47 protein-coding genes, 3 tRNA genes and 1 pseudogene (1 of these 51 running past the window's edge) are annotated in these 50,808 nt (G+C 51.6%); 23 read left to right on the top strand and 28 right to left on the bottom strand.

The genetic code is table 11. The features are described from left to right. Together ACTHRE_RS05155 and uvrB are read left to right on the top strand one after the other, a co-directional pair. A pseudogene (locus ACTHRE_RS05155) lies at positions 1–280 on the top strand (type IV pilin protein); the annotation flags it as partial. A 211-nt stretch (positions 281–491) separates the two neighbouring features. Next, on the top strand, positions 492–2,510 hold the full coding sequence (gene uvrB, locus ACTHRE_RS05150) for an excinuclease ABC subunit UvrB (protein WP_377073722.1): 2,019 nt from the start codon (positions 492–494) through the stop codon (positions 2,508–2,510). A 35-nt stretch (positions 2,511–2,545) separates the two neighbouring features. Here the strand turns inward: uvrB and ACTHRE_RS05145 are convergent, their stop codons facing one another. From ACTHRE_RS05145 to ACTHRE_RS05115, 7 genes are all read right to left on the bottom strand, one after another. Next, positions 2,546–3,127 (bottom strand): hypothetical protein, encoded by a 582-nt coding sequence (locus ACTHRE_RS05145; RefSeq protein WP_377073721.1) that lies wholly within the window; start codon positions 3,125–3,127, stop codon positions 2,546–2,548. 30 nt (positions 3,128–3,157) lie between these two features. Then, positions 3,158–3,838: a hypothetical protein gene (locus ACTHRE_RS05140; RefSeq protein ID WP_377073720.1), complete on the bottom strand. Its 681-nt coding sequence runs from the start codon at positions 3,836–3,838 to the stop codon at positions 3,158–3,160. A 32-nt stretch (positions 3,839–3,870) separates the two neighbouring features. Then, entirely contained in the window at positions 3,871–4,077 is a 207-nt protein-coding gene (locus ACTHRE_RS05135) for a hypothetical protein (protein ID WP_377073719.1), read from the bottom strand. Positions 4,078–4,400: 323 nt separating this feature from the next. Next, a complete protein-coding gene (xth, locus tag ACTHRE_RS05130) occupies positions 4,401–5,171 on the bottom strand; it encodes an exodeoxyribonuclease III (protein ID WP_377073718.1) in 771 nt (256 codons plus the stop codon). Positions 5,172–5,338: 167 nt separating this feature from the next. Continuing rightward, positions 5,339–5,617 (bottom strand): ArsR/SmtB family transcription factor, encoded by a 279-nt coding sequence (locus ACTHRE_RS05125; protein ID WP_049336899.1) that lies wholly within the window; start codon positions 5,615–5,617, stop codon positions 5,339–5,341. Positions 5,618–6,032: 415 nt separating this feature from the next. Then, a complete protein-coding gene (locus tag ACTHRE_RS05120) occupies positions 6,033–7,814 on the bottom strand; it encodes an extracellular solute-binding protein (RefSeq protein ID WP_070647224.1) in 1,782 nt (593 codons plus the stop codon). Between the two features lie 99 nt (positions 7,815–7,913). Beyond that, a complete protein-coding gene (locus tag ACTHRE_RS05115; protein ID WP_377073717.1) occupies positions 7,914–9,116 on the bottom strand; it encodes a YihY family inner membrane protein in 1,203 nt (400 codons plus the stop codon). A 99-nt stretch (positions 9,117–9,215) separates the two neighbouring features. On the opposite strand from ACTHRE_RS05115, the gene wrbA reads away from it, so the two are divergent. From wrbA to ACTHRE_RS05075, 8 genes are all read left to right on the top strand, one after another. Beyond that, positions 9,216–9,821 carry an NAD(P)H:quinone oxidoreductase gene (wrbA, locus tag ACTHRE_RS05110; protein ID WP_377073716.1) on the top strand — a complete coding sequence of 202 codons (606 nt, stop codon included), beginning with the start codon at positions 9,216–9,218 and terminating at the stop codon, positions 9,819–9,821. Between the two features lie 211 nt (positions 9,822–10,032). Then, the gene (locus ACTHRE_RS05105) at positions 10,033–12,210 is read left to right on the top strand and encodes a TonB-dependent siderophore receptor (protein WP_377073715.1); all 2,178 of its coding nucleotides are present in this window, start codon (positions 10,033–10,035) and stop codon (positions 12,208–12,210) included. A 144-nt stretch (positions 12,211–12,354) separates the two neighbouring features. After that, on the top strand, positions 12,355–14,553 hold the full coding sequence (locus ACTHRE_RS05100; RefSeq protein WP_440344854.1) for a TonB-dependent hemoglobin/transferrin/lactoferrin family receptor: 2,199 nt from the start codon (positions 12,355–12,357) through the stop codon (positions 14,551–14,553). A gap of 73 nt (positions 14,554–14,626) precedes the next feature. Beyond that, positions 14,627–15,418 (top strand): heme/hemin ABC transporter substrate-binding protein, encoded by a 792-nt coding sequence (locus ACTHRE_RS05095; protein ID WP_377073713.1) that lies wholly within the window; start codon positions 14,627–14,629, stop codon positions 15,416–15,418. Positions 15,419–15,559: 141 nt separating this feature from the next. Then, on the top strand, positions 15,560–16,501 hold the full coding sequence (locus ACTHRE_RS05090) for a FecCD family ABC transporter permease (RefSeq protein WP_377073712.1): 942 nt from the start codon (positions 15,560–15,562) through the stop codon (positions 16,499–16,501). A gap of 46 nt (positions 16,502–16,547) precedes the next feature. Further along, positions 16,548–17,273 (top strand): ABC transporter ATP-binding protein, encoded by a 726-nt coding sequence (locus tag ACTHRE_RS05085; protein WP_377073711.1) that lies wholly within the window; start codon positions 16,548–16,550, stop codon positions 17,271–17,273. Positions 17,274–17,546: 273 nt separating this feature from the next. After that, positions 17,547–19,367, top strand: coding sequence for a heme anaerobic degradation radical SAM methyltransferase ChuW/HutW (hutW, locus tag ACTHRE_RS05080; protein ID WP_377073710.1), 1,821 nt, complete (start codon positions 17,547–17,549; stop codon positions 19,365–19,367). Positions 19,368–19,459: 92 nt separating this feature from the next. Further along, complete coding sequence (locus ACTHRE_RS05075; protein WP_377073709.1) at positions 19,460–20,077, top strand: NAD(P)H-binding protein; 618 nt, start codon at positions 19,460–19,462, stop codon at positions 20,075–20,077. A gap of 158 nt (positions 20,078–20,235) precedes the next feature. Here the strand turns inward: ACTHRE_RS05075 and aroG are convergent, their stop codons facing one another. The 11 genes from aroG to folD form a co-directional block, all read right to left on the bottom strand. After that, positions 20,236–21,279, bottom strand: a complete 1,044-nt coding sequence (gene aroG, locus ACTHRE_RS05070) for a 3-deoxy-7-phosphoheptulonate synthase AroG (protein WP_003683923.1) — start codon at positions 21,277–21,279, stop codon at positions 20,236–20,238. Between the two features lie 292 nt (positions 21,280–21,571). Further along, on the bottom strand, positions 21,572–23,068 hold the full coding sequence (locus tag ACTHRE_RS05065; protein ID WP_199900805.1) for a subtype B tannase: 1,497 nt from the start codon (positions 23,066–23,068) through the stop codon (positions 21,572–21,574). A gap of 289 nt (positions 23,069–23,357) precedes the next feature. Further along, positions 23,358–24,833: a surface lipoprotein assembly modifier gene (locus ACTHRE_RS05060; RefSeq protein WP_293208103.1), complete on the bottom strand. Its 1,476-nt coding sequence runs from the start codon at positions 24,831–24,833 to the stop codon at positions 23,358–23,360. Positions 24,834–24,989: 156 nt separating this feature from the next. Further along, on the bottom strand, positions 24,990–25,361 hold the full coding sequence (locus ACTHRE_RS05055) for a hypothetical protein (protein ID WP_107723974.1): 372 nt from the start codon (positions 25,359–25,361) through the stop codon (positions 24,990–24,992). A 172-nt stretch (positions 25,362–25,533) separates the two neighbouring features. After that, a complete protein-coding gene (locus ACTHRE_RS05050; protein ID WP_070647235.1) occupies positions 25,534–26,229 on the bottom strand; it encodes a M48 family metallopeptidase in 696 nt (231 codons plus the stop codon). Between the two features lie 49 nt (positions 26,230–26,278). Then, on the bottom strand, positions 26,279–27,010 hold the full coding sequence (locus ACTHRE_RS05045; protein ID WP_070460589.1) for a lysophospholipid acyltransferase family protein: 732 nt from the start codon (positions 27,008–27,010) through the stop codon (positions 26,279–26,281). 71 nt (positions 27,011–27,081) lie between these two features. Continuing rightward, the gene (gene gmhB / locus ACTHRE_RS05040) at positions 27,082–27,660 is read right to left on the bottom strand and encodes a D-glycero-beta-D-manno-heptose 1,7-bisphosphate 7-phosphatase (protein ID WP_039862535.1); all 579 of its coding nucleotides are present in this window, start codon (positions 27,658–27,660) and stop codon (positions 27,082–27,084) included. A gap of 11 nt (positions 27,661–27,671) precedes the next feature. Continuing rightward, positions 27,672–28,124 (bottom strand): DUF7832 domain-containing protein, encoded by a 453-nt coding sequence (locus tag ACTHRE_RS05035; RefSeq protein ID WP_070647236.1) that lies wholly within the window; start codon positions 28,122–28,124, stop codon positions 27,672–27,674. Between the two features lie 93 nt (positions 28,125–28,217). Then, a complete protein-coding gene (locus ACTHRE_RS05030) occupies positions 28,218–29,459 on the bottom strand; it encodes an aromatic amino acid transporter (protein ID WP_377073707.1) in 1,242 nt (413 codons plus the stop codon). A 129-nt stretch (positions 29,460–29,588) separates the two neighbouring features. Further along, positions 29,589–30,662 carry an AI-2E family transporter gene (locus tag ACTHRE_RS05025; protein WP_049351502.1) on the bottom strand — a complete coding sequence of 358 codons (1,074 nt, stop codon included), beginning with the start codon at positions 30,660–30,662 and terminating at the stop codon, positions 29,589–29,591. Positions 30,663–30,745: 83 nt separating this feature from the next. Further along, positions 30,746–31,597, bottom strand: a complete 852-nt coding sequence (gene folD, locus ACTHRE_RS05020; protein ID WP_049336906.1) for a bifunctional methylenetetrahydrofolate dehydrogenase/methenyltetrahydrofolate cyclohydrolase FolD — start codon at positions 31,595–31,597, stop codon at positions 30,746–30,748. A gap of 201 nt (positions 31,598–31,798) precedes the next feature. On the opposite strand from folD, the gene ACTHRE_RS05015 reads away from it, so the two are divergent. The 9 genes from ACTHRE_RS05015 (at position 31,799) to prmC (ending at position 38,765) form a co-directional block, all read left to right on the top strand. Further along, a tRNA-Pro gene (locus tag ACTHRE_RS05015) sits at positions 31,799–31,876 on the top strand. A gap of 27 nt (positions 31,877–31,903) precedes the next feature. Next, positions 31,904–31,980 (top strand) — tRNA-Arg (locus tag ACTHRE_RS05010). A 9-nt stretch (positions 31,981–31,989) separates the two neighbouring features. Continuing rightward, a tRNA-His gene (locus ACTHRE_RS05005) sits at positions 31,990–32,065 on the top strand. Between the two features lie 259 nt (positions 32,066–32,324). After that, positions 32,325–32,831, top strand: a complete 507-nt coding sequence (gene rfaE2, locus ACTHRE_RS05000; protein WP_141743130.1) for a D-glycero-beta-D-manno-heptose 1-phosphate adenylyltransferase — start codon at positions 32,325–32,327, stop codon at positions 32,829–32,831. Then, positions 32,828–34,588 (top strand): bifunctional biotin--[acetyl-CoA-carboxylase] ligase/type III pantothenate kinase, encoded by a 1,761-nt coding sequence (locus tag ACTHRE_RS04995; protein ID WP_377073706.1) that lies wholly within the window; start codon positions 32,828–32,830, stop codon positions 34,586–34,588. Before rfaE2 ends, ACTHRE_RS04995 begins: the two co-directional genes overlap by 4 nt. 15 nt (positions 34,589–34,603) lie before the next feature. Then, complete coding sequence (locus tag ACTHRE_RS04990; RefSeq protein WP_440344855.1) at positions 34,604–35,446, top strand: cell division protein; 843 nt, start codon at positions 34,604–34,606, stop codon at positions 35,444–35,446. 559 nt (positions 35,447–36,005) lie between these two features. Beyond that, the gene (gene tldD, locus ACTHRE_RS04985; protein ID WP_440344856.1) at positions 36,006–37,448 is read left to right on the top strand and encodes a metalloprotease TldD; all 1,443 of its coding nucleotides are present in this window, start codon (positions 36,006–36,008) and stop codon (positions 37,446–37,448) included. 53 nt (positions 37,449–37,501) lie between these two features. Further along, positions 37,502–37,963 carry a hypothetical protein gene (locus tag ACTHRE_RS04980; protein ID WP_293199219.1) on the top strand — a complete coding sequence of 154 codons (462 nt, stop codon included), beginning with the start codon at positions 37,502–37,504 and terminating at the stop codon, positions 37,961–37,963. Then, a complete protein-coding gene (gene prmC, locus ACTHRE_RS04975; protein ID WP_293199222.1) occupies positions 37,953–38,765 on the top strand; it encodes a peptide chain release factor N(5)-glutamine methyltransferase in 813 nt (270 codons plus the stop codon). Before ACTHRE_RS04980 ends, prmC begins: the two co-directional genes overlap by 11 nt. An 83-nt stretch (positions 38,766–38,848) precedes the next feature. Here the strand turns inward: prmC and ACTHRE_RS04970 are convergent, their stop codons facing one another. The 4 genes from ACTHRE_RS04970 to ACTHRE_RS04955 form a co-directional block, all read right to left on the bottom strand. After that, positions 38,849–39,643, bottom strand: coding sequence for a 3'-5' exonuclease (locus ACTHRE_RS04970; RefSeq protein ID WP_293199280.1), 795 nt, complete (start codon positions 39,641–39,643; stop codon positions 38,849–38,851). A 771-nt stretch (positions 39,644–40,414) separates the two neighbouring features. Further along, positions 40,415–41,284 (bottom strand): lipid A biosynthesis lauroyl acyltransferase, encoded by an 870-nt coding sequence (locus ACTHRE_RS04965; RefSeq protein ID WP_293199225.1) that lies wholly within the window; start codon positions 41,282–41,284, stop codon positions 40,415–40,417. Positions 41,285–41,376: 92 nt separating this feature from the next. After that, complete coding sequence (gene ruvC, locus ACTHRE_RS04960) at positions 41,377–41,922, bottom strand: crossover junction endodeoxyribonuclease RuvC (RefSeq protein ID WP_003684216.1); 546 nt, start codon at positions 41,920–41,922, stop codon at positions 41,377–41,379. Positions 41,923–41,931: 9 nt separating this feature from the next. Then, positions 41,932–42,762 carry a carbon-nitrogen hydrolase family protein gene (locus ACTHRE_RS04955; RefSeq protein ID WP_377073705.1) on the bottom strand — a complete coding sequence of 277 codons (831 nt, stop codon included), beginning with the start codon at positions 42,760–42,762 and terminating at the stop codon, positions 41,932–41,934. Positions 42,763–42,856: 94 nt separating this feature from the next. Here ACTHRE_RS04955 and ACTHRE_RS04950 point away from each other — a divergent pair, with 94 nt between their 5' ends. The 4 genes from ACTHRE_RS04950 (at position 42,857) to ACTHRE_RS04935 (ending at position 45,316) form a co-directional block, all read left to right on the top strand. Then, entirely contained in the window at positions 42,857–43,156 is a 300-nt protein-coding gene (locus ACTHRE_RS04950; protein ID WP_377073704.1) for a porin, read from the top strand. 301 nt (positions 43,157–43,457) lie between these two features. Beyond that, positions 43,458–43,652: a CsbD family protein gene (locus ACTHRE_RS04945; protein ID WP_063068317.1), complete on the top strand. Its 195-nt coding sequence runs from the start codon at positions 43,458–43,460 to the stop codon at positions 43,650–43,652. A gap of 72 nt (positions 43,653–43,724) precedes the next feature. After that, positions 43,725–43,883, top strand: a complete 159-nt coding sequence (locus ACTHRE_RS04940) for a DUF1328 domain-containing protein (RefSeq protein ID WP_039862543.1) — start codon at positions 43,725–43,727, stop codon at positions 43,881–43,883. A 140-nt stretch (positions 43,884–44,023) separates the two neighbouring features. Continuing rightward, complete coding sequence (locus tag ACTHRE_RS04935) at positions 44,024–45,316, top strand: valine--pyruvate transaminase (protein ID WP_377073703.1); 1,293 nt, start codon at positions 44,024–44,026, stop codon at positions 45,314–45,316. Positions 45,317–45,384: 68 nt separating this feature from the next. On the opposite strand, the gene ACTHRE_RS04930 is transcribed toward ACTHRE_RS04935, so the two are convergent. The 6 genes from ACTHRE_RS04930 to ACTHRE_RS04905 form a co-directional block, all read right to left on the bottom strand. Next, positions 45,385–46,143: an iron ABC transporter ATP-binding protein gene (locus tag ACTHRE_RS04930; protein ID WP_377073702.1), complete on the bottom strand. Its 759-nt coding sequence runs from the start codon at positions 46,141–46,143 to the stop codon at positions 45,385–45,387. Between the two features lie 83 nt (positions 46,144–46,226). Further along, on the bottom strand, positions 46,227–46,853 hold the full coding sequence (locus tag ACTHRE_RS04925) for an FmdE family protein (protein WP_377073701.1): 627 nt from the start codon (positions 46,851–46,853) through the stop codon (positions 46,227–46,229). Between the two features lie 88 nt (positions 46,854–46,941). Then, positions 46,942–47,913 (bottom strand): iron chelate uptake ABC transporter family permease subunit, encoded by a 972-nt coding sequence (locus ACTHRE_RS04920; protein ID WP_004520978.1) that lies wholly within the window; start codon positions 47,911–47,913, stop codon positions 46,942–46,944. Continuing rightward, on the bottom strand, positions 47,903–48,871 hold the full coding sequence (locus ACTHRE_RS04915) for an ABC transporter permease (protein WP_070584836.1): 969 nt from the start codon (positions 48,869–48,871) through the stop codon (positions 47,903–47,905). The genes ACTHRE_RS04920 and ACTHRE_RS04915 overlap by 11 nt, the downstream gene beginning before the upstream one ends. A 231-nt stretch (positions 48,872–49,102) precedes the next feature. Further along, positions 49,103–50,065, bottom strand: coding sequence for a siderophore ABC transporter substrate-binding protein (locus ACTHRE_RS04910; protein ID WP_107792237.1), 963 nt, complete (start codon positions 50,063–50,065; stop codon positions 49,103–49,105). 115 nt (positions 50,066–50,180) lie between these two features. Next, positions 50,181–50,808: the end of a TonB-dependent siderophore receptor gene (locus ACTHRE_RS04905; RefSeq protein WP_070815049.1), read on the bottom strand. 1,418 nt of this gene lie beyond the right edge of the window; 628 of the gene's 2,046 nt are visible here — the last part of the coding sequence; its start codon lies off the right edge, out of view; it ends in the stop codon at positions 50,181–50,183.

The following is a 50,808-nucleotide window of genomic DNA, read 5'->3' as shown; positions in this document are numbered from 1 at the left end:
GGGCAGCTTTAAGCTGACGTCGACGAAGTGGCCGGAGCTGCCGGTGAAGGAGGCGGGCGGTTTCTGTATCAGGATGAGCGGTCAGGCTAAGGGGATCTTGGAGGGGAAGTTTACCCTGAAGGCGGTGGCGCTGGACAGGGAGGCGGAGCCGAGAGTATTACGCTTGAACGAGTCGCTGACGGCGGTAGTGTGCGGGAAGATGAAGGTGAAGGGAAGCTGTACGGACGGTGAGGAGATATTTAGGGGTAATGATGCGGAGTGTAAGCCTTTTACGGGGTGACAATAGAGTGGAAAGGAGATAAGAAAGTAAAAAGGACGTGCGCGGGTACGTCCTTTGGGGAGAGGGGTTATTCGCTCCAGCTAACACAACCAACCTCAGTTAGTAAGGAAGGAGATGAAATATTTAGTCTTGTCAGATTGGCACACTATCAATTTTCAGACGGCCCTTTGTTATAATCCTCTCTTTACCTGAATATAAAACAGGCCGTCTTATGGAAGTCATCCAATACCCAAATTCCCCCTTCAAACTCCACCAACCCTTTCCGCCCGCAGGCGACCAGCCTACCGCCATTGCCGGTTTGCTCGAAGGGCTTTCAGACGGCCTTGCTTATCAAACTCTGCTCGGCGTAACCGGTTCCGGCAAAACCTACACCATGGCGAACGTCATCGCCCAAAGCGGCCGCCCCGCCATCATCATGGCGCACAACAAAACCCTTGCCGCCCAGCTTTACGCCGAAATGCGCGAATTTTTCCCCGAAAACGCGGTGGAATATTTCGTCTCCTACTACGACTATTACCAGCCCGAAGCCTATGTGCCCAGCCGCGACCTGTTCATCGAAAAAGACAGCGCAATCAACGAACACATCGAGCAGATGCGCCTTTCCGCCACCAAAAACCTGATGACGCGCGACGACGTGATTATCGTCGCCACCGTGTCCGCCATTTACGGTATCGGCGACCCGACCGAATACCAACAAATGGTGTTGTCCGTCAAAGAAGGCGACACCATCGAGCAGCGCGACATCATCGCCACGCTCGTTTCCATGCAGTACGAACGCGGCGATTTGGACTTCAAACGCGGCAGCTTCCGCGTGCGCGGCGACGTGATCGACGTGTACCCCGCCGAAAGCTCCGAAAACGCCTTGCGCATCAGCTTGTTTGACGACGAAATCGACCGCCTCGATATGTTCGACCCGCTTTCAGGCAGCCTGCACCAACGCGTCGGCCGCTACACCGTCTTCCCGTCCAGCCACTACGTTACCCCGCGCGACACCGTCTTGCGCGCCTGCGAGTCCATCAAAGAAGAATTGCGCGAACGCATCGAGTTTTTCGCCCGCGAACAACGCCCCGTCGAGCAACAACGCATCGAACAGCGCACCCGTTTCGACCTCGAAATGCTCTACGAAATGGGCTTCTGCAAAGGCATCGAAAACTACTCCCGCCACTTCTCCGGCAAAAAAGAAGGCGAACCGCCGCCCACGCTGATGGACTACCTGCCCGACAACGCCATCATGTTCATCGACGAAAGCCACGTTACCGTTACCCAAATCGGCGGCATGTACAAAGGCGACGCATCGCGCAAGCAAAACCTCGTCGACTACGGCTTCCGCCTGCCTTCCGCCCGCGACAACCGCCCGCTCAAATTCCACGAATTTGAAAAAGTCATGCCGCAAACCGTCTTCGTTTCCGCCACCCCCGCCAAATACGAAGAAGAACACGCCGGACAAGTGGTCGAACAAGTCGTCCGCCCCACAGGGCTGGTCGACCCCCAAATCATCATCCGCCCCGTCGCCACCCAAGTCGATGACTTAATGAGCGAAATCAACGACCGCATCCAAAAAGGCGAACGCGTACTCGTTACCACCCTCACCAAACGCATGGCGGAGCAACTCACCGACTATTACAGTGAACTCGGCATTAAAGTGCGCTACTTGCACAGCGACATCGACACCGTCGAGCGCGTTGAAATTATTAGAGATTTGCGGCTCGGATTGTTTGACGTACTCGTCGGCATCAACCTCTTGCGCGAAGGCCTCGACATTCCCGAAGTCTCCCTCGTCGCCATCCTTGACGCAGACAAAGAAGGCTTCCTGCGCTCCCACCGCAGCCTGATTCAAACCATAGGCCGCACCGCGCGCAACGTGAACGGCGTCGCCATCCTGTACGCCGACAAAATCACCGACTCCATGAAAGCCGCCATCGACGAAACCGAACGTCGCCGCGAAAAACAGATTAAATTTAACGAAGAACACGGCATCGTGCCGCAGCAGATTAAAAAACAGGTCAAAGACATCATCGACGGCGTGTACCACGAAGAAGACAGTGGCAAAGGCCGTCTGAAAGGTAAAAACAAGGTTAAAGTCGGCGAAATCCACAATGAAGAAGATGCCTTGAAAGAAATTGCCAAACTAGAAAAAGCCATGCAGCAGGCAGCTAGGGATTTGCAGTTTGAAGAGGCGGCTGTGTTAAGGGATAGGATTCGAGGGATTAAGGAGAAAATCCTATTTTAAATTTTTCTTTAAATTGTTCAATAGAAAAGGTTAAATTAATTATCCTTACAATATTCTAAAATTTTTTTCAAAAAACATCTATCTTGTTCTAGTGGAGAAATTTCCACTGCATTATTTAAGAAAATTTGCATATCATGAGTATTGCATTGTTCTTTTGGTTCGAAAACCATATCTAAATGTTTAGCTTGCTCAGGATAATGTTGCCGTTCAGAAATTTTAATATATTGGAAACACTCCAAAAAAATATGGTCTGAACGTGCTAGGTTTTTTAATTTTTCCAAATTAAAGAGAATAGAAATGTAATCATAATCTTGCCCTAGTTCTAACTTTTTTTTAAAAACATAATGAAACATAAAATATAAATATACTGCGCCTTCTTCATCTAATTTAGAAATATGCTCTCTTAAAAAAACATCTTCTAACGTAAATAAACTAATTTCTTTTTCTTTTTCTTTTAAGCGGAAATGATATTGAGCTTCTCTTTTGCTCATTCGCCATACATGAGATATATTCTTAGGGATATTAATATCATCAATTTTATTCAAATCATCATCAAATTCTAAATCAATATCAAGTTCATTATCATTATTAGATGATTCTAGAGTAGAAATTCGCATACTATCTGTTACCATAGTTATAGAAGATAATTATTTAGGCATAGTATATGTATTTATTATTAAGACATTGCGTACAATAGATGTGCATTGAGAATGTATTACATTCAACAATCTTTTCATTTTATAAGATTTTCTTAATTTAGTACTAGTGGATAGAGTTCCTCGCATAATATAGCATTGTTTTTCATTTTCTTCTATTTTATCATTATCCATAGATAAGAAATCAACTTTCCCATTTGTTAAGAATTTCAACTCAAGAGTTATATTTTCAAATTTATTATTAATTTCTAACATTAAAATACCATTATCAATAACTAAAAATTTGGAAAAAATAATATAATTTAATTTGGATAACTCATATAGTTCTTTATAATATCTTAAAAAATTAACAAATGATCGTTTTTCTAAAGCACTTAATAGTTCTTTTTGATTCTCTTCAGAAAGTATTAAATCCTTATTAATTTTATTAAAAAAATCCATATAAAATGAATATGGGATTTTTTCTGTAGTATTAATAAAATTTATACTATCGCATAGCTCCTTATTTGTTAATTCATTATTTTTTAATGGTTTTTCTTGAAGCTCCTCAGATAAAGTAGTAATCGGATTAATTCGAAAGAGAGTTTCATTACCAGCTTTAGAGAAGTTTTTGATTGGATTTATATTATCATTATAGTGTGGATTTTTGGTAACTAGATGTACTTTTTCCATTCTAAGCCTTCAAATTATAATAATTTTATTTACTAATTAGATTTATTGCTTAAAAATTTTTCAATGTTGTCCTTAATTAGTAAAAGCTGTTCATTGTCCAATGCAACAGAAGAAATAATTTCATATTCATCTTCTGTAATTCCATTACCAAAATCAATAATTAGCGTATTTGTACTTTCAGAGATTCCAAATCGAATAATGTTTGGAATGAAAGTAGTTGTATTTTTGCGAATAATCATTATGTGATTCCTGTCATTAACTGTGAGGTTTGTTTAATAATACACACGATTAATACATGAAAGCAAGCCTTAACATCTATAATCATCGTATGTGTGTCTGCAACACAACCTACCTACGGGCGACACAAACTTTAAAACTGAAGTGTAGCAAGCTGTAGCCTGCATCTCCACCAACTGTGTGCGGTACGCACGCACGCGTTTTTTGTTGTTCAAACCATTGTTTCCAATCTTCAGAAGACCTCAAACGTCGTCTAAAAACCTTTTGCATGAAGGCCGTCTGAAATTCAGTTTTCAGACGGCCTTATTGTTTATTCGCTCAAAATCTAACAGTCAAACTCGGCAATAACCGGTGCATGGTCGCTGGGGCGTTCTTGGGCGCGGGTTTCTAGGTCGACGGTGACGTCGGTAAGGGTGGCGGCGAGTTCGGGGCTACTGAGGATGTGGTCGATGCGCAGGCCGAGTTTGCGTTGGAACATGGCGCCGCGGTAGTCGAACCATGTGTAGAACGCGCCTTCGGGGTGGATTTTGCGCAGGCTGTCGGTCAGACCGAGGTCGAGCAGGTTTTTAAACCATTGTCTTTCGATAGAGGAGCAATGGATTTTTTCGTACCATTTTTCAGGGTCGTAGCAGTCGGCATCGGCCGGGGCGATGTTGAAGTCGCCGAGCAGGACGAGTTTGGGGTGGGTGGCCATTTCGGCGCGGACGAACTCGGTCAATGCGGCAAACCATTGTTCTTTGTATTGGAATTTTGGGCTGTCCAGGGCTTCGCCGTTGACGCAATAGACGTTGATGACGCGTACGCCGTTGATGGTGGCGGCGATGACGCGGCGTTGCGGGTCATTGGGGAGGGCGGGCAGACCGCAATGTACGTCTTGCGGCTCGTGGCGGCTGATGATGGCGACGCCGTTGTAGGTTTTTTGGCCGCTCCAGACGCAGTGCCAGCCCATCATTTGCAGGGCGGCGGCCGGGAATTTGTCTTGGTCGAGCTTGAGTTCTTGTAAGGCGAGTATGTCTGCTTGGTGGTCGGCCAGCCAGTTTTGTACTTGGGGCAGGCGGACGTTGAGGGAATTGACGTTCCAAGTGGCGATTTTCATGATGTTTCCGTGTGTGCTGTTTGGAGGGAAGACGGCAGATTGTGCCTGTGGGCATGGGCGGTATTGTATAGCGGATTGGTTTATTTTTCGATATGGGCTGAAAGTGGCAGGCCGTCTGAAAGCTGATGTTTCAGACGGCCTTGATGTTGTGATGTGGAATAATTTGTTTATTCGGCTTGGTCTTTGAGCGTGCGCAGGGTATTGAGGATGGTGGCGGCTTCTTCGGAGATGAGGCGGTATTCGATGATGCGGTGGTAGCGCGTGAAATCGATGATGCCTTCGGTGCGCAGGCGTGCGAGGTGGTTGGCGATGCCGGTCGGGGAGGAGTCGAGTGCCTGTGCCAGTTCGGTAATGCTGCGGTCGCCGTCAAGCAGCAGGAAAAGGATGGCCATGCGTTCGGGGTTGGCAATCAGTTTGAGAATGGTAGAGAGACGCTTGATTTCCATATTATTGTTCCTTTTGTCTGTTATATGAATGCTTGATTTAGGTTAAATTTGGATGATTGTAGTTTTTATTAAGATTAACCTTATAATTCAAACTCTTACCTTGCAGTGTACACGGTTTTGTAAAATTTGAGGGCATTGTTTTGCAAATTTTTTGTTCATTTTCGATATTTTGCTTCGGTTGCGAAAATGGATTGAAAAGAGACGAAAAGGCCGTCTGAAATGTTCCGTTGCAGATGATTTTGCTGACGGATGTTTCAGACGGCCTTTGATTTGGTTTTAAGTTGTTTTTTCTTTTATGTTTGTTTGGAATCAGCCAATTGATTGTTTTTAAACAAACAACAAGGTTTTATGATTCTATGCTGAATGCTACACGCTAAGGGCTTGTCAGGCGCTTGGGCGTGTTGTCGAAATGCGACTACTTTTTCTTCCAGCCTGCGGTCATGGCAAAGGTGATGGGGTCGTAGTATTTCGGCAGCTTGGACGGAATGCCCACATCGTTACGGTACACGACGCGGTAGCGGTCGGCGAACCAGTTTGGAACGATGGTGTATTGGTGGCGGATCAGTCGGTCGAGCGCGCGCGAGGTGGTTTGCAGCTCTTGGCGGTTGGTAAAGCTGTTGAAATGGGTCAGCAGTTTTTCGACCGCTGGATGACAGACGCCGGATAGGTTGCGGCTGCCTTCGGTTTTGGCGGCGGCGCAGCTGAAGTAGTCGTATTGCTCGTTGCCGGGGCTTTCGCTGTTGCCGTAGTAGCCGGTGGTCACGTCAAAATCGAAGTCGTTCATGCGTTTTTGGTACACGGCGGAGTCGGCGGTGCGCACGTTCATGGTAATGCCGATTTTGGCGAGGTCGCTCTGCCATTTGGAGGTAATGCGTTCGTAGTTTTTGCTTGGTGCGAGGAATTCAAAGGTCAGCGGTTTGCCTTGTTTGTCGACTGCTTTGCCGTTTTTGTATTGATAGCCGCCTTTTTCAAGCAGGGCGCGTGCTTTGAGCAGGTTCGGGCGCACGCCCAGTTTGGGGTCGGTAACCGGCGGCATAGGGACGTCTTGATCCAATACGCCGTCGGGCAGCTTGGTGCCCAATGATTTGAGCAATGCGGTTTCTGCGCTGTCAGGCTTGCCGGTTGCGGCCATGGTGCTGTTGGTGAAGAAGCTGTCGGTGCGGCGGTATGCGCCGTAGAAGATGCGGCGGTTGACGCTTTCGTAGTCGAAGCTTTCAATCAAGGCGCGGCGGACGTAAATATTGTCCAAGGGCTTGTGGCGCATATTGATGACGAAGCCTTGCATGCCGGCTGTGCTGTTTTGTATCCATTCGTGTTTGGACAGATTGCGTTTTTTGAGGACTTCGTCGGAGTAGGCGCGTGCCCAGTTGCGGGCGACGTTTTCTTGTACGAAGTCATATTGGCCGCCTTTCAGTCCTTCGATGCGGACAACTTCGTCTTTGACGTATTTGATGCGGATGTGGTCGTAGTTGTAGCGGCCTTTGCGTACGGGCAGATTTTGCGCCCAGTAGTTTTTGTCGCGGACAAACTCGCTGATGCGGCCGTTTTCGGCTTTGGCAAAACGGTAGGGGCCGGAGCCGATCGGCAGGCTGTTGGGTGCGGCGGCCAGGCCTTTGGGATAGCTTTTATGCGAGAAGACGGGCAGGCTGCCGAGAATCATGTGCAATTCTGAGTTGCGCTGTTTGAAGCGGAACACGACGGTGCGATCGCTGGGCGTTTCCACTTTGGCCACGTCGCTCCAGTAGAAGTGGTACATGGGGGCGGCAGCTTTGTCTTTGGTCAGGATGTTAAATGAAGCGGCAACGTCTTTGGCCAAAACGGGGTCGCCGTTGTGGAATTTGGCTTTGGGGTTGATTTTGAAGGTAACGGAAAGGCCATCCGGCGCCAGGGCGATGTCTTCGGCAATCAGGCCGTAAACGGCGTAAGGTTCGTCCATGCTTTGCTCGGTCAGGGTGTCGAGCGTCAGCATGCTGATGCCGTATTCGTGGTTGCCTTTGAGGGTAAAGGGGTTGAGCGTGTCAAAAGCACCGAGGAAAGGCGTGGTAAACGAGCCGCCTTTGGGAGCGTTGGGATTGACGTATTCGAAGGCGGTGAAGTTGGCCGGATATTTCGGTGGTTGGCCAAGGCTTACGCCGTGGGCGGCAAAAGCGGCAGATGGAATCAGACCGAGCAGCGAGAGTAGGGCTGGTGTTTTCATCTATTTTTCCTTGTAGGTTGAATGTAGTATTCAGTAGTGTGCTGATTATAGCAAAGGCCGTCTGAAACTTGATATTTTTGCTTTCAGACGGCGTCAGGTCTAAGAGGATTGTTTTTTCGTATGGGCACTGAACTCGGCCAGCGTCATGTTCAAGGTTTCCAAGCAGGGCTGCATGATGTGGTCAACCGTTTGATTGACCTTGTCTTTATTAAGCGTTTGCGGACGGTAGACAAAGAGTTTGAACAGCTCAGCCAAGTCGATGGACTCCGCCCCCATTTTCAAGACCCAGCCCTGACGGCCGGAATAGACATAACCGTGTCGCGCCAGCTTTTCTAAAAGCTCGCCCAATTCGTCGAAGCCCATATTGATATGCCGTCTGAACTCCTGCACCGGCAATGCCTTGCCGTTTTGCTGGGCAGAATCGAGCAACAGCAGGATTTTCAATACATCATCAAAGCGGCCGCGCGCATCCAGACTGCGGCGGAACGCTTCGCCGCGCCAGTAGGACAGGGACGAGGTCAAAACCGCGCCGCCCAATACCAGAGTCCATAATAGGTTGAGCCACAACAGGAAAAACGGTACTGCCGCAAATGCGCCGTAAATCGATTTGTAGCCGTCAAAGTTGCCCATGTACCACGCGAACAAAAAGCGTGCCGTTTCCAAGCAAAACGCCGTTACGGCCGCGCCGACCAAAGCATGGCTGGCAGGCACGAAACGGTTGGGCACAAAGCGGTATAAACCCCACAGCAGCAGCGTAATAAATGAAACCGTAGTGATGACCCTCAGCCATTCCGAACCGCCCACTACTTGCACCTGACCGATCACGACCGACAAGCCCACGCCCAAAGACAAAGGCCCAAACGTCAGCAACGCCCAATACACCAAAAACTGCATCATCCAAGGCCGTTGCGAATTGACGCGCCAAATCCGGTTGAACGCATTGTCTATCGTCCGAATCAACATCAGCGAGGTTACGACCAACATCACACTGCCGATCGCCGTCAGATTGGTAGCCTTATCGCGGAATGCATTGATGTAGTCAAACACCATGTCCGCGCCCTGCGGAACGATGGTGCGGTTGATAAAAGAGATAAATTCTCCCGACCATTGGTCGAAAACAGGGAAGGCAGAAGCGATGACGACCATCACCGTCAACACGGGCACCAAAGCCAAAAGCGTTGTAAACGTCATACTTGCCGCTACCTGCGGCACGCGCTCCTCATCAAAACGGCGCACGACAAACCAAGCGAACGCCACGCCTTTACTCTTTAAAAAACCTTGCCACCATTGCGAAAACGGCATAACCTTTTCCCACTTTTAAATTGAAATTTCTTCTTTTCAGACGGCCTGAGTATTTAAAAGGCCGTCTGACACCTGACAGCATTGTAACGGAAACCCCAAATGAACCCAAATCCTCTGAAAATCCTCGTTCTCTTTTATTCCCAAAATGGCAGCACGCGCAACCTTGCCCGCCAAATCGCACGCGGTATCGAAAGCGTGGACGGTTGCGAAGCCGTATTGCGTACCGTTCCCAAAGTTTCCACCGTTTGCGAAGCCGTTGAAAAAGCCATTCCTGACGAAGGTGCGCCATACGCGACTGCCGACGACCTCAAAAATTGCGCCGGCCTTGCGCTCGGCAGCCCGACGCGTTTCGGCAATATGGCCGCCGCGATGAAATACTTTATCGACGGCACCATTCCCCTTTGGCTCGGTGCAGAACTCGTCGGCAAACCTGCCACCGTTTTCACCAGCACATCTTCACTGCACGGCGGCCAAGAAAGCACCCTGCTGACCATGATGCTGCCCCTGTTGCATCACGGCATGGTCATCAGCGGCATTCCATATACCGAGTCCGCGCTCAGCAATACCCAAGGCGGCGGCACGCCTTACGGCGCAAGCCATGTTTCCGGCCACGACAGCAAGCCGGCATTGACCTCCGAAGAAAACGATATTGCCTTTGCACAAGGTAAACGTTTGGCAGAATTGGCAAGAAAATTGGCAGACTGATTGCCTTATCATAAAAAGATTAAGGCCGTCTGAAAACCTGATGATATGGGTTTCAGACGGCCTTTTTAGTTAATTGGGACTAGATAGAAAATAAATATTTTGAATTAAACAAAATACTTAGAAAATAATGATTAAAACATAGTTCCATCGGGCTACATCTTTTTGATAGAATCTGCGACCAAATTGTAAAGATAAGCTAATTGGAGAGGCTATGTCACTACCTGTATTTCCCTATGGCAAATTAAGCTTTGCCGTCAGTCTGGCGCTGTGTTCGGCGTATTCTTTCGCAACCGAAGTAGAAAATACCCAGCCGCAAGAGCGTGTCGATTTACCGACAGTTACCGTCCAAGGTGTCGGAAAACAGACTACTTCCAACTACACCATTCCTGCTTCCTCTGCCGCAACAGGCATCCGCCTGACCCAGCGCGAAACGCCGCAGTCCCTGTCTGTCGTTACTGAAAAACAAATGGACGACCAAGGTTTGGATACCTTGCAGGACGTGTTGAAACAAACACCGGGCGTGTTCCACAGCAAAATGGGCAACAACGTCTCCGGCCACAGCCAATTTATTTCGCGCAGTCAGGCGATTGACAGCATTTCCGTGGACGGCGCGCCTAAATTCCTTTACGACGGTAAAGCCATCCGCCGCGGTACCAACAATCTAGACAGCGCATTGTACGAACAAGTCGTTATCGTGCGCGGCGCAAGCGGTTTGTCCAACGGTGGTATGGGTGAGCCGGGCGGTACGGTTGCTTTGGAACGCAAAAAACCGACTGCCAAGCCAGCCATCAGCGTAGAAGCCGGTGTCGGTTCGTGGAACCACTACCGCTTCGTCCTTGATGCCAATCAGCCTTTGAATGCCGACAATACCTTGCGCGGCCGCGCTATTTTGGTCAGCGACCATGGCGGCGATTACCTGCCGAACACTTCGCGCCACAATCACACTTTCTACGGCACTTTGTCTTACGATATCACGCCGCAAACCCAATGGCGCCTCGGTACGGAAATACACCGTTTCCGCAATACCGGCAGCTCGCGTTTCAGCTATCTGACCGCAGCAGGTTCGCGCCGTACTGGATTCATACCGTTTGAGTCTTCGCCGCGCAGCAATTCTTCCGCACGCTGGGCATACGGCAAAGACACCAGTGCCGAAGTATTCACTTCCCTCAGCCATGAGTTTGACAACGGCTGGAAACTGACAGGCGATTACAGCCATGTTTCGGGTAAAAACGACATCGTTTCAGGCATTGCCGGTACTTTTGTCATTAATTCGGATTACTCCGCGCTCTTTACATCCGACCGCGACCGCAGCAAATACCGCGATCAGAATTTTGCGCTGGCCTTAGACGGCCATTATCCGGCGTTGGGTCGCTCGCACGAGTTCAATGTCGGCATCAGCCATCAGGACAACAAAGAAAACCTGTCTTTCTATGACGAAGGCGAATCGATGATTCCTGATTTGCGTAAATTTGACGGCAACATCTCCAAACCCGATATGCCGTATCTGCGCGATGGTTTTTCACGCATGAAAAACCTGTCGGTTTACGGCTCGACCCGTTTCAAACTGACCGACAAGCTCGCCTTTATCGGCGGCAGCCGTTTTGTGGATTGGCGTTACCGTTACAGCACCAGCCGTAACAAATTCGCACACAGCAGCCACAAACAAAACGTTTTCATTCCTTATTTGGGCGTAACCTACGACATCGGCGACAATCTGACTGCCTATGCGTCTTACACCACCATTTTCCGTCCGCAAGTGCGTTACCTGACCAAAGACGGCGCAGCGCTCAAACCACAACGCGGCAAAACCTACGAGACCGGTTTGAAAGCCTCATGGTTTGAAGGCCGTCTGAATGCTTCCGCCTCCGTCTTTATGAACAAACGCGACCATTTGGGCGTGGTTGCAGGCAAATTCGCAAATGGCGAGGAATACTACCGTGCAGCCGACAACACCACAACAAAAGGCATGGAACTCTCTGTCGGCGGCCGCCTGAGCGACAAATGGCTGCTGAATGCGTCTTATGCACGTTCCAAAATCAAAGACAGCGAAGGGGTTCAACTGCATCCGTCTTACCCGGTTCATTTGTTCAAACTCTTTACCGCGTATGACGTGACCGACCGTTTGAACCTGGGTGCCAACGTCAACTGGCAAAGCCGAAGCCACACGCTGGATGAATACCCTGCAGACATCAATCCGGCCGCCGCCGCCGCATTGACCCAACGTCCGTACGCAACGCTGGACTTGACCGGTCATTACAAAATCGGCAAATCCACCCGCATCAGTTTGGACTTTGAAAACGTGTTCAACAAACGCTATCGCACCATGCCGGATATTCACGTTTACGGCACGCCGCGTAGTGTGACTGCAACGGTTAAACATACGTTCTAATTGAAAAGAAAAATAGTGCAGGCCGTCTGAAAACCTGAATTATCGGGTTTTCAGACGGCCTTTTGTTTATATCTTAAACTTGCAAAAACCGTCTGTTTGTTTTATAAATGCAAACTATTATTATTTAAATGATAAGGTTGTGTAATGAAAAAGAAAGCGATTGCCTGTGTAATAGGGGCGGTTTTTTCCGGACAGTTATATGCGGCTCAGATGCCGGTGGCTCAGGCAGAAATAGAGCCTGTGGTGGTTACGGCCGACCGTAATGCGCAAACCTTGGATAAAGCGGCGCCGAATGTGTCGGTTATCGGACGCAAAACCTTGAATCAAGCCTCGGCACAGAATTTAGACGATATCGTGATGTATGAATCCAGCGTCAGCGTGCCGTCAGACAACAACCGCCGCGGTCATGCCGGTATCAATATCCGAGGCATAGACGGCAACCGCATTCTGATGATGGTGGACGGCGTGCGCATTCCCGAATCTTATGCAGGCGGCGGCTCCAACGGCGCGATTTCGGGACGCGATATGGTCGAAAGCGACACGCTCAAGCAGGTCGATATTGTCAAAGGCCCTTATTCCGCACTGTACGGCAGCGATGCGCTCGGCGGTGTGGTGAACATGGTGACGCTCTCACCGAGCGATTTTGTCGATGCGGGCAAACGCGGGCATTTCGGTTTGAAACACGGCTACCGCAGTCGCGACCGCAGCCATGGCGTGACGGCGACTGTGGCAGGTTTCCATGAAAACGCCGAAGGTCTGCTGATGCTGACGCGCCGTCAAGGTCATGAAACCGAAAACATGGGCAGCGATACCAGCTACTCGACTGCACGTACTGCTACCAATCCGCAGAAAAACAATGCCTACAATATCTTGGCGAAAGGCAATATCGGCAACGAACGCCACCGCTTTGAAACGTTGTACGAACAGTATTACCACGCCAACGATACCGTGTTGGCAAACGGCTTGGGTTCGCAATCGCGCGGGCCGGTAACCATCGCAACATCCGAGAGCAATGCTCGCGACCGTATCCGCCGTCAACGTATCGAAGCGGGCTACCGCTACGCTGGCGAAGGCCGTCTGAAAGAAGCCAACCTGACTGCCTATCAGCAAAAACTGCGTACGGAAGACGATGCCGTCGATGCGAGCATTACGCGTATGGGCGCGCGCCAATTAGGTAACTCGACCCGTTATTCCGACTACGGTTTCAATCAGACCATACGCGGGCTGAATGGGCGTGGCGTGTGGGAATTTGACGGCGCGGTCAAACAAACCGTCGTTGCCGGCGCAGAATACAAACACACCGAGACCGCCCGTCCGCGCGACAGCCTGACAGTGGACAATCTGACCGGCGCTGTCAGTAAAGTTTATGCAGGCAGCACCTATCCGAATAAAACTTTCCCCGACAGCAAGCGCAAAACGTTCAGCGTTTACGCACAAGACAGCCTGACCTTCGGCAACGGCATCGTTCTAACCCCGGCCTTGCGTTACGAAAAAGACAAGCTGAACACTTCGACCGACCAAGCCTATCTCAATGCTAATCCCAGCGGAACGGCGACACGCTTCAGTGATTCCGCGTTTACACCCAGCCTGCGCCTGAGCGTGCCGATGGGTGAGCAGTTCACCGGTTTTGCCACTTATTCACAAGGCTTCCGTACGCCGCCGTTTGACAGCGCGACCATGGCGTTTGCCAATACAACCTACGGCTATGCCGTCATTCCCAATGCCAACCTCAAATCCGAACGCTCCAACAGCTTTGAATTGGGGATGAAGTTCAAAAACGACCGCGCCCGCGCGCAAGTTACCGCGTTCTACAACCGTTATCGAAACTTCATCGACCGCACCGAAGTCGGCACTGCCTTCATAGGCGGTCGCCCGATTATCCAGTACCAATATCAAAATCTGGATAGGGTCAAAACCTACGGTGCTGAAGCTTCTGCCGCCTACAAATTCCTGCCGGGCTGGCAAGTCTCCGGCAGCATCGCTTGGATGCGCGGTGAGCAGCAGGACGGCAAACCGTTGGATTCCGCTTATCCGCTCAACGGCGTTTTGGGTTTGGATTACACGCAGGAAAAATGGGGTGTCGGTACCAAGCTGCGCTGGTCGAAAAAACACAGCCGCGTCAACAGCGACACTGTTTTCCAAGCGCCGGGTTATGGCGTATGGGATGTCGGCGCGTGGTATAAGCCGTTTAAAAACCTCGAAATCGGCGCAAACATTTACAACGTCGGCAACAAAAAATACTGGCAGCACGCAGACGTTGCCGGCATGAGCCGTACCAGTGTGATGGACTTGTACACCGAAACCGGTCGCAATTTCGCCGCAACCGTACAACTGAAGTTCTAATGTGATTCAACCGTTTTCAGACGGCCTGAGAAAACGAGCAGGCCGTCTGAAAGCATGCGACAAGGAAAAAACAATGAAACTCAAACTCCTTCTGCTTTCCGCGCTTATTTCGTTGGCCGGCACTGCACACGCACAACGCATCGTCGTGTTGACCCCCGATACGGCAGACATCGTTGCCGCGCTCGGCGCATTGGACGAAATCGTCGGCCGCGATCAGACCGTTCAAAATCCGGCGTTGAAAAACAAGCCCAGTATCGGCATTCATCGCCGCCTGACGGTTGAACCGATTGTGGCCGCCAAACCCGACATTGCCATCGGTTCATGGATGGCGCAGCCTGCCGATATTTTTGCCCACCTGCAAAAAGCAGGCATTAAAGCCGTCAATGTTGCGCCCGATGACAGCATCGCCGCCTATCCGCAAAGTATCCGCAACATTGGTCAGCTTATCGGCAAAAGCGCGCAGGCGGACAAGTTGGCAAGCAAGTGGCAGGCGGATATGAAACAGCAGCCTTCCAGCGGCAAACGCTACCTCTTCAGCTACGACGGGCGCATCGTATCGGGCAAGAATACTGCCGCCGACGAAATCATCCGCCGCGCCGGCGGTATCAATGCCGCAGCCGCCATTGACGGCCTCAAACCGATGACGCGTGAGGCATGGATTACGGCCAAACCCGACATCATCATTATTGCCGACCACAACACCGCCATGATAGGCAACGTCAAAACCTTTGCCGCACGCCCCGAAATCGCCGGCTCGCCTGCCGCGAAAAACGGCAAGATTTATTTGTGGAAGGCCAACGATATGTTCCGTTATGGTCTGGATACGCCGCAAGTGATTCAGCGTTTGCATGGTTTGGCGAAATAAACGCGCCTGTTTTGAAACTCTGCCCGATTTTTGTTTCCAGACGGCCTTGATTTGTTCCTTCTTGTTGAGTAGGAAGCAAAACGGTTGTCTTAAAAATGCCGTCTGAAACCGTCCCTCAATCCGCTTAAACCGCATGATGTCATGAAACCGCATACCCTTACCCTCTGCCTGCTGCTTACTGCCGCCGCCGTTTATTTGTGCTGCGGCATCGGTTTTGGTGCGTGGGAGTCGCCGTTGGCGATGGATGAAACCGTCCGCCAAATCCGTTTACCGCGCATCTATACCGCACTTTTGGTCGGAGCCGGTTTGTCCGCTTCGGGGGCAGCATTGCAGGCTTTATTTGAGAATCCGTTGGCCGATCCGAGTTTGATTGGGACATCGGGCGGGGCAGCCTTGGGCGTGATTGTGTTATTGGCTCTGGGCGGCGGCGCGATGGGTGTGCCGGCAGCGGCTTTTCTCGGCGCATTGGGTGTGTGCCTGCTGATTTTGGCGGTGCACAAACTGCTCGGCGGCGGTACTTTGGGATTGCTGGTGTTGGGTTTTGTGTTGAGCGCGTTTTCGGGCGCGGTGGTCAGCATGATTTTGTTTTTGTCTGACGATTTGGTATTGCGCAGCGCGACCACATGGCTGTTGGGCAGCCTTGCCGAAGCCGGTTTCTCATCGCCTGTTGCGGCAATTGCGGTCATGTTGCCCGGTTTTCTGATTTTGTTGTCGGCAGGCAGGCGGCTGGACGTTTTGATGACAGGGGAAGACACGGCTGCCAGTATGGGGGTATCAGTTGGGGCATTGCGTGTGCAAACCGTAATCGGCGCGGCATTGATGACGGGAGCGGCGGTATCGCTTTCGGGCATCATCGGTTTTCTCGGCATGATGATCCCCAATGTGCTGGCGCAAACCGTCGGCGGCAGCCGCCGCAAACTGATTGCGCTGTCGGCTTGGTTGGGCGCAGTATTTTTGATGGTGGTAGATGGCGCAGCGCGCTGGCTGACATACCCTGTCGATCTGCCGGTCGGTATCGTAATTGCCTTATTGGGCGGACCATTTTTTATGTATTTGTTTATCAAGCCTTTGAAAAGCCGTTGATGCCTAAACAGGCCGTCTGAAACTTTATTGCACCATATCTTTTGCCATGCACACCTTATTTCAAATCCGTAATCTTTCCGTCCGCGTCCAAGACAAAACCCTGCTTGAAATTGATCAACTGGATATACCTTCGGGCATGACCGTTATTATCGGCCCGAATGGCGCAGGCAAATCTACTTTGCTGCGGGCATTAATCGGGCAAACGGGGCAGGGGGGAATCACGCTTTTCGGTGAGGCCGTTGCGCCGCAAATCCGCGCGGGCAGGGTGGCATGGGTCGGGCAGCATGGCCGTTACAATATGCCGATGACCGTACGCGAATACATTGCGTTGGCATCATTCGTACAAAAAGGCCGTCTGAACCATGAATGGGCGGACGAGTTACTCGATTATTTTGATTTGACGGTATTGGCGGATAAGCGTATCGGCAAGCTCTCAGGCGGCGAACAGCAACGCGCCAACATCATCCGCGCCCTGTTGCAAAACGCGCCGGTCTTGCTTTTGGACGAACCGTGCAACCATCTCGATATCCGCCACCAACACCGCCTGATGCAGTATTTGGTTGGGCATTCAAACCGTGCCTCATCAATAATGGTATTACACGATTTAAACCTCGCCGCGCGTTATGCGGAACATATTATTTTGATGAATAAGGGAAAAGTCGTTGCATCAGGCAAGGTGGGCGAAGTGATGCGCCCCGACTTGCTTGAATCGGTTTACGGTTGGCAGATACGCCGTTGCGAAGATGAAGCAGGGTTTTATTTCAGAAGCTGAGCGCCAACAGGCCGTCTGAAAAACGATAAAGAAAATTTATTTTATCGTTCAAAATAAAACGAGATGGGAGGATGTTCCCGACTTGAAGAACCAAATTTTGTGCATTTCACAAGTAAAATGCCGATTTCCATAAAATAGAAATACATTTAATTATTTATAGAATACAATATTTTAAAATAATACTGATTTTTAATTACTCAAAAATGTTGACAAGAAAACGATGATGGTTATTTAATATATCAATCTTATTAATAATTTTTATTAATCATTATCATGGTACAGCAGCTTGTTTGGACTCCGAAACAATCCGCGCCCAAGGCATTTCCCGAACGTCAGGCATTAATGCCCGTTTGGGGCGGTGTTCCAATGCCGCGTCCCCAGTGGCAGAACATTTGGAAGAAAAAGCTTCCCCATGCCACCGATGTGGATGCGCTTGCTTATCTGCATATTCCATTTTGCGCCAACCATTGCGTTTTTTGCGGCTTCTACCGTAATGCGTGGAAGGACAGCCAAAGCAGCGTGTACACCGACAAAATTATCGAAGAAATGGCCGCTGAAGCCGAAGTCCGTACAGGAAAGGGCAAAATCCGAGCCGTTTATTTCGGGGGCGGTACGCCCACCGCGTTGCTTACGGAAGACCTCGTCCGCCTGATTCGTGCCTGCTACCAATATTTGCCTCTTGCCGAAGACTGCGAGTTCACCATCGAAGGGCGCATGAGCCATTTCGATTTGGAAAAAGCACAGGCCTGTCTCGAAGCAGGGGCCAACCGTATTTCCATCGGCGTGCAAACCTTCAATACCGCTATCCGCCACCGTCTCGGCCGCAAACACAGCGGCGACGAGGCGTTTGAATATTTGGCAAAACTGTGCGAACTCGATGCCGTGATTGTCGCTGATTTGATGTTCGGCCTGCCCAATCAAACCGATGAAGTTTGGCAAAACGATATCGCCCGTGCCACCGAGCTGCCGCTGTCCGGTTTGGATACGTACGCGTTCAACCTTTATCCCATGCTGCCCATCAACCGCATGATTGAAAAAGGCGCATTTCCGACACCGCCGGGTTTTGACATTCAGGCAGACCAATATGCCTACACGGTTGAAACGCTGCTGGAAAAAGGCTGGGAACAGGTCAGCAACAGCCACTTCGCCTATCCCGGCCGCGGCGAGCGCAACCGCTACAATACCCTGATCAAATCCGACATTCCCTGTTTGGCGTTCGGCTCCGGCGCAGGGGGTAACTTCGGCGGTTTCAGCTATCAGGTGCAGGGTGATTTGGAAAGTTATCTCGCCACGCCGAAAGGCGAGAAAAACATCGCATTTATGAGCGGCCATAGTCCAAATAAAGCACTGCTCAGCAAAGTTCAGCACGATATTGAAACAGGCCGTCTGAATCCATTATTGTTCGACGGCAACAAAGCAGCGCAAAAGCTGATTGCCCAATGGCAGGAAATGCAGCTTTTTAAAGAACCCGATTCAGACGGCCTTATCCGTTTGAATACCAGCGGCCGTTATTGGTCGCCCACCCTTATCCGCAAACTCATGCTCACTCTTCCAACTCAAGAAAAGGATCCAACCATGCAAAAACTTTCAGCCGAACAACAAACCATGTTGCGTCAATCATTGGAAAAAAATCCCGGCCAAGTGCTGGAAATGCTGGCCGCGCAAAACCAATGCAGTTTTGAAGACGTTATCCGCTGTCTGCCAGAAGAGAACGTGCGCCAAACAGAAGGCAGCCGCATAGTCGAAATCCTCCAAGCCGTTGCCGCATGGGATGAATCCGTTACCTTCATCGCCCACACCCCCGATGCCATCGTCGAAGTCAGCGGTAAACTGCCTAACGGCAAAGTCGGCCGCGGTTTCTACAACTTTGACCATCCTGAAACCGACGGCGGCGTACACGGCCACATCTACTATGAAAACTGCGCCTCCATCTACCTTTTGGAACGCCCGTTCATGGGTAAAGCCACTTGCTCGCTCAACTTTATCAACCGCAACGGCGGCGCCATGTTTAAAATTTTCGTCGGCCGCGACGAAGCAGGCGAGTTGAAACAACATCAAATCGAAGCCATGCGCAAACTGTTTGATGTCGCTTAAACAGTTTCAGACGGCCTGATAATCCGTTCCTTGTTGCATAGAGGAGCGGATTTTCTAACAATAAACATCTACCATACAAAGGAACCCCAAACATGCAACTCATCTTCGGAGCCAACGGCCCGTCCGGCCGAGCCTATATCCGCACATTGACTGACTCAGCCGATACCGTCGCCGTATTGAGAAGGCCGTCTGAAGACAGCTTTTTTGCCGAACACAATATTCAAACAGTCGTCGCCGATGCGCTTGATGCCGACGCGCTCGATAAAGCGTTGGCACAATACCGTCCCGATACCGTGATCAGTTTTGTCGGCGGTAAAAACGAAGAGGGTATCCGCAGCGATGCGCTGGGCAATATCAACATCATTGCCGCTACGAAAGCCTCCAATCCGCAAGCACGCTTTGTACTGATTACCAGCATGGGCTGCGGTGAACAATGGGACATGATGAGCGAGCCGTTTAAACAGGCACTCGGCGAAGCCATCCGTGCCAAAACAGAAGCCGAAATCTATCTCAAACAAAGCGGTTTGAATTGGACCATCCTGCGCCCCTGCGGCCTTGCCGATGGCGAAGATAATGCCTATACCTTGACACAAAATGCCCAAGAAATTCCGCAAAAATACATGACGCGCAACGGCTTGGCTGCCGCCGTTGCTGCCATTGTCGGCCAAGTGGGCAGCAAGGGGGAAACGTATAGCGTTGGTGCGGCATAAACGGATTGAGTAGGCCGTCTGAAACTGTCTTTTAATTGTTTCAGACGGCCTGATTTTTTCTTAAAAAACTGTTTTTATTCTGAATATGAGCAAGGAAATCAAAATAACAGGCATAATAAAGACCGGAACATATCCGGTCTTTATTAATGGTTTCGCATTTACGCTTGGTAACCTTTCGCTTCGGCAAGCAGGGCCAGCAATTCTTCAGTCGTATCCCAACCGATGCAGGCATCCGTAATACTTTGACCGTAAACTTCAGGCTTGTCTTGACGGCCTTCAACCAAGTGGCTTTCGACCATCACGCCCATGATGTTTTCTTCACCGGCTTTCAGCTGCGCCGCAACATCGCGCGCTACATCCATTTGTTTGCGGAAGTCTTTACGGCTGTTGGCATGGCTGCAGTCCACCATCAGTTTGCTGCTCACGCCGGCTTTTTGAAGCTGCGCAACCGCGTCTTTAACGTGCTCCGCGCTGTAATTAGGCTCTTTACCGCCACGCAAAATCGCATGGCAGTCAGGATTGCCGCTGGTGTGGACAATCGCGGAATGACCGGCTTTGGTTACAGACAGGAAGTGGTGCGGATGATTGGCGGCACCGATGGCGTCGATGGCGATTTTCAGATTGCCGTCCGTACCGTTTTTAAAACCGACAGGGCAGGAGAGGCCGCTGGCCAATTCGCGGTGTACCTGGCTTTCAGTCGTACGCGCCCCAATCGCGCCCCAAGAAATCAGGTCGGCGTAGTATTGCGGCGTAATCATGTCCAAGAATTCAGTCGAAGCAGGCATGCCCATTTCGTTCAAAGTAAGCAACAACTGACGCGCTTGGCGCAGGCCGTAGTTGATGTCAAACGTACCGTCCAAGTGCGGATCGTTAATCAGACCTTTCCAGCCAACGGTTGTACGCGGTTTTTCAAAATACACGCGCATTACAATCAGTAGCTCTTTCTCATATTTTTTGCGCAAGGGCAGCAATTTTTGCGCATATTCTACCGCCGCCTTAGTATCGTGAATCGAGCATGGGCCGATGATGACCAGCAAACGGTTGTCGCGGCCGTGAACTAAATCTGAAATCTCATGACGTGTTTTATAAACCAAATTGGCAACCTGAGGCGTAACAGGTAGCTCATACAAATGTGCGATTGGAGGGAGTAACTCTTTGACTTCTTTGATCTTAATATCGTCGGTAGGGTGGTGCTGGGACATGATGGACTCTCTTGTTTATTTTTGATACAGGTTACAGGTTTTAGCAGAATTAAACAAGGCTTGATTTTTTGTTTTAGCAATTTTATTCTAAAATTTCTTTATTTAAATTATTTTATGGAATTTAAAATCAGTTAATTCATAAAAATTAGAATTTAATTCTATTAAAAATTTCATTTATATAATAAAGGGATTTAAGTTTTTATCAAAATACAGGCCGTCTGAAAAAGTTCAGACGGCCTTTCTTTAATTAAAACAGGATACCAAATCTCATCTCAATCTATGTTGCGAATGCTTATTTTGCAGCGCTGCTGACCTGTTTCATCCAGGCAAACAGCTCGTCCAAATCATAATCGCCGCCGTGTCCGACATCCCAAGGCAGGGCGTAATCGACGGTGTAGCCGTTGTTTTGCAGTTTGGCGGCTAATATGGCGGAGACTGCCAACGAGGTGTCGCGGTCGTTGGTGCCGACACGGATGCGCCAGTTTTGCGGCAGGTTTGCACCCGGTTTGCCGATGTAGTTGAGCGGGTTCATGATTTTGACGGTTTCTTCGTCCGCGATTTCGGCGTTGGAGGCGGTAGTGTGTTGCATGGAGAACGCGGTGAAGTGGCGTTTATCGACGGTATCGGTGCCGAAGAGTTGGTTTTCGCCCGCGCTCAAATCTACGCCGTCAAAGGCGGGCGGTGTTTTTTGCCGTCCGGCGGCTTTGGCGTAGGCATCGAAATCGACGGAGACGACTTTGCCGTTGCGGACGGTCAGCCATTTGCGGTCGCTTAGGTCTTTGCCCGCGTCAAGCTGGATTTGGGCGGATTGGGCGAGCAGGCCGGCAATATGGTTTTTAAAGCTGCCGTTGCCTTGGGCATCCAGCGTCAGTGGTTTGCCTTCGGGGGATTTCAGGTTCAGGCTGTTGAGATAGGCGGGGTACAGCGGTTTGAGGAGGTCGGACAGTTTTTTCTCGTCATCGGTCAGCGTGCCGGCGACCAGCTCGCGTTTGACGCGGTAGTCGAGCATGGAAATATTCATTTTTTTATAGTCGTTAATGCCGTTGAACTGCCATTCGTAAGCCATGTCGGCATGGTCCAAATCGGTAATCGGGCAGTAGGCGGATACGGCGAAAACTTTGTCGCTGCCTTCCGCCGCGCCTAAGGCTTTGAGGTGGTTTTCATAATCTTTTTGATCGGCTGTTGCGCCTAAGAGGGCGGACATCGCGCCGCCTGCGCTTGTGCCGTTGGAAATGATTTTTTCGGCATCGCCGGGCATGGCTTTGTCGTTGGCTTTCAGATAGCGGACGGCGGCTTTCAAATCGACAATGGCGGCAGGTGCTTTACCGGTGGATTCCGTTCTGCCGCGCGCGCCCGGGGAGGCGACGACGTAGCCTTTGGAAAGGGCGGTCAGCGCGGCGTTCGGCGATTTTTGACCGTCTTCAGGTTCGCCGCGTTTACCTTCCAAAGCAGGTTTGCCCGGTTCGGCAGGCATATAGCCGCCGATTTGGTTGGGCAGGAAAATCGGTGCGGTTTCGGCGTTGAAACCGTCTATCTCGCCGCCGTTGTAATAGGCTTCGGGTACATAAATATTGATGATTTCGTAACGGGTATCGACAGGATTGCGGACGTAAACTACGCCTTCGTAAGCGCGGAATTTGATGGCCTGACCGTTCACTTCGATGCTTTGTTCGGTGTATTTTTGTTTGGAGAAGTCTAGGTCGTAGGTGTCTGCGGTTTTGACGGAAGCGCAGGCGCTCAATCCCAGCGCGACAGAAACGGATAAGAGGGTTTTGTTTAGGGCGTTCATCATCATACTTTCTGAAGAGGTAAGCGGATATGATAACGAATACTTAGGCCGTCTGAAACGCCAAGTCGGGTTTCAGACGGCCTGATTTCTTTGTAGCGTTATGTAGTGTTGTACGTTACGTCGTAAAGTAATATGGGCGTAAACTTCATCTATTTGATAAATATGAATTTAATAAGACATTATGCCTTAAAAAATCTATTGATTCGGTATCTGTAAAAGTTTGAATCTGTCTTGTAAATAAGTATGCAGGACAGGCATTTTTGCTTTTTTCGCAGATTGGTACTACTTGTCAGAACGTTTTGCTCAATTCGACAAACATTTTGGTTTTGCCGTATTCGTAGAACTTGTCGTTGCTCCATGTTTTGTTGTGGGCAATGGTCAGGCGCGGGGTGATACCTTTGAAATGGAGGGCGCGGTGCCATACGCTTAGGGAGGCGGAGGCTTCTTTGTCGCGGCGGTTTTGTTCGTTGCTGAAGAAGCTGGGGGCTTGGTAATGGCGTTGGGCGGCGCTGAGGCGTAGGACGGTGGAGAGGCCTTTGGGCCATTCTTGTCCCCATGTGGTGCGCAGGGCGTAGCGGTTGAAGCTGTCGCTTTTGTCGTCGCGGTTGCGTTCGCGGTAGAGGTCGATACCGGCTACCCAGTATTGGCGCGCGTTGCGGTAGTACACGATGGAGTTGCTGAGCAGTTGGCTGGTGTTGTTGGAATGCTCGCGGCGGCCGTTTTTCAGACGGCCTGCTTCAAATGCGCTGAGGGTTTGCAGCTTGGGTTGCCACCAATGGTTGTAGTGGAGGCGTGCGCCGTTGGTGTAGGTGTAGGGGTCGTTGCCGTAGAAGCGGCGTTCATGGAACGGGGTCATGCCGATATCGTTGCGCTGGTCGGCATAGCCGATGCCTGCCGAAAAGCGTGTGGTGAGGTCGTTGTAGTTGGTGTGTTTGGGATAGATTTTGCCGTAATGGTCTGCGCCTGCCGTGGCATAGAAGCCGCGGGGCAGCGACCATTTTTTTTCTGCGCCGATTTGGTAATGGATGGCAGTGGCATCGATGGGTTCGGGGAATGTCCAGCCTCGGAAGCAGTCGTCGTCGGGATAGGCAAGGCGCACGGCGCGGCATTGTTCATCGCTCAGGTGGTTGCCCAGACGGCGTTGGCCGGGGGCTTGGTTGATGTTTTGTTCGCGCGTGATGTTCAAGCCGGCATTGAATTGCCATGAGTCGCGTTCACGCAGGGCTTTGCGGTAGGTTTCGATGCGTTCTTGCAAGGCAGGCGGGAGGGATTCGGTTTGTAGTTTGTCGAACTGGTCGGCTGCGGCTTCGTTTTGTTTGTCTTCAAACAAGGCGGTCGCAAGCTGCCAGCGGACGGCGGAGGCATCGGGTTGCTCGGCGATAAAGCGGCGGTAATGGCCGATGGCTTCGGCGGCGCGTCCTTCGGATTGGGCAAGCAAACCTTTGGCATAGCGTGCCATGGCGCGATCGTGTTCTGGCCATTGTTCGTAAATGGGCAAAACGGCTTTGATGCCGGGGATATTGTGGGCGACGACGGCGGAATACATGGCGCGTGCCAGTAATTCGGTGTTGGCAAGCAGGGTGTCGGCATCGACGTTGATGATTTTTTCAGACGGCCTGTTTGTCTGCTCGGCAGGAATGTTGTGCGTTTCAGGTTGTTGGGGTTCGGCAGTGTTGACTTGAAGCTCGGGTTTTACGTCAGGCGGCACATCGGCGGCGTGAAGGGAAAGGGGAAGGATGGCGAGGAGGAGCAGACGTTTTTTCATGGCAATGTTTGGGATGTTATCGGTATAAGTGGGCAGATTGTACAATGTTTTGAGTCGGAAATTTTACAAACCGAGTGCCATTATATCTGATAAAGACGACAAAAGGCCATCTGAAACCCGATGGGATTTCAGACGGCCTTTATTTGCGAGTCGGATTTAGTTTTGGTCCAAGTCCAAATCGGCTTTGTATTCGATACGGCCTTGGCCTTTGTCTTCGATGGAAACGTCCAGCTCTTGTTTGCCGCGTTTGAATTTCAGATCGGCATCGTCGTGTTTGATTTCAGACTCAACCACATGGAAACCTTTGCTGCGCGCGTGGGCGATCACTTTTTTGGCCAGGGAAGGAATGGAATTGCGTTGGCCGGAGAGTTCGGCTTCGTATTCAAATTCGCCGTCGCCTTGATGATCGGCTTTGATGGTGTGCGCGCCATCCGGACGGTAGATTTCGGAAGGCAACGGGGAGGCGAATGCCGTGGCGGAGAAAAGAGCCAAAATGCCGGTGGCCAGTAACGATTTTGCTTTGGTCATCGGTTTTCCTTTCTGAAAAGGGTTTTGAGAACGACATCATCTTATCGGCAGGTATGAGGGGTGGCAAGCGGATAAACACGATTTTACGCACGGCTACATGATTTGTTTGGAGGGTGTTGATTCTTTGCTTTGGGCTGGTGTTTGCTTGCAGAAAAATGCTGCCGGATAAGACTTAGCCGAGGCGGAACAATTCGCTGCCGTGCGCCTTCAGCCATTGTTCGGCTTGGTCAACATGTGGCGTAAGCGAGTGGGTCAGAGCCCAAAATGCAGGGCTGTGATTGGGATGGCGCAGGTGGGCGAGTTCGTGCAGGCAGACGTAGTCGGCGACATATTCGGGCGCACCGATGAGCCGCCAGTTGAGGCGGATGCCGGTGGTGTGGCGGCAAACGCCCCAGAAAGTTTTGGCGTTGGAAAGGGAAATGGCGCTCGGAGTCAGGCGGGTGGTTCGGGTATGGCCTTCGAGGCGTGGCAGCAGATATTCGTGCGCACGCTCGTGTAGGAAACGGCGCAAATGGGTGAGTTGGGCGGCGTTTTCTTTTTCGGGCAACAGGATTTCAGACGGCCTGATTTGGATGTGGTTTGCTGCATGGACGGACAAGGCCGTCTGAACGCCTTGATACCAAATCCATTCGGGAAGCGTGTCGGTGGGTGTTTGTCGGGCCGGTGCTTTGTTTAAGGTACGGCGCAGGATGGCTTCGTTGTCGTTCAGCCATTGGGTAAAGGTGTGCTGGGTAACAAACGGAGGGATATTGATGCTGACGGTATCGGCGGAAACGGGGCGCAAGATGAGGTTTTTCTTGGCGCTGCGTTTGAGCTGGATATGAATGGTGAGGCCGTCTGAAAGGGTATGGGTATGGAGGCGGGGCATGGTGTTTGAGTGAAAAGGGAGGGCATAGCGGCCCACCCGATGGAATGATTTATTTGGTTTTGGGGGCGAACGGGCCTTGTCCGGTAATCAGGGGCTGCTGGCTTTCAATCCATTGCTCGCATTGGGCCATGAGTTCGGCTTCATTGCCGTTGTTGTGGGCAATGGGTTTGCCGATGATGACGCTGACCGTACCGGGGTATTTGAGGAAGGAGTTGCGCGGCCAAAACTCGCCGCTGTTGAGCGCAACGGGGACGATGTCCATCTCAAACATTTTTGCCATGCGCGCGCCGCCGAGCTTGTAGCGGCCTTTTTCACCAGGCGGCAGGCGTGTGCCTTCGGGGAAAATGGTAATCCAATAGCCTTCGTTTTTACGCGCAAGGCCTTGTTCTAAGAGTTGTTTGTTGGCTTCGCGGCTGTTGCTGCGGTCGATGCCGATGGTTTTGACCAGCTTCAAGCCCCAGCCGAAGAAAGGGATTTTGAAAAGTTCGCGTTTGGCAACATAGACTTGAGGCGGAAAAATCTCTTGTAGGGCGAGGGTTTCCCAGCCGCTTTGGTGTTTGGAGCAAATGATGGCGGGGTGGTCGGGAATGTTTTCCGCGCCGCTTAAGGTGTAGTTTAAGCCGATGATGTGCTTGAGCGACCAGTTGAGGATACGCACCCAAACTTGCGCCATTTTGTGCGCGCCGCCTTGGAAGGGCAGGGCGAGCAGCATAAAGGGGAACAGCAAAATAATGCTAGAGGAAAGGATGAACCAGTAAATCAGGTTGCGGATAATCAGCATATCGGGGAAAAGTCTGTCGTTTGAAGGCCGTCTGAACACCGTTGTCGGCTGGTTTCAGACGGCCTTGTCGTTTATAGGATAGCTTGCGCGGCTTCTTCGATTTGTGTGTTTTCACGCATGATGTATTGCGAAAAAGCCAGCAGGTTGTCGAAGACTTGGGTGTGTTCGGGCAGGTCTTGCTCGTGTTTGGCCAGCGTTTTTTTGCCTTTGCCGGTCAGGACGAGCGCGGATTTGCCGCCTGCGGCATCAATGGCTTGCAGGTCGCGCAGGCTGTCTCCGACCAGCCAGGTTTCGGCGGCATTGGCCTTGAAGCGTTCGATGATGTCGATAATCATGCCGGGCTTGGGTTTGCGGCATTCGCAGTTGTCGGCAGCAGTGTGCGGGCAAAACCAAATGCCGTCGATGGTGCCGCCTGCTTGAACGGCAAGGCGGTGCATTTTCGCGTGCATTTCGGTTAGGTCTTGCACGGTAAAGTATTTGCGGCCGATACCGGATTGGTTGGTGGCCACGGCGATGGTGTAGCCAGCCTGCGTTAAAAAGGCGATGGCATCCATGCTGCCTTCGATGGGAATCCATTCGTCAACGGATTTGACGAAATCGTCGCGGTCTTGGTTGATGACGCCGTCGCGGTCGAGGATGATGAGTTTCATGGTGTGGGCTCTTATTTTTCTGCTTTCAAACTGCTTTTCCATTTTTCAAAGGCCGTCTGAAAAACGGGTGTCAGTTTGGCGAAGGTTTCCAGGGTGTTTTTGACGTGGTAGAAGCCGCCGAGCGAGGATGTGTCGAGGGCGAGGACGTAGTCTTCCATAAATGCGCCGTAGCCGTCTTCTTCGTCGGTGTAGTAGAACTCGGTAAACCGTTGGCCGAGTTCGGTAAAGTCGTCCGCCGTCAGTGCGCCGTCCATGTGTTTGAGCAGGAAGTGCCGTCCGCTGATTTTGCCCGAGGTCATGGCTGCGAAGTCGGCTGCGGTTTCGGGGGCGGTTTGCCAGACGGGGTTGACGAGGCCTGCCTGCGCCGCCCACTGCCAGTACATACCGATGTGGGTGGCGGCGTTTTCGGGCGGGAGCTGTTCGGGGTAGTCTTCGTCGAGATGGAAACGGATATTGTCGTACATGGACGGTGTTCGTTGGGGGAAAGGGGGTATTGTAGCGGAAAATAATGAATTAGGCCGTCTGAAAGAGGGTGTTTCAGACGGCCTTAAGGGAATTTAACCTTTAAATACAGGAACAAGTTCCATTTGGCTCAGTATTTGGGCGGCAATGTTAATGATGCCGAAGAGGAAGACCCAAACCATCAGCCAGAATCCGCCGTAAACTTTGTAGTTTTTGCCGGCACCGAATTTATGGCGCGAGCGGTAGAGCAGCATGGCGGGGATGATGCCGGTCCAGATGGTGGCGGCCAGGCCGACGTAGCCGATGGCGGTAACGAAGCCAGTAGGAAAGAGCAGGCAGGAAATCAGGGGTGGTAGGAAGGTCAGCGCGGCGGTTTTGGTGCGGCCGGAAATGCTGTCGTTCCATTTGAAGATGTCGGCGATGTAGTCAAACAGGCCGAGCGTTACACCGAGGAAGGATGTTGCGATCGCCATGTAGGAGAACAGGGTCAACACTTTGTCCATATTGCCGGTTTGGGCGAACTTGGACAGCGTTTCGATCAGGACGGAAACTTGTCCTTCTGCGGCGATAACCGGTGCGAACTCGCTGCGCGGCAGGTTACCTTGGATGGCGATTTGCCAGAGGATGTAAATCACAAGCGCAATCAGCGTTCCTGCCCATAGGGATTTGGCCACTTTGGGCGCGTCGCCTTTAAAGTATTTGAGCAGGCTGGAAACGTTGCCGTGGAAGCCGAATGAGGCAAGGCAGACGGGCAGGGCGGTGGCGACATAAATCCAGTAGCTGGTGCCGGCAGGGGCTTGGGTGTCAAACAGGACAGGCATTTTGGCATCGGCAATCAGGCCGCCGGTTGCCCAAATAAAGGTCAATACCATGCCGCCGATGAGGATGCTGGTGAAACGGTCAACCAAGCGTGCGGATGCCCAAACGCAAAAGGCGAGAATGCCGAAGAAGACGAGTTGGCCGACGGTCAGCGAAACTTCTCTGCCTACCGCGCTGCCGATGCCTTTGGCGGTCAGGTCGCCGCCGACGAAGATGTAGGCGTAGGTGAGCAGGTATAAAACGAAAGCGACGGCAACGCCGTTGATGACGTTCCAAACCGGGCCGAGCAGGTCTTTAACCATGGTGTCGAAGCTCGCGCCGTGCGGATAATGGGTGTTGACTTCCAAAATCATCAGGCCGCTGGAGAGCATGGAAAACCAGGTGTACAGCAACACGGCCAGCGAGCCGGTAAACCATACGCCGGATGTGGCGGTCGGGTTGGCAAGCATGCCTGCGCCGATAACCGTACCGGCGATAATCATCGCGCCGCCGAATAGGGAAGGAGTTTTGGTTGACATTGTTTATCTTTCTTCTAGAAATGCGTGGCTGCCATTATGCCGTAAAGTGTAAGAAAAGGTAAAGCAAAGGCCGTCTGAAAACCCGATTGTCGTTTTCAGACGGCCTTTGATGTGTATAAACGCAACTGATCAAATCAATTTTCGCAGTTTCAATTCGTTTTTCAGGTAGGCGTAATAAACCGGCGCGACGATGATGCCGCCGATGCCGAAAATGCGTTCAAAGACGACCATCGCCACCAGCAATTCCCATGCGCTGGATTCGATTTCAGAGCCGATGATTTTGGCGTTGAGGAAATATTCGAGTTTATGGATGACAACAAGGAAAACCAACGAGGCGAGTGCGACGTAAAGCGATGAGCCGAGGCTCAAAATAATGATGATGGTGTTGGAAATCAGGTTGCCTGCCACCGGAATCAGGCCAACGATAAAGGCGACGATCAGGACGGTCATTTTAAACGGCAGGTCAACGCCGAACAGCGGCAAAACCAAGTAGAGGTACAGGCCGGTCAGGAAGGTGTCGATCAGCGAGATTTTGACTTGGGCGAGGAACACGCGTTCAAAGCTGGTTTCAAAATTGACGATGCGCCGCATCAATTCGGCTTTAAACAGCGGCATTTTGTGGCGGTTTTTGCGCATTTTCAGGCGGTGGAAACTGAGCATGGCGCCGATGATGATGCCGATGAGGATGTACACGAAGGACGTGATGCTGTTTTTACTGATACGGGTCAGCGCGGCGCGGTATTCTTCAATCAGCTTGATCGCCGAGGCTTTGATTTCGGCCATATTGTTGGGCAGCATATTGAGAATGGCCGCAGGCAGGTCTTGGCTGTTTTTGGTGTCTTCCAAAATCGCCGCCAGCTTGGCCAACATAAAGCCGACATGGCCGCCGTGTATCAGGTGGTAAATGCCCAAAGACATCATCGTGATGATGCTGAACACGATGGCCAGCGTCAGCGCGGTGGAAATCAGGTTGATGTTGTGCGCGTTAAGCGATTTATGCAGCCGCGTGTTGCGTGGCAAAACACGGCGGCGGAGTTTGAGGATGACGCCGTTGGTGCGCGTAATAAAGATATAGGTCAGGATAACTGACAGCAGCAGCGGCAGAAAATGGTAGTGCAAGACAATCAGCAAGGCCAAACCCATCAGGATATAGGAGGCGTTGCGGAAAGTCGGGTTGTCGGTGTGGGAAGAGAGTAAGGACATGTGAAGCCAATAAGGTAAAAAGCAAAAAACAGGTCAGGCCGTCTGAAAAACCATGTTCCGACGGCCTAACTTAATGACAGAGATTAATCGTGCAATGAGGCCGCGTGTACCGTGTTTTCCAACAAAGTGGCAATCGTCATCGGGCCGACGCCGCCGGGAACGGGCGTAATCATGGATGCGCGTTCTTTGGCGACATCAAACTCCACATCGCCGCACAGGCTGCCGTCGTCCAAGCGGTTGATGCCCACATCGATAACGACTGCGCCGGGTTTGACCCATTCGCCTTTAACGAAATTCGGAATGCCTACGCCGACCACCAAAATATCTGCGGCGGCAACTTCATCGGCAAGGTTTTGCGTAGCGCTGTGGCAGATGGTTACCGTCGCGCGGGACAGCAGCAATTCCAACGCCTGCGGACGGCCGACAATATTGGATGCGCCGACGACGACGGCTTTTTTGCCTTTCGGGTCGATACCGTAGGCTTCCAACAAAGTCATCACGCCTTTGGGTGTGCACGGGCGCATCAGCGGCATTTTGACGACTAGGCGGCCGACGTTGTAAGGGTGGAAGCCGTCCACATCTTTATGCGGCTCGATACGTTCCAAAACCGCTTGGCTGTCGATGTGTGCCGGTAGCGGCAGTTGCACCAAAATACCGTCGACGGCAGGGTCGCCGTTCAATTCGTCCACCAGTTTCAGCAAATCGTCTTGCGTGGTTTCAGACGGCAGCTCATAAGAGCGCGATTCGATGCCGCTTTTTTGGCAGGCCAGTTTTTTATTGCGTACATAAACCGCGCTGGCAGGGTCGTCGCCAACCAATACCACCGCCAAGCAAGGCGTGTGCAAACCTTTTTCCTGACGCGCTTTTACCGCCTGCGCGACCGCCTCGATGCGTTGCTGGGAGATTTTTTTTCCGTCTATAAGTTGTGCAGCCATGATTTTTCCTCCTCAATAGGGATAAATATTGCGTTTAAATTATCGCATTTTTCAGACGGCCTGACACAAAAGAGTAGCCCTGATTGTGAAGCATAAAAATAAATAACGATTAAAAATAATAAGATAATCAAAAAATGAAAAAATAAAGCAAAGTAGGTGTTGACCGGGTTAAAAAGGGTCTGTATAGTTCAGGTCTTCAGTCGGGGCGTAGCGCAGCCCGGTTAGCGCATCTGCTTTGGGAGCAGAGGGTCGTGAGTTCGAATCCCACCGCCCCGACCACAAAATTCTTCGCACGAATCGGCATGAGCGCCCGTAGCTCAACCGGATAGAGCACCGACCTTCTAAGTCGGGGGTTACAGGTTCGATTCCTGTCGGGCGTGCCAATTTTTACGGTGGCTGTAGCTCAGTTGGTAGAGCCCTGGATTGTGATTCCAGTTGTCGTGGGTTCGAGCCCCATCAGCCACCCCAGATGAAAGCCTGCATATTGTATGCAGGCTTTTTTCCGTTTATACCCGAATTTTACTTCAGATTTAATTGGGTTTCAAAAAAGTATTTATCAAACCGTTTCATCATGGCATCGGCAAAAATGGCGTTTGCTGTGTTATCAAATATCAATGAATACGCAGTCAAGCCCGAATATTATACCGTTCGGTATCTTTTTATGGCGTTTCGCCGTTATCCTTTATAATACCCCGATTATTTTCTGTTTCATTCCCAAAGGAACCGCATCATGTCCGAATGGTCAGCTCCAGAATTTGAATCCAAAATCTGTCCGCCTGAAAAGCTGGCGGAGCGTTTGGCGGCATTGCCCCGTCCGCTGGTGTTTACCAACGGCTGTTTCGATATTCTCCACCGGGGCCATGTAACGTATCTGGCGCAGGCGCGATCGGCCGGTGCGGCTTTGGTATTGGCGTTGAATACCGATGCTTCGGTGCGCCGTCAGGGCAAAGGTGACGACCGTCCGATTAATCCTTTGGAAAACCGCGCGGCAGTGGCAGCGGCATTGGAGAGTGTGGATTTGGTCACATGGTTTGATGACGATACGCCGGCCGCGCTGATTGAAATGGTCAAACCCGATGTGTTGATTAAAGGTGGCGATTGGTCTGTGGATAAGATTGTCGGTGCGGCCGAGACGTTTGCGCGTGGTGGCAAAGTATTTTCGATTCCGTTTTTACACCAGACTTCGACCACCAAAACGTTGGCGAAAATCCGCGAAGCCGGAGGAGGCGAATGACGGATTTGAACAGCCGCCATTGGGCTTTGCTCGCCGCGCTTTCAGACGGCCTGCCGCAACACGTTTCTCAGTTGGCGCGAGTGGTCGGTATGAAGCCGCAACAATTAAACGGATTCTGGCAGCAGATGCCGGGCCATATCCGCGGTTTGCTGCGCCAGCACGACGGGCAATGGCGCTTGGTGCGCCCTTTGGCTGTGTTTGCCGAAGAATCTCTGCAACAAATGGCTGGGAAACAGGGTTTTCGTGCGCAGTTGAAACACGAATGTTCGTCCAGCAATGACGAAATCATGGCATTGGCGCGCCAGTCGGCAGATTTGGCGCATAAGGCCTTGTGTGTGGCGCATTTCCAAACCAAGGGCCGCGGACGGCAAGGGCGAAGCTGGGTCAACCGACAGGGCGAATGCCTGATGTTCAGCTTGGGCTGGGCATTTGACAAGCCGCAGTATGAGCTGGGTTCGCTGGCGTTGGTGGTGGCATTGGCTTGCCGACGCGCGCTTGCCGATATCGGTTTGGACGTAAATATCAAGTGGCCGAACGATTTGGTCGTGGCCAACGATAAATTGGCCGGTATTTTGATTGAAACGGCGCGGGTAGAGAATAAGACTGTCGCCGTCATTGGCATTGGCATTAATTTTGTATTGCCGAAAGAAGTTGAAAACGCCACTTCCGTGCAGGCCTTGTTTCAGACGGCCTCTAAGCATGGTGTAAGCGCCAAAACTTTATTGAATGCGGTATTGGTGCAACTTGATGCGCTGTTGAACGAATACGCGCAAAACGGATTCGCGTCATGCGTCGGCGAATACAATGTCGCCAACCGCGACACGGACAGGCCGGTGTTGCTGCTTCAGGAAGGACGCGTTGTACACGAAGGCGTGGTCAAAGGCGTGGATGCGCAAGGCGCGTTGCGTTTGTTGACGGACAAGGGCGAAAAAACCATTGTCAGCGGCGAGATCAGCTTGCGTCCGGATAATCGTCCGGCACAACCTGCCGCCGCCAAGCCAGAACGCTTTTTGCTGCTGGACGGCGGCAACAGTCAGTTGAAATGGGCGTGGGTAGAGAACGGTACATTTTCCGAAGTCGGCCGCGCGCCGTATCGTGATTTGACCCAGCTGGGTGAAGAATGGCTGCAATTTGCCGATGACGATGTGAAGATTGTCGGTTGCGCCGTGTGCGGTTCGGTAAAAAAAGCGATGGTGGAAGAACAATTAACCCGTCCGGTCGAATGGCTGTCTTCCATGCCACAGGCTTTGGGTATCCGCAACCATTACCGCCGCCCTGAAGAACATGGCTCCGACCGTTGGTTTAATGCGCTGGGCAGCCGCCGCTTTACGCAAAACGCCTGCGTCGTCGTCAGCTGCGGCACCGCCGTAACCACCGACGCGCTGACGGAAGACAATCATTATCTCGGCGGCACCATCATGCCTGGTTTCCACTTAATGAAAGAGGCGATGGCGCTCAAAACCGCCAACCTCAACCGCCCCATCGGCAAGGTATATCCGTTCCCAACCACAACGCCGAACGCCATTGCCAGCGGCATGATGGATGCCGTTTGCGGCGCGTTGATGATGATGCATGGCCGTCTGAAAGACAAAACGGGTGAGGGCAAACCAGTCGATATCATTATCACCGGCGGCGGCGCGGCCAGAGTCGTGCAGGCGCTGCCGGAGTCATTCGTTCATGACAATCAAGTGAAAATCGTCGATAATCTCGTGATTCACGGGCTATTGCATTGGATTGCCCATCGCAACGGACAATAAAAAGGAAAACGCATCATGAAATGGCTGTTTGCGGTCTTGGTCGCACTCAACATCATTGTTTTTGGCAGCATGGTTGCCTATCGGACACAACATAAAACCGCCAAACCCGAATCTGCTTTGGAAGGCGGTACGCACGAATTATTGCGCCCGTCTTCTTTGGACGCGCCTAAAGCCGAGCCTCAGCAGGCATCGCAACCCGATTGGGTGGCGGATGAATCAGACGGCCTGATTATGGCAGAACCTGAATCCGAAGAAGCAGAAGCCTTGCGTAAAAAGCAAGAAGCGCAGCAGTTGAAAGAGAAAAAAGAAAAAATGCGCCGCGAGAAAGAAGCGCAAGAACGCCGCGCCGCCGAAGAAGAGATGGACGCAGCCGGCGTGGAACGCTTGTGTACCAGCAGCGCCACCGTAGTGATGGATGAAGACGATTACCACCGCATCAAAGGCCTGTTGGGCAAATGGCCTCATGCGGCTAGCCGCAGTATCGAAAAACGCAACGGCGCATCTGGTGGCGAGACTTCTTCCAAAACTTTCCGCGTGGTCTTGCCTGCCGACGGCGACACTTCCGCCCAGCTTGATGCCTTGGGCAGTCGCGGCTTTAGCGGCAGCATTCACAACGGCGAAATCAGCATTGACGTAACACGCAGCCGTTCTTCCGCCCAAGTTTTGATTTCACGCTTGTCCAGCGCAGGTTTCGGCGGCGCGCGCATTGTCGAGCAGGAAGACAGAAGCACACCCGATACCGGTTTGAGCGTGGCGCGCATGACCGTGGTCTTTATGGCGGTCGATGAGCGCGATGCCCAAGACATCAGAAACATTGTCGGCCGTTATGGCAAGTTGAACATGAAAACCTGCCGATAATCAGCTCTATTCGGTTTCAGACGGCCTGATCAGCAGTCGGCAAAGCCTGATAAACCGAACGCCACAAAACATGAAACCCACTGTATCGGCAGTGGGTTTCATGTTTTTCGGTTTTGAGTATCTGATATAAAGGGGAACAGGTATGTTTCGTATATGCGCACTCCGAGTATCAAGAGATAATGGGGAAGAGGGGGATAAAATCTGTCGTTTAATGGCTCGGATTAGGACGTCTTCCGAGTGGTTTTGATTATACGCTAATAATAACTATTATCAATAGCAAAATTGAAAAAATAAGGGATTTTTCTGTAATAGATTGTTTTGTATGGAAATTAAGTTTTAGTATCGTCTTTGCCGTGATTGAAAAGGTCGTCTGAACGTCAAACAAACAGGCCGGTTGAACTAGGGCAAGGCAAACATTTCAACCCTATATTTCAGACGGCCTTTTGATTTGTTTCAATCACTCATAAACCCAAGCAATCAACATATCCAAAGCCATATAAAATACCGTATAATCAAGGCCAAATTAACTTTGCCTGCTTGTCGGGCCGTCTGAAAAATTATGCAACAAACCTATGCCGCAGTACAGCGAGATTTGCTCGAAGCCAACCATCTTTCCCCCGATTTGCTCGCCCAAAGCCTGAGCATTATCGGCGCCAACCATGTCGATTATGCCGACATCTATTGTCAGCGTACTGCCTATGAAAGTTGGCATTTGGAAGAAGGCATCGTCAAATCGGGTAGCTTCCAAATCGATCAGGGCGTGGGTGTGCGTGCCGTTTCGGGCGATAAAACTGCTTTTGCCTACGCCGACAGCCTGTGTATCGATTCGATCAACCGCTCTGCCAAAGCCGTGCGCGTGATCGGTGCGGCCGGTGGCGAGACCAGCGTCAAAGTGCCGACACCTGCCTACGGCAAGCCTGTCCATATGGCGATTGACCCTATTGCCAGTCTTGATTCCGCTGCCAAAGTCGCGCTGTTGAACAAAGTCGAAACGCTGGCCAAAGCTGCCGATCCGCGTATCGTGCAAGTGATGGCCGGTTTGACCTGCGAATACGACATGGTGTACATCGCCCGTCTGGACGGTAAACATGCTGCCGACATCCGCCCGATGGTACGCATGAACGTAACCGTCATTGCCAAGCAGGGTGAGCGTCGTGAGCAGGGCAGTGCGGGCGGCGGCGGACGTTATGATTTGGCGTATTTCGATGAAAACTTGGTGCATCGGTTTGTCGATGCCGCCGTCAAACAAGCCCTGATTAATCTTGAATCCCGTCCTGCGCCTGCCGGCGAGATGACCGTCGTTTTGGGCAACGGCTGGCCGGGCGTGTTGCTGCACGAAGCGGTCGGACATGGTTTGGAAGGCGATTTCAACCGCAAAGAAACCAGCGTTTTCTCCGGCCGTATCGGCGAGCGCGTGGCTGCCAAAGGCGTGACCGTTGTGGATCAAGGCGATATTGCCGACAGACGCGGTTCGCTCAATATCGACGACGAAGGCAACGAAACCCGCCGCACCGTATTGATTGAAGACGGTATTTTGGTCGGCTATATGCAGGACGAAACCAACGCCCGCCTGATGGGTACGCAATCGACCGGCAACGGCCGTCGCGAAAGTTATGCTTCTGCGCCTATGCCGCGCATGACCAATACCTTTATGGAAAACGGCGGCTATGAACCGGAAGAAATCATCGCGTCCATTGACAAGGGCATTTACGCCGTCAACTTCGGCGGCGGACAGGTGGACATTACCAGCGGCAAGTTCGTGTTCAGCGCATCCGAAGCGTGGTGGGTGGAAGGCGGCAAGTTGCAATACCCTGTCAAAGGCGCGACTATTATCGGCAACGGCCCCGAAGTGTTGAAACATGTTTCCATGATAGGCAACGACACTGCGCTCGACAGCGGCATCGGCGTCTGCGGCAAAGAAGGGCAGAGCGTTCCGGTCGGCGTCGGACAACCGACTCTGAGGATTGATGCCGGACTGACCGTCGGCGGTAGCGAAATTTAAACGGCAGGCCGTCTGAAAAGTTTTCAGACGGCCTTTTGCATTAGGATAAAACCATGCAGGAACAGAATCGGAAATCAAGTTTTCCCATAGTGATGTTGCTGGTGTCGGTTGCCCTGTGGATAGTGTCTTTGTCCAATGTTGCATTTTATTTGGGCAATCATGAAAGCATGAAGGGTGTGACCGTTTTGATTTTGGGGTCGATATTTGCTTCTTTGGATATCAGATATTGTGCGGCCTATGCGAATTATGTTTGGTTGGCGGCCATTGTGTTGCTGGCGTTGCGGAAGAAGGTCGTGCCTGTCCATGCGGCACTTTGGGGCTTGGCGCTGGTGGCTTTCAGTGTGAAAGCCGTACACGTCGATGAAGCAGGGAATACAGCGGATATCGTGCGCTACGGCGCCGGATTTTATTTGTGGTATGCCGCATTTGCGGTTGCCACCATCGGTACGTTTGCCGGAAAGAATAAGGAAAGAAAAGCCACAACGCTGGCAGATGGGACGAAAAATGACGCTTGATGAATGGTTGCGCCAATCGGCACTGCCCAAAAATGAAGCGCGGATGTTGTTGCAATATGCGCTGGGTTACACGCGCGCGCAGCTGGTTACACGCGGTACGGACGATTTGGCAGACTCTGCCCTGCAAACCTTGGAGGCTTTGGTACAACGCCGTCTGAAAGGCGAGCCGATAGCCTATCTGTTGGGAGAACGCGAGTTTTACGGACGACGCTTTGCCGTCAATCCCCATGTGCTGATTCCACGCCCTGAAACCGAGCATTTGGTGGAAGCCGTACTCAAACGCTTGCCGCCGCAAGGCCGCGTGTGGGATTTGGGAACGGGCAGCGGCGCCATTGCCGTGACCGTCGCGCTTGAACGCGGTGATGCCGATGTTCGTGCATCTGACATCAGCGTCGGTGCTTTGGATACTGCCCGTCAAAATGTGGCCGAATTGGGCGCAAAAGTGGAGTTTGCGCAGGGTTCGTGGTTTGATACCGACAGGCCGTCTGAAGGCCGATACGATGTGATTGTTTCCAATCCGCCGTATATCGAGGACGGCGATGAACATTTGTCTCAAGGCGATTTGAGGTTTGAACCGCAAAACGCGCTGACTGACTTTTCAGACGGCCTCAGCCATATCCGCCACATTACCCAAGAAGCCCCCAAATACCTGAAAGCCAACGGCTGGCTGCTGTTTGAACATGGCTATGACCAAGGCGAAGCAGTGCGGAATATTATGCTGGAGAACGGTTTTGCCGAAGTGGCAACCGAACAGGATTTGGCTGGATTGGACAGGGTAACGCTGGGGCGTTTGCCTGCTTAATGGGCATGGTTTGTCGGAATTAAAAAAGGGCGTGTCAATCACGCCCTTTTGGTTTTCTGGTTTATCTGTTCAGACGGCCTGGTTTAACGCCAAGCAGCGACGAACTCCGCCCAGTGTTGTTTTTCTTCGGCTTGCGCGGCCAGATAATATTTGATGCGTTTGATTTCGACTTCGTATTCGTCGGCATCGAGCGCGCCGCTCATCATGCGAAAGCGCATGTACATCAGGTAGGTATTGGCGGCATCGGTTTCGCAATAGTCGCGGATGTCTTTCAGACGGCCTGCATGATAAGCGTCCCAAACCTTGCTGCCGTCCATGCCCAATTTGCCTGGAAAGCCGCAGAGTTTAGCCATATCGTCCAAAGGCACGCTGGCACGCGGTTGGTAGAGGGCGAGCAAATCCATCAGGTCGCAATGGCGGGTGTGGTAGCGGCTGATGTAGTTGTTCCACTTAAAGTCGCGGCTGTCGCCAAAGTCGCCGTCGCCCATGTCCCAATAGCGGGCGGCGCTGATGCCGTGTATCAGGGCGCGGTAGTGGAGGACGGGCAGATCGAAACCGCCGCCGTTCCAGCTGACGAGTTGCGGCGTATAGTTTTCGATGACCTCGAAGAACTTGGCAATCATGACTTCTTCGCTGTCTTCGGGATCGCCGATGGTGCTGACGCGGATTTTGTCCTGACCCCAGCGCATACAGCAGGAGATGGCAACAACTTGGTGCAGATGGTGTTGCATAAAGTCGCTGCCGGTTTTGGCGCGGCGTTGCTGTTGGGCAAACAGGACGACTTCGTTGTCGGGCAAATCGGCAGGTAAATCGTAAAGCTGACGGATGCCGTTTACGTCGGGGATGGTTTCGATGTCGAAGGCGAGTATCGGAGTCATGGCGTGATCGGGTTGGATAAGGGATGATGTCATTGTGGCATGACGGCGCAGATAAAAAAAGAGGCAATCCCCCACAGGATTGCCCCAATACCTCAAATCAGAGATTTACGCTTCACAAACAATACAGGCTTTCACCTGCGGCTTTACAGATGCAGCTCAACTCTGCATCGGTAAACTTTCATTTCGGGCATTGCACCGAAATCCTCTAAAATACCGCAATTTCTTGCAATATCAGAAAACTGCTTACAAAAGATCTAAAACCGGCGAAGGCCGTCTGAACGTTTTGTAATTTGATGTAGTGAAATTTACGCGAATTTTTACAGTTTGCCAAGTATTTTTTTCTGAAGGCTTGTTTTGGTATAAATTTCAGGTATTGTCATATTTTTGCAATTATATTTCATAATTGTTCAAAAGTTAGATATTTATTTTATTTTTTTAAATTTTAATTTAATTTTATTTCATATTTTGAATGATTAAAATGTATTTTTTTAGATGAACTATTTTGCAATATGTTGTTTTTAAAAGAAATTAAATTTAATATGTAAATGAAAAGAGTGTATTGGGCCTGATGTTTTTCATTTGAGAAAAAATATAGGGTTGTTTGAAAGTTTTAATCACGATGAAAAAAGTTGTTTTTAAAGCATTTAAAGCGGAATATTATTTGATTGTTTGAAGTTAAACATGAGTTTCGGTTTGATTCAATTAAAATGAAAAAGCGGCGAAAGAAGGATTTCGCCGCTTTTTGCATATTCAAATTGTAATTTAATGTAGTCAATAAAAGCTGTTTTCGCCTTCGGGACGGGTTTTGAAGCGTTTGTGCAGCCAGAAATATTGTTCGGGATGCTCGCGTACCCGCTCTTCGATGAAATCGTTCATGCGCTGGGTATCGGCTTCGACATTTTCGCTCGGGAAATTGTCCCAAGCCGGATAGAAGCGCAGGGTTACGGTATTGTCGGCTTCACGCGTAGGGATAGCGGGAATGATTTTGGCTTTGGTCATGCCGGCGATACGGCTGAGGCCGGTAATCGTGGCCGTCCGAATGCCGAAGAAATTGACGAAAATGGAATCGTTGCGGCCGAAGTCTTGGTCGGGCAGATAAAGAAAGGGCGCATCGCTTTTGCGCAGGTGTTTGATGATGGCGCGCAGGCCTTCTGTGCGGCCGATCAGGAAAACATTGTTGTAGCGGTGGCGGCCTTTCAGGATTTGCTCGTCCAGGGCTTTGTTTTTTTGGTGCGAATACATGCTGGTCAGCGGCACATCCTGATTGAGCGTGTAAACCGCCATTTCAAATGCGGTAAAGTGCGGATAGAGGATGATGACTTTTTCGTCGGCGGCGAGGGCTTCGTCAAGATGGTGTTTGTCTTGATAGCGTACCAACGAACGCAGCTTATCCGCAGGCGCGTACCAGTAGAGGCCGTATTCGAGCATCAGCTTCGCCATGTGTTGGAAATGGCGTTTGAGCAGGACGGTGCGCTGGCTGTCGTTTAGCTCGGGAAAGCATTTTTTGAGGTTGACCTCGCCGACTTTGCGGCGCGGTTTGACTGCGTAATAGGCAAGAATACCGATCGCGTCGGCAATCTTGTGCAACACGCAAAAAGGCAGCAGGCGGATGAGGTAGAGAAAAAGGAAGGCGGCTTTCATGAAGGCTCGCTGTATGTAGGCAAAGGGTTATTATAACCGAAAGGCCGTCTGAAAACGGGCTGGAACATATTTCAGACGGCCTGAATGTCGGCTTACCATTGGAAACGGCCGCGCTTGACCTGTAGGCCGTCAGGGTTGAGTTGCGAAGCCAATCCGTGATTGCGCAGGGCGTGGGTAAGGGCGACGGCGAGTCCGTCGGCGGCATCGGCTTGAGGCGTGCCTGAAAGTGCAAGCATTTGGACCACCATATGCTGCACCTGTTCTTTGGCGGCCTTGCCCTTGCCGACCACAGCCTGCTTGACCTGAAGCGCGGTGTATTCAAATACGGGCAAATCGTGCATGACTAAAGCGGCAATCGCCGCACCGCGTGCCTGACCGAGCATCAAAGTCGCGGCCGGGTTGACGTTGACGAACACTTGCTCGATGGCCGCCTGATGAGGCTGATAGTGGCGGATGATTTCGTCGATATGGCGGACAATCACGGCGATGCGTTCGGAAAGCGACGCGCCGGTCGGCGTTTTGATACAGCCGGAAGCAACATAATGATGCTCGCGGCCGTGGACATCAATCACGCCGAAGCCGGTCACGCGGCTGCCGGGATCAATGCCGAGAATGCGTGTGGGTTGGAACTGGGACATAGTGCGTGTTTAAAGTAATCGGTGTTTCAGGGCAGGCAGGCGTGTGCGCACGCTTTGCAGGCGCGCGGTATCCAAATCGGCACAAATCACGCCTTCGCCTTCCGGCAACGTCGCCAACACATCGCCCCAAGGGTCAATAATCATACTGTGGCCGAATGTGCGGCGGCCGCTTTCATGCAGTCCGCCTTGTGCCGACGCAATGACGTAGCATTGGTTTTCCACCGCACGGGCGCGCAGCAGCAATTCCCAATGTGCCGTGCCGGTCGTGTAGGTAAACGCGGCAGGCAACAGCAAAACATCAAACGGCTGCTGGGCGCGGAAAAACTCAGGAAAGCGCAAATCGTAGCAGACGCCGGCCGCCAGCGGAACATCGTCCACGCTTAACTTTGGCACATCGCTGCCTGCCAGTATCGTATCGGCTTCGGCGTAGCGTTCGCCCAAACCGGAAAAGCCGAAAAGGTGCATTTTGTGGTAAAGCCCGATTCGGTTGCCGTCGCGGTCATATACAAGCATTGTATTCATCACCTTGCCAGCGTCTGGACTTTGAAGCGGAACTGTACCGCCAAACAACACCACGCCGCATTCCCTTGCCGTTTCGCTTAAGGCCGTCTGAAAACGGGTGTGGCAGGTTTCGACAACTCGTCCATCGTCCAAAGGCTCAGCAAATGCCAGCTTGTCCGTATCGTTTTTGCCCATCAGCGGCCAATATTCGGGCAGCAACACCCAATCCGCCCCTTGTTCGGCAGCCTCGCGGACAAGGCGTTTCATGGTGGCAATATTGGTTTCGGGGTCGGTAGACGACACCATTTGCACAGCGGTGGCGCGTAAAGAGCGCATCATCAAAACTCCTGTCAGATTTTGCAAGAATTGTAACTTGTTTACGCACAAGGCCGATACAATCGTCACACAATTCCTCTCCAAAAAAGGATAAACCATGAACTTGAAACTTCTCCTCACTGCCGCACTTTCCACCGCCGCACTTGCCGCACATGCTGACGTACAGCTTTACGGCAGCATCAAAAGCGGCATCGAAACCTCGCAAACCCGTTTCGGCGGCCAATCATACAGCCGAACCGCCGTTGCCGACCAAGGCAGCCACATCGGTTTGCGCGGCTCGCATCCGATTGGCGGCGGCACGAATTTTATTTGGGAAGTCGAACAAGATACTCCGGTCGGCAAAAGCGGCTCCATCCGTCAAGACTGGCGCGAACGCCGCGAGAATTTTGGCCGTTAAAGGAAAGATTGGATAGTAAAGGCCGTCTGAAAGATTTTCAGACGGCCTGTTTTTTATAGTGAGGTCGATTGATTTAAAGAATACACTTAAAAGGCGGTAATCAATAATATCTTAATATTTTCAAAATTTAACAATTTTATATAACTTATTGATTATTTATGAAATTAATAAGATATTGGGTAGCTGATTAAAAAATCAGCATTGGCATTGCTTGCAAATTAAAAAATTATCAAGTAAGGTTAAATGCAAGCGGTTTTATCCGTGAGTTAAATATTAATCAATAAGATAGGATGGTATAACCATGAATGAAGATATTATCAAAGGAAAATGGGAGCAACTTAAAGGTAAAGCCAAAGAAAAATGGGGCGAGTTGACAAACGATGATTTAGAAATCATCGAAGGCAAGCGCGATCAGTTGGCTGGTAAGCTCCAAGAGCGTTACGGTCGCACTAAAGATGAAGCTGAAAAAGAAATTGATGATTGGTTGAACAGCTAAGACCGTTTAATTTCACCATAAACGGTCGTCTCTCCCTCGACCGTTTTTATATTAAACCGAAAGGAAAAAATGATGCTTCATTATTCGATCGTTTTCTTTATCATCGCTATTATTGCAGCTGTATTAGGTTTCGGTGGTATTGCAGGTAGTGCGGCAGGCATAGCCAAAATTTTATTTGCTGGTTTCTTGATCTTGTCGGTGATATCACTGATTTTTGGCAGGAAGAAATAATACCTGTAGACCAATAAGGTTGTATCAAGCCACCATTCCGTCAAATAGGCCGTCTGAAAAATCAGGATAACTGGTTTTCATACGGCCTTTGTTCTTATAATAGCGGTTTATTTTTTTACACACTCAGCAACGGAGTTTCCATGCAGTTTTCAGCATTCGGCGAAAAATTCACACAACACAGCGGTATTTTGCAGTTGATGGACGATTTGGGCGATGCGCTCAAAAGTGACAAGCCCGTCAATATGCTTGGCGGCGGCAATCCGGCGAAGATTGCTGAAGTCAATGCGGTGTTCGCCGATGTGTTTTCCAAGTTGGCGGCGGAACACGCTGTTGAGAATATCGGCAATTATTCCAATCCGCAGGGCGATGCGGCGCTGATTGCGGCTTTGACTGAGTTTCTCAACCGTGAATACGGCTGGAATCTGACGGCGGACAATATCGCGCTGACCAATGGTTCGCAAAACGCGTTTTTCTATTTGTTTAACTTGTTCGGCGGCAAATTCAATCTTTCAGACGGCCAAACGGCTGAGAAAGCCATTTTGCTGCCGCTGGCGCCTGAATATATCGGTTATGCGGACGTGCATGTTGAGGGGCAGCATTTTATTTCGGTAAAACCGAAAATCGAAAATGTCGAACACGAAGGCGAAGCGGGCTTTTTCAAATACCGCGTGGACTTTGACGCGCTGGAGAGCCTGACTGAATTGAAAGAGGGCAAAATCGGTGCGATTTGCTGTTCGCGCCCGACCAACCCGACCGGCAATGTGTTGACCGACGGTGAGATGGCGCGTTTGGACGCATTGGCGCAGGAACACGGGATTCCGCTGATTATCGACAACGCTTACGGAATGCCGTTCCCGAATATTATTTATAGTGATGTGACGCTCAACTGGCACGAAAACATCATCCTCTGCTTCAGCCTTTCTAAAATCGGCCTGCCCGGCGTGCGTACCGGCATTATTGTCGCTGCGCCGGAAGTGGTCAAAGCCGTCAGCAGTTTGAATGCGATTGTGAACCTGTCGCCAACCCGTTTTGGCGCGGCGATTGCGGCTCCGCTGTTGAACGACGGCCGTCTGAAACAGCTGGCCGACCAAGTGATTCAGCCGTTTTACCGTCGGCAGGCGCAAACGGCGGTTTCCCTGCTCAAACGCGAATTGGGCGCGTATCCGTTGAAAATCCACAAGCCTGAAGGTGCGATTTTCTTGTGGCTTTGGTTTGAAAACCTGCCCGTTTCGTCGCAAACTCTGTACGAAATGCTCAAAGCCGAAGGCACGCTGATTATTCCAGGCGAACATTTCTTCGTCGGCATCGACACGCAGGATTACCCGCACGCCCGCGAGTGCATCCGCATGAGCATCGCGCAGGACGCGGAAACGCTGGAAAAAGGCATTGCCGCAATCGGTCGTGTGGTGCGCGGTTTGTACGATAAAAAATAAATGCTGTGAATAGGTAAAGGCCGTCTGAAACGTGGGTAATCGGGTTTCAGACGGCCTTTTTGTCGGATTTAGATATGGTGGATAACCAGTTTTTTGCCTTCGTAATCGAGGACGTTGACGTCCATATCGAATAAGGTTTTGATGTTTTCGGCGGTGAAAATATCGTTGGGCTTGCCCTGCATAGCGACTTGGCCGTTTTTCATGGCGACGACGTAATCGGCGTAAGCTGCTGCCTGGTTGATGTCGTGCAGGACGACGACGGTGGTGCGTTTGTGTTCGTCGGTCAGTCGGCGCAGGATCTGCATGAGGGAGCGGGCATGATACATGTCGAGGTTGTTCAGCGGTTCGTCCAGCAAAACGTAGTCGGTGCGCTGGCAGAACACCATGGCAATCATGGCGCGTTGGCGTTGGCCGCCGGAAAGCTCGGTCAGGTAGCGGTCGGCGAAGTCTTGCAGGTGGAACTCGGCAAGTGCTTCTTCGACGATGGTTTTATCCGTTTCAGACGGCCTGCCTTGGTGGTAGGGATAGCGGCCGAACATGAGCAGGTCGCGCACGGTAATGCGGCTCATGATGCTGTTTTCTTGGGTGAGGATGGAAAGCGTGCGGGCGAGTTCGGCGGTGGGGGTGGTTTTGATGTCTTTGCCTGCGTAGCTGATGTTGCCGTATATCAAGGGCTGCAGGCGCGCCATAAAGGAGAGGAGGGTGGACTTGCCTGCGCCGTTCGGGCCGATCAGCGCGGTAATGCCGCCTTCGGGAATGTCGAGGCTGACGTCGTTGAGGATGGGGTTGCTGCCGATGGTGTGGCTGACGTTGCGGATGGTAATCATAGGCGGGTCCGAAAATGGGAAATTGGGGTTTCAGACTGCCTTTCAGCATGAGGCCGTCTGAATTTTATTCCTGTATGGTGTTTTTAGATTTCGCTGACGGTGACAAATTCGGGATTGTCGGCTTGGTCGATCAGGAAGGCGCGGACGCGTTCTTGCCAAAGCTCGCCGAATTGTTTGAGTTCGTCGGCACTTGCGCTGCCGCTGACGGCTTTGGGCATGATGTCGCGCATTTGCGGCGCAAAGGGTTGAAGCGCGGCGTTGAGGCTGACGGCAACGGTTTTGCCGGTATCGCGGCGGCGGAGCGCGAGTGTGCCGTTGATTTCGCCTGCACCAAAGGACAAGAGGTGGCGGCGGGCAAAGCGTCCGGCTGGGCCTACGCCGCCAAAGCCGGTTTCGGGTGCCGCGCCGGTAAGGAGTTGGACGACGGAAGCGGTAACGCCGGTCGTGCCTTCGTCACGCTCGCCCTGCATAAAGGCTTCGATGTCGCCACGTTGCGGCAGCTCTGCGCCGTAAAGGGCTTTCAGACCTTTGACCACCATCAGGTAGGCACCGGCGACAGTCGGGCAGGAGTGGCCGCACAGGCGCACGGCATCGGCGTAGCGGTAAGTGAGGATGCCGTTTTCGGCTGCGCCGAGGAAGTCGGCCAATGCGTCTTGGACGGTAATGGTCGGGGCATTATCGAAGAATGAAGGGAGGCGTTCTTGTGTCATGAGGGTTGTCCTTTATGGGTTTGCTTAGGCCGTCTGAAGGTTTCAGACGGCCTGAATTTATTTTTGCGAGCGGTTGGGCACGTTTAATTTATTTCTTTTTCAACACCAAATATAAAAATACCAATCCGCCTGCAAATTCGACGACCACGCTCAATACAGCCTGCATGCCGAGGAAGTGCTCGAAGATGGTTTGCCCGCCGACCAATAGGATGCCGCCGACACAAAAAGTCATGGGCAGGCGGACGGAATGTTTGACCGACGGAGAAAAATGGTTGGCCAGCGCGGCAACCAGCAGGCCGAAAAAGCTTACCGGGCCGACAACGGCGGTGGCGGTTGCAACCAGCGCGGCGATCCACAACAGCAGCCATAAGGTATTGCGCGTGTAGTTGATGCCCAAATTGATGGCTTGATTGCGGCCGAGCAGGTAAACATCGAGGCGGTGGCGTTCGCGCCAGATCACGGCGGCGCTGATGAGCAACACGACTGCGCCGATACCCAACAATTCCGAGTGGACGGTATTGAAGGTGGCAAACATATTCGCCTGCGCCGCGGTAAATTCTTCGGGATCAATCATGCGCGAAAGCAGCGACGACAGGCTGCGGAACAAAATCCCGAAAATCACGCCGATTAAAATCATGCGCGACAAATCGCGTCCGCCCTGTTTGATGAGCGTGTAGAACAGCAGCAGCGAGCCACCCATCATGACGACCAGTTCAAAGCCAAATTTTCCCGTCAACGGCAGGGAAGCATAGCCCACGCCACCGAGCGTAAACACCAGCAAGGTCTGCAAAAACACATACAGCGAATCGAAACCCAAAATCGAAGGGGTCAGAATCGGATTGTTGGTCAGCGTTTGGAAGAGTTGCGTGGACACGCCGACCGCATAGGCGACCATCAGCAGCGCGGCAAGCTTGGTCAGGCGCAGGTGCAAGACAAAGTCCCAATCGCCTTTGACGTTGAGCGTCATAAACAGGACGCAGGAAACCAGCAACAGTGCAAAGGCGACCCACAACGGACGGCTGCTTCCTGCCATAAAACCGATATTTTTTTCAGACGGCATGAGCAGGTTTCCTTAATAAAAGCCACAAAAACAAAGCCGTCCCCATCACGCCAAAAACCGTAGAGACCGGAATTTCAAACGGAAACACAATCACGCGTCCGACAATATCGCACAGCAATACCAAAGACGCGCCCAGCAAGGCCACTGCAGGCAGGCTTTGGCGCAGCTTGTCGCCCATCAGGCGGCTGATGATGTTCGGCACGACTAGGCCGATAAACGGAATATTGCCGACCGTCACGACCACCAAAGACGTAATCAGCGCCACAATAATCAGCCCCGACCACAGAATCGCCGTCCGGTTCAGCCCCAAGTTCACGCTTACCGTTTCGCCCAAACCCAAAATTGTCAGCTGGTCGGCAATCAAATAGGCAAACAAAGCCAAAATCCCCGTTGCCCACAACAGCTCATACCGCCCGAGCAACACGCCGGAAAAATCGCCCTGTTGCCACACGCCGAGCATTTGCAGCATTTCGTTTTCATACGCGATAAAGGTGGCCACCGCCTCAATCACCCCGCCGAAAATAATCCCGACCAAAGGCACCATCAGTTGCGCGGTCGGTGGCAGGCGGCGGATCAGCAGCATAAAGACCAACATCCCGATCAGTGCGGAAACGGCGGCAACCGACATTTTTGCCAGCAGCGGCGCGGCCGGTAGCAGCAGGGTCATCAACAGCAAACCCAAAGCCGCGCTTTGGCTTGCGCCCACCATCGACGGTTCGACAAAACGATTGCGCATCAAAATCTGCATAATCATGCCGGCTACCGCCATCGACGCACCTGTCAGCACAATCGCAAACGTGCGCGGCAGGCGGCTGATGAACATGACTTGCTGGCTGTCGGATAGCGAAAACAGGGCGGACCATTTGAATTCGGCCACGCCGACCGACAGGCTGACGACAAACAATATCAGCAGCGCCACACCGTTGATCGCATTTAAAAATGAAGGTTTGTGAAACATAAAATGGTTCGGAAAAAAATAAGGCCGTCTGAAAGAGGGGTTAAGGTGTTTGGCAAAAAAGGCAGGTTTGCCCATCATAAAAACAGATGCAAACAGGCAAAACTTGTCCATTTGCACCATGTATTTTCAGACGGCCTAAATCCAATGACTTCAGATCAAGCAACTTGACCATGTGAGTCATCAAATCCTTCAGGCCGTCTGAAAGAAACGGGCGGCTATGCCCGCGCCGAATTACTTGGCGGCATTAAACGCATCGCTTACCTGTTTGGAAGCATTCAGCAATTCTTGCGCGCCGCCGGCCGCCAGATAGGTTTCCGGCACGAGGTACACGACTTGGCCTTTTTTCCAGGCGGTCGTTTCGGCAACCAGTGGATTGTTCAACACATCTTTCGCAGCCTGACCTTCTTCACCGATGGCCGCGCCGCGGTCCAAAACAAACAGCCAATCAGGGTTTTTCTCTTTCAGGTATTCAAAGCTGATAGGCTGGCCGTGGCTGCCTTCTTTAATCGATTCATCAACAGCGGGAACGCCGATGTCTTTATGCAACCAGCCGCCCAAACGTGAGGAAGGGCCGAAAGCCGACATCTTACCGCCGTTGACCAATACCACCAAACCCTTGCCTTTGCCTTGCGCAGCAGTTTTCGCCGCTTCAAACGAAGCATCGATTTCCGCTTTCAGCTTGTCCGCTTCGGCCTGTTTGCCGAAGATTTGACCCAGTGCGTCGATGCGCTCTTTTGAGCTTTCTTTCAGATTGGCGGTTTCGGCGGTCATCTCGATGGTCGGTGCGATCTCGTTCAACTTGTCAAACGCTTTGGCTGCACGGCTGCCGATGATGATGAGCTGCGGTTTGTAAGCGTTGAGTGCTTCGTAGTCAGGCTCAAACTGCGTGCCGGCAGGTTTCGTGGTTTTGAAATATTCGTCCAAGTAGGGCAGGCGGTTTTTGTCGACGGACAAACCGGTTTTCACGCCCAGTTTGTTTAAAGTGTCGAGCATGCCCAAATCGTAAACGGCGATACGCTCCGGATTTTGCGGCACTGTTGCCTCACCGCGCGTGGTTTTCACCGTCAGGCTTGCGCCTTCGGTTTGGGCGGCAGAAGCGGAAGCAGTTTGCGCCTGATTGGAAGCAGAATCTTTCGGTGAACACGCACCCAAAGCGAGGGTGCAGCATACGGCTAAAGCAGTCAAACGTAACATAGGGTTTCTCCGTAGTCGGAAATAAAGTAAATCGAAATGATAACTTGTATCGGATTATAAAGCTAGATGCCGTCTGAAAACTTTTGTTTTCAGACGGCTTTTTCAAGCTGATTGCTTAGAAGCGGTAGTTTACACCCAAGCGGACATCGCGGCCGATACCCGGCAAGGTTTCACCGCGTTGGCTGTGCGGATAGTAGAACTTGTTAAACACGTTGTTGACGGCAAAGTTGACATTGAGCGTGTCTTTGCCCAGAGGTTTCCAGTTGGCGAATACATCGTTCACGCCGTAGCCTTTGCGTTTGACTTCACCCTTGTCGCGTACCAACACAGAGCCGGAGGCTTTTTGCAGGTAGCGTCCGCGCCAGCCGATTTCCAAATTCGGATTTTGGAAGCGGTAGGAGAGGGAAGTCGTCCAAGTACGGCCGGTCTGTACGGCAAACTCAGGGTTGGCACTTAACAGGTTTTCAGGATGGGTGTCGTAGATGCGCGGTTTGCTGTGGCTGACGCCGACTTTCGCCATCAGGCCGCCTGTACGGTAGGACGCACCCAGTTCGTAGCCTTGGTTTTTGATGTAGCCTGCATTGACGATTTCGCGTACGCCTGCAATCGGGTTGCCAGCAGCATCATGGCGTTGCTGCGGACCTGCGACGGCATCTTTAATTTTTTGCCAGAAGTAGCTACCGTTGGCGGCAAAGCTGCCGTTGTTGTAGTTGAAGCCGATTTCAGTATTGCGGGCGCGTTCG

The organism is Neisseria sp. P0001.S007 (assembly GCF_051963655.1).
GTDB lineage: Bacteria > Pseudomonadota > Gammaproteobacteria > Burkholderiales > Neisseriaceae > Neisseria > Neisseria subflava_A.
This window is presented reverse-complemented; position numbering and strand designations above follow the sequence as displayed.

What these genes read in the sequence shown, in the direction of transcription:
- uvrB (WP_377073722.1), top strand. Translation starts at nt 492, where the DNA reads ATGGAAGTCATCCAATACCCAAATTCCCCCTTCAAACTCCACCAACCC.
- ACTHRE_RS05145 (WP_377073721.1), bottom strand. Translation starts at nt 3,127, where the DNA reads ATGCGAATTTCTACTCTAGAATCATCTAATAATGATAATGAACTTGAT.
- ACTHRE_RS05140 (WP_377073720.1), bottom strand. Translation starts at nt 3,838, where the DNA reads ATGGAAAAAGTACATCTAGTTACCAAAAATCCACACTATAATGATAAT.
- ACTHRE_RS05135 (WP_377073719.1), bottom strand. Translation starts at nt 4,077, where the DNA reads ATGATTATTCGCAAAAATACAACTACTTTCATTCCAAACATTATTCGA.
- xth (WP_377073718.1), bottom strand. Translation starts at nt 5,171, where the DNA reads ATGAAAATCGCCACTTGGAACGTCAATTCCCTCAACGTCCGCCTGCCC.
- ACTHRE_RS05125 (WP_049336899.1), bottom strand. Translation starts at nt 5,617, where the DNA reads ATGGAAATCAAGCGTCTCTCTACCATTCTCAAACTGATTGCCAACCCC.
- ACTHRE_RS05120 (WP_070647224.1), bottom strand. Translation starts at nt 7,814, where the DNA reads ATGAAAACACCAGCCCTACTCTCGCTGCTCGGTCTGATTCCATCTGCC.
- ACTHRE_RS05115 (WP_377073717.1), bottom strand. Translation starts at nt 9,116, where the DNA reads ATGCCGTTTTCGCAATGGTGGCAAGGTTTTTTAAAGAGTAAAGGCGTG.
- wrbA (WP_377073716.1), top strand. Translation starts at nt 9,216, where the DNA reads ATGAACCCAAATCCTCTGAAAATCCTCGTTCTCTTTTATTCCCAAAAT.
- ACTHRE_RS05105 (WP_377073715.1), top strand. Translation starts at nt 10,033, where the DNA reads ATGTCACTACCTGTATTTCCCTATGGCAAATTAAGCTTTGCCGTCAGT.
- ACTHRE_RS05100 (WP_440344854.1), top strand. Translation starts at nt 12,355, where the DNA reads ATGAAAAAGAAAGCGATTGCCTGTGTAATAGGGGCGGTTTTTTCCGGA.
- ACTHRE_RS05095 (WP_377073713.1), top strand. Translation starts at nt 14,627, where the DNA reads ATGAAACTCAAACTCCTTCTGCTTTCCGCGCTTATTTCGTTGGCCGGC.
- ACTHRE_RS05090 (WP_377073712.1), top strand. Translation starts at nt 15,560, where the DNA reads ATGAAACCGCATACCCTTACCCTCTGCCTGCTGCTTACTGCCGCCGCC.
- ACTHRE_RS05085 (WP_377073711.1), top strand. Translation starts at nt 16,548, where the DNA reads ATGCACACCTTATTTCAAATCCGTAATCTTTCCGTCCGCGTCCAAGAC.
- hutW (WP_377073710.1), top strand. Translation starts at nt 17,547, where the DNA reads ATGGTACAGCAGCTTGTTTGGACTCCGAAACAATCCGCGCCCAAGGCA.
- ACTHRE_RS05075 (WP_377073709.1), top strand. Translation starts at nt 19,460, where the DNA reads ATGCAACTCATCTTCGGAGCCAACGGCCCGTCCGGCCGAGCCTATATC.
- aroG (WP_003683923.1), bottom strand. Translation starts at nt 21,279, where the DNA reads ATGTCCCAGCACCACCCTACCGACGATATTAAGATCAAAGAAGTCAAA.
- ACTHRE_RS05065 (WP_199900805.1), bottom strand. Translation starts at nt 23,068, where the DNA reads ATGAACGCCCTAAACAAAACCCTCTTATCCGTTTCTGTCGCGCTGGGA.
- ACTHRE_RS05060 (WP_293208103.1), bottom strand. Translation starts at nt 24,833, where the DNA reads ATGAAAAAACGTCTGCTCCTCCTCGCCATCCTTCCCCTTTCCCTTCAC.
- ACTHRE_RS05055 (WP_107723974.1), bottom strand. Translation starts at nt 25,361, where the DNA reads ATGACCAAAGCAAAATCGTTACTGGCCACCGGCATTTTGGCTCTTTTC.
- ACTHRE_RS05050 (WP_070647235.1), bottom strand. Translation starts at nt 26,229, where the DNA reads ATGCCCCGCCTCCATACCCATACCCTTTCAGACGGCCTCACCATTCAT.
- ACTHRE_RS05045 (WP_070460589.1), bottom strand. Translation starts at nt 27,010, where the DNA reads ATGCTGATTATCCGCAACCTGATTTACTGGTTCATCCTTTCCTCTAGC.
- gmhB (WP_039862535.1), bottom strand. Translation starts at nt 27,660, where the DNA reads ATGAAACTCATCATCCTCGACCGCGACGGCGTCATCAACCAAGACCGC.
- ACTHRE_RS05035 (WP_070647236.1), bottom strand. Translation starts at nt 28,124, where the DNA reads ATGTACGACAATATCCGTTTCCATCTCGACGAAGACTACCCCGAACAG.
- ACTHRE_RS05030 (WP_377073707.1), bottom strand. Translation starts at nt 29,459, where the DNA reads ATGTCAACCAAAACTCCTTCCCTATTCGGCGGCGCGATGATTATCGCC.
- ACTHRE_RS05025 (WP_049351502.1), bottom strand. Translation starts at nt 30,662, where the DNA reads ATGTCCTTACTCTCTTCCCACACCGACAACCCGACTTTCCGCAACGCC.
- folD (WP_049336906.1), bottom strand. Translation starts at nt 31,597, where the DNA reads ATGGCTGCACAACTTATAGACGGAAAAAAAATCTCCCAGCAACGCATC.
- ACTHRE_RS04995 (WP_377073706.1), top strand. Translation starts at nt 32,828, where the DNA reads ATGACGGATTTGAACAGCCGCCATTGGGCTTTGCTCGCCGCGCTTTCA.
- ACTHRE_RS04990 (WP_440344855.1), top strand. Translation starts at nt 34,604, where the DNA reads ATGAAATGGCTGTTTGCGGTCTTGGTCGCACTCAACATCATTGTTTTT.
- tldD (WP_440344856.1), top strand. Translation starts at nt 36,006, where the DNA reads ATGCAACAAACCTATGCCGCAGTACAGCGAGATTTGCTCGAAGCCAAC.
- ACTHRE_RS04980 (WP_293199219.1), top strand. Translation starts at nt 37,502, where the DNA reads ATGCAGGAACAGAATCGGAAATCAAGTTTTCCCATAGTGATGTTGCTG.
- prmC (WP_293199222.1), top strand. Translation starts at nt 37,953, where the DNA reads ATGACGCTTGATGAATGGTTGCGCCAATCGGCACTGCCCAAAAATGAA.
- ACTHRE_RS04970 (WP_293199280.1), bottom strand. Translation starts at nt 39,643, where the DNA reads ATGACTCCGATACTCGCCTTCGACATCGAAACCATCCCCGACGTAAAC.
- ACTHRE_RS04965 (WP_293199225.1), bottom strand. Translation starts at nt 41,284, where the DNA reads ATGAAAGCCGCCTTCCTTTTTCTCTACCTCATCCGCCTGCTGCCTTTT.
- ruvC (WP_003684216.1), bottom strand. Translation starts at nt 41,922, where the DNA reads ATGTCCCAGTTCCAACCCACACGCATTCTCGGCATTGATCCCGGCAGC.
- ACTHRE_RS04955 (WP_377073705.1), bottom strand. Translation starts at nt 42,762, where the DNA reads ATGATGCGCTCTTTACGCGCCACCGCTGTGCAAATGGTGTCGTCTACC.
- ACTHRE_RS04950 (WP_377073704.1), top strand. Translation starts at nt 42,857, where the DNA reads ATGAACTTGAAACTTCTCCTCACTGCCGCACTTTCCACCGCCGCACTT.
- ACTHRE_RS04945 (WP_063068317.1), top strand. Translation starts at nt 43,458, where the DNA reads ATGAATGAAGATATTATCAAAGGAAAATGGGAGCAACTTAAAGGTAAA.
- ACTHRE_RS04940 (WP_039862543.1), top strand. Translation starts at nt 43,725, where the DNA reads ATGCTTCATTATTCGATCGTTTTCTTTATCATCGCTATTATTGCAGCT.
- ACTHRE_RS04935 (WP_377073703.1), top strand. Translation starts at nt 44,024, where the DNA reads ATGCAGTTTTCAGCATTCGGCGAAAAATTCACACAACACAGCGGTATT.
- ACTHRE_RS04930 (WP_377073702.1), bottom strand. Translation starts at nt 46,143, where the DNA reads ATGATTACCATCCGCAACGTCAGCCACACCATCGGCAGCAACCCCATC.
- ACTHRE_RS04925 (WP_377073701.1), bottom strand. Translation starts at nt 46,853, where the DNA reads ATGACACAAGAACGCCTCCCTTCATTCTTCGATAATGCCCCGACCATT.
- ACTHRE_RS04920 (WP_004520978.1), bottom strand. Translation starts at nt 47,913, where the DNA reads ATGCCGTCTGAAAAAAATATCGGTTTTATGGCAGGAAGCAGCCGTCCG.
- ACTHRE_RS04915 (WP_070584836.1), bottom strand. Translation starts at nt 48,871, where the DNA reads ATGTTTCACAAACCTTCATTTTTAAATGCGATCAACGGTGTGGCGCTG.
- ACTHRE_RS04910 (WP_107792237.1), bottom strand. Translation starts at nt 50,065, where the DNA reads ATGTTACGTTTGACTGCTTTAGCCGTATGCTGCACCCTCGCTTTGGGT.